The 46,359-nt window shown below is 43.9% G+C and carries 60 protein-coding genes and 1 pseudogene; 10 read left to right on the top strand and 51 right to left on the bottom strand.

Features of this window, described 5'->3' with window-relative positions; all coding sequences use genetic code 11:
* The first annotated feature begins 195 nt into the window (after window positions 1-195).
* From HC752_RS21515 to HC752_RS21500, 4 genes are all read left to right on the top strand, one after another.
* Window positions 196-420, top strand: coding sequence for a hypothetical protein (locus HC752_RS21515; RefSeq protein WP_190337258.1), 225 nt, complete (start codon window positions 196-198; stop codon window positions 418-420).
* A 61-nt stretch (window positions 421-481) separates the two neighbouring features.
* Window positions 482-4,144, top strand: coding sequence for a plasmid replication protein, CyRepA1 family (locus tag HC752_RS21510; RefSeq protein ID WP_190337257.1), 3,663 nt, complete (start codon window positions 482-484; stop codon window positions 4,142-4,144).
* 2 nt (window positions 4,145-4,146) lie between these two features.
* Window positions 4,147-4,338: a hypothetical protein gene (locus tag HC752_RS21505; protein ID WP_190337256.1), complete on the top strand. Its 192-nt coding sequence runs from the start codon at window positions 4,147-4,149 to the stop codon at window positions 4,336-4,338.
* A gap of 75 nt (window positions 4,339-4,413) precedes the next feature.
* Window positions 4,414-4,776: a hypothetical protein gene (locus HC752_RS21500; protein WP_190337255.1), complete on the top strand. Its 363-nt coding sequence runs from the start codon at window positions 4,414-4,416 to the stop codon at window positions 4,774-4,776.
* Between the two features lie 83 nt (window positions 4,777-4,859).
* Here the strand turns inward: HC752_RS21500 and HC752_RS21495 are convergent, their stop codons facing one another.
* Complete coding sequence (locus tag HC752_RS21495) at window positions 4,860-6,872, bottom strand: protelomerase family protein (protein WP_190337254.1); 2,013 nt, start codon at window positions 6,870-6,872, stop codon at window positions 4,860-4,862.
* 640 nt (window positions 6,873-7,512) lie between these two features.
* Between HC752_RS21495 and HC752_RS21490 the strand changes: the two genes are divergently transcribed.
* From HC752_RS21490 to HC752_RS21470, 5 genes are all read left to right on the top strand, one after another.
* Complete coding sequence (locus HC752_RS21490; RefSeq protein ID WP_190337253.1) at window positions 7,513-8,772, top strand: ParA family protein; 1,260 nt, start codon at window positions 7,513-7,515, stop codon at window positions 8,770-8,772.
* A complete protein-coding gene (locus tag HC752_RS21485; protein WP_238930592.1) occupies window positions 8,765-9,727 on the top strand; it encodes a ParB/RepB/Spo0J family partition protein in 963 nt (320 codons plus the stop codon). Before HC752_RS21490 ends, HC752_RS21485 begins: the two co-directional genes overlap by 8 nt.
* Before the next feature lie 21 nt (window positions 9,728-9,748).
* Entirely contained in the window at window positions 9,749-10,102 is a 354-nt protein-coding gene (locus HC752_RS21480) for a hypothetical protein (RefSeq protein ID WP_190337252.1), read from the top strand.
* 83 nt (window positions 10,103-10,185) lie between these two features.
* Complete coding sequence (locus tag HC752_RS21475; RefSeq protein WP_190337251.1) at window positions 10,186-10,341, top strand: hypothetical protein; 156 nt, start codon at window positions 10,186-10,188, stop codon at window positions 10,339-10,341.
* Window positions 10,342-10,437: 96 nt separating this feature from the next.
* Window positions 10,438-10,833, top strand: a complete 396-nt coding sequence (locus HC752_RS21470; RefSeq protein ID WP_190337250.1) for a hypothetical protein — start codon at window positions 10,438-10,440, stop codon at window positions 10,831-10,833.
* 175 nt (window positions 10,834-11,008) lie between these two features.
* Here HC752_RS21470 and HC752_RS21465 read toward each other — a convergent pair whose 3' ends face one another.
* The 50 genes and pseudogenes from HC752_RS21465 to HC752_RS21225 form a co-directional block, all read right to left on the bottom strand.
* Window positions 11,009-11,341 (bottom strand): helix-turn-helix domain-containing protein, encoded by a 333-nt coding sequence (locus tag HC752_RS21465; RefSeq protein WP_190337260.1) that lies wholly within the window; start codon window positions 11,339-11,341, stop codon window positions 11,009-11,011.
* 425 nt (window positions 11,342-11,766) lie between these two features.
* Window positions 11,767-12,780: a phage late control D family protein gene (locus tag HC752_RS21460; protein WP_190337249.1), complete on the bottom strand. Its 1,014-nt coding sequence runs from the start codon at window positions 12,778-12,780 to the stop codon at window positions 11,767-11,769.
* Window positions 12,771-12,992 carry a tail protein X gene (locus HC752_RS21455; protein WP_012127754.1) on the bottom strand — a complete coding sequence of 74 codons (222 nt, stop codon included), beginning with the start codon at window positions 12,990-12,992 and terminating at the stop codon, window positions 12,771-12,773. Before HC752_RS21455 ends, HC752_RS21460 begins: the two co-directional genes overlap by 10 nt.
* Window positions 12,989-13,390: a phage tail protein gene (locus HC752_RS21450; protein ID WP_190337248.1), complete on the bottom strand. Its 402-nt coding sequence runs from the start codon at window positions 13,388-13,390 to the stop codon at window positions 12,989-12,991. Before HC752_RS21450 ends, HC752_RS21455 begins: the two co-directional genes overlap by 4 nt.
* The gene (locus tag HC752_RS21445; RefSeq protein ID WP_190337247.1) at window positions 13,387-16,395 is read right to left on the bottom strand and encodes a phage tail tape measure protein; all 3,009 of its coding nucleotides are present in this window, start codon (window positions 16,393-16,395) and stop codon (window positions 13,387-13,389) included. Before HC752_RS21445 ends, HC752_RS21450 begins: the two co-directional genes overlap by 4 nt.
* A 118-nt stretch (window positions 16,396-16,513) precedes the next feature.
* Window positions 16,514-17,107 (bottom strand): phage tail assembly protein, encoded by a 594-nt coding sequence (locus HC752_RS21440; protein ID WP_190337246.1) that lies wholly within the window; start codon window positions 17,105-17,107, stop codon window positions 16,514-16,516.
* 74 nt (window positions 17,108-17,181) lie between these two features.
* The gene (locus HC752_RS21435) at window positions 17,182-17,688 is read right to left on the bottom strand and encodes a phage major tail tube protein (protein ID WP_012127750.1); all 507 of its coding nucleotides are present in this window, start codon (window positions 17,686-17,688) and stop codon (window positions 17,182-17,184) included.
* Complete coding sequence (locus HC752_RS21430) at window positions 17,688-18,851, bottom strand: phage tail protein (RefSeq protein WP_190337245.1); 1,164 nt, start codon at window positions 18,849-18,851, stop codon at window positions 17,688-17,690. The genes HC752_RS21435 and HC752_RS21430 overlap by 1 nt, the downstream gene beginning before the upstream one ends.
* Before the next feature lie 3 nt (window positions 18,852-18,854).
* Entirely contained in the window at window positions 18,855-19,052 is a 198-nt protein-coding gene (locus tag HC752_RS21425; protein ID WP_190337244.1) for a hypothetical protein, read from the bottom strand.
* 83 nt (window positions 19,053-19,135) lie between these two features.
* The gene (locus tag HC752_RS21420) at window positions 19,136-19,354 is read right to left on the bottom strand and encodes a phage tail assembly chaperone (protein WP_190337243.1); all 219 of its coding nucleotides are present in this window, start codon (window positions 19,352-19,354) and stop codon (window positions 19,136-19,138) included.
* Window positions 19,354-20,058: a hypothetical protein gene (locus HC752_RS21415; RefSeq protein WP_190337242.1), complete on the bottom strand. Its 705-nt coding sequence runs from the start codon at window positions 20,056-20,058 to the stop codon at window positions 19,354-19,356. The genes HC752_RS21420 and HC752_RS21415 overlap by 1 nt, the downstream gene beginning before the upstream one ends.
* A 12-nt stretch (window positions 20,059-20,070) precedes the next feature.
* Window positions 20,071-20,724: a hypothetical protein gene (locus HC752_RS21410; RefSeq protein ID WP_190337241.1), complete on the bottom strand. Its 654-nt coding sequence runs from the start codon at window positions 20,722-20,724 to the stop codon at window positions 20,071-20,073.
* 2 nt (window positions 20,725-20,726) lie between these two features.
* Window positions 20,727-21,026 carry a hypothetical protein gene (locus HC752_RS21405; protein ID WP_190337240.1) on the bottom strand — a complete coding sequence of 100 codons (300 nt, stop codon included), beginning with the start codon at window positions 21,024-21,026 and terminating at the stop codon, window positions 20,727-20,729.
* An 8-nt stretch (window positions 21,027-21,034) separates the two neighbouring features.
* Window positions 21,035-21,409 (bottom strand): hypothetical protein, encoded by a 375-nt coding sequence (locus HC752_RS21400; RefSeq protein ID WP_190337239.1) that lies wholly within the window; start codon window positions 21,407-21,409, stop codon window positions 21,035-21,037.
* Between the two features lie 9 nt (window positions 21,410-21,418).
* Entirely contained in the window at window positions 21,419-21,952 is a 534-nt protein-coding gene (locus HC752_RS21395; protein ID WP_190337238.1) for a phage tail-collar fiber domain-containing protein, read from the bottom strand.
* Window positions 21,949-22,704: a phage tail protein I gene (locus HC752_RS21390; RefSeq protein WP_190337237.1), complete on the bottom strand. Its 756-nt coding sequence runs from the start codon at window positions 22,702-22,704 to the stop codon at window positions 21,949-21,951. The genes HC752_RS21395 and HC752_RS21390 overlap by 4 nt, the downstream gene beginning before the upstream one ends.
* Window positions 22,670-23,683 (bottom strand): baseplate J/gp47 family protein, encoded by a 1,014-nt coding sequence (locus tag HC752_RS21385; protein WP_190337236.1) that lies wholly within the window; start codon window positions 23,681-23,683, stop codon window positions 22,670-22,672. Before HC752_RS21385 ends, HC752_RS21390 begins: the two co-directional genes overlap by 35 nt.
* Before the next feature lie 9 nt (window positions 23,684-23,692).
* The gene (locus HC752_RS21380) at window positions 23,693-24,049 is read right to left on the bottom strand and encodes a phage baseplate protein (protein WP_238930591.1); all 357 of its coding nucleotides are present in this window, start codon (window positions 24,047-24,049) and stop codon (window positions 23,693-23,695) included.
* Window positions 24,049-24,249, bottom strand: a complete 201-nt coding sequence (locus HC752_RS21375; RefSeq protein WP_190337235.1) for a hypothetical protein — start codon at window positions 24,247-24,249, stop codon at window positions 24,049-24,051. The genes HC752_RS21380 and HC752_RS21375 overlap by 1 nt, the downstream gene beginning before the upstream one ends.
* Complete coding sequence (locus tag HC752_RS21370) at window positions 24,250-24,927, bottom strand: phage baseplate assembly protein V (protein WP_190337234.1); 678 nt, start codon at window positions 24,925-24,927, stop codon at window positions 24,250-24,252. It lies immediately after the preceding gene.
* Window positions 24,893-25,459, bottom strand: coding sequence for a hypothetical protein (locus tag HC752_RS21365; protein WP_190337233.1), 567 nt, complete (start codon window positions 25,457-25,459; stop codon window positions 24,893-24,895). The genes HC752_RS21370 and HC752_RS21365 overlap by 35 nt, the downstream gene beginning before the upstream one ends.
* Window positions 25,431-26,096, bottom strand: a complete 666-nt coding sequence (locus tag HC752_RS21360) for a hypothetical protein (protein ID WP_190337232.1) — start codon at window positions 26,094-26,096, stop codon at window positions 25,431-25,433. The genes HC752_RS21365 and HC752_RS21360 overlap by 29 nt, the downstream gene beginning before the upstream one ends.
* Window positions 26,080-26,448, bottom strand: coding sequence for a hypothetical protein (locus HC752_RS21355; protein WP_190337231.1), 369 nt, complete (start codon window positions 26,446-26,448; stop codon window positions 26,080-26,082). Before HC752_RS21355 ends, HC752_RS21360 begins: the two co-directional genes overlap by 17 nt.
* A 62-nt stretch (window positions 26,449-26,510) precedes the next feature.
* Complete coding sequence (locus HC752_RS21350) at window positions 26,511-26,960, bottom strand: hypothetical protein (RefSeq protein ID WP_190337230.1); 450 nt, start codon at window positions 26,958-26,960, stop codon at window positions 26,511-26,513.
* Window positions 26,961-27,018: 58 nt separating this feature from the next.
* Window positions 27,019-28,053 (bottom strand): major capsid protein, encoded by a 1,035-nt coding sequence (locus tag HC752_RS21345; protein WP_190337229.1) that lies wholly within the window; start codon window positions 28,051-28,053, stop codon window positions 27,019-27,021.
* 38 nt (window positions 28,054-28,091) lie between these two features.
* Window positions 28,092-28,424 carry a head decoration protein gene (locus HC752_RS21340; RefSeq protein WP_190337228.1) on the bottom strand — a complete coding sequence of 111 codons (333 nt, stop codon included), beginning with the start codon at window positions 28,422-28,424 and terminating at the stop codon, window positions 28,092-28,094.
* A 9-nt stretch (window positions 28,425-28,433) separates the two neighbouring features.
* The gene (locus tag HC752_RS21335; protein WP_190337227.1) at window positions 28,434-29,762 is read right to left on the bottom strand and encodes a S49 family peptidase; all 1,329 of its coding nucleotides are present in this window, start codon (window positions 29,760-29,762) and stop codon (window positions 28,434-28,436) included.
* Window positions 29,755-31,341: a phage portal protein gene (locus HC752_RS21330; RefSeq protein WP_190337226.1), complete on the bottom strand. Its 1,587-nt coding sequence runs from the start codon at window positions 31,339-31,341 to the stop codon at window positions 29,755-29,757. The genes HC752_RS21335 and HC752_RS21330 overlap by 8 nt, the downstream gene beginning before the upstream one ends.
* Entirely contained in the window at window positions 31,341-31,550 is a 210-nt protein-coding gene (gpW, locus tag HC752_RS21325) for a gpW family head-tail joining protein (RefSeq protein ID WP_122621618.1), read from the bottom strand. The genes HC752_RS21330 and gpW overlap by 1 nt, the downstream gene beginning before the upstream one ends.
* Window positions 31,551-33,449 (bottom strand): terminase gpA endonuclease subunit, encoded by a 1,899-nt coding sequence (locus HC752_RS21320; RefSeq protein WP_238930590.1) that lies wholly within the window; start codon window positions 33,447-33,449, stop codon window positions 31,551-31,553.
* Entirely contained in the window at window positions 33,418-34,023 is a 606-nt protein-coding gene (locus tag HC752_RS21315; RefSeq protein WP_190337224.1) for a hypothetical protein, read from the bottom strand. The genes HC752_RS21320 and HC752_RS21315 overlap by 32 nt, the downstream gene beginning before the upstream one ends.
* Before the next feature lie 126 nt (window positions 34,024-34,149).
* Entirely contained in the window at window positions 34,150-34,356 is a 207-nt protein-coding gene (locus tag HC752_RS21310; protein WP_190337223.1) for a DUF7940 domain-containing protein, read from the bottom strand.
* Entirely contained in the window at window positions 34,340-34,525 is a 186-nt protein-coding gene (locus tag HC752_RS21305; protein WP_190337222.1) for a hypothetical protein, read from the bottom strand. The genes HC752_RS21310 and HC752_RS21305 overlap by 17 nt, the downstream gene beginning before the upstream one ends.
* 395 nt (window positions 34,526-34,920) lie before the next feature.
* The gene (lysC, locus tag HC752_RS25500; RefSeq protein WP_446751453.1) at window positions 34,921-35,166 is read right to left on the bottom strand and encodes an Rz1-like lysis system protein LysC; all 246 of its coding nucleotides are present in this window, start codon (window positions 35,164-35,166) and stop codon (window positions 34,921-34,923) included.
* Complete coding sequence (locus tag HC752_RS21300) at window positions 35,111-35,500, bottom strand: hypothetical protein (RefSeq protein ID WP_190337221.1); 390 nt, start codon at window positions 35,498-35,500, stop codon at window positions 35,111-35,113. Before HC752_RS21300 ends, lysC begins: the two co-directional genes overlap by 56 nt.
* 23 nt (window positions 35,501-35,523) lie before the next feature.
* Window positions 35,524-36,045, bottom strand: a complete 522-nt coding sequence (locus HC752_RS21295) for a lysozyme (protein WP_190337220.1) — start codon at window positions 36,043-36,045, stop codon at window positions 35,524-35,526.
* Window positions 36,045-36,335 carry an HP1 family phage holin gene (locus HC752_RS21290; RefSeq protein WP_190337219.1) on the bottom strand — a complete coding sequence of 97 codons (291 nt, stop codon included), beginning with the start codon at window positions 36,333-36,335 and terminating at the stop codon, window positions 36,045-36,047. Before HC752_RS21290 ends, HC752_RS21295 begins: the two co-directional genes overlap by 1 nt.
* A gap of 22 nt (window positions 36,336-36,357) precedes the next feature.
* Window positions 36,358-37,404, bottom strand: a pseudogene (locus HC752_RS21285) (DNA-methyltransferase).
* 494 nt (window positions 37,405-37,898) lie between these two features.
* The gene (locus HC752_RS21280; protein ID WP_190337218.1) at window positions 37,899-38,147 is read right to left on the bottom strand and encodes a hypothetical protein; all 249 of its coding nucleotides are present in this window, start codon (window positions 38,145-38,147) and stop codon (window positions 37,899-37,901) included.
* A gap of 409 nt (window positions 38,148-38,556) precedes the next feature.
* Window positions 38,557-38,955, bottom strand: coding sequence for a DUF4406 domain-containing protein (locus HC752_RS21275; RefSeq protein ID WP_190337217.1), 399 nt, complete (start codon window positions 38,953-38,955; stop codon window positions 38,557-38,559).
* 7 nt (window positions 38,956-38,962) lie between these two features.
* Window positions 38,963-39,367, bottom strand: a complete 405-nt coding sequence (locus tag HC752_RS21270) for a beta-sandwich lipoprotein (RefSeq protein WP_190337216.1) — start codon at window positions 39,365-39,367, stop codon at window positions 38,963-38,965.
* A gap of 4 nt (window positions 39,368-39,371) precedes the next feature.
* Entirely contained in the window at window positions 39,372-39,737 is a 366-nt protein-coding gene (locus HC752_RS21265; RefSeq protein ID WP_190337215.1) for a hypothetical protein, read from the bottom strand.
* 12 nt (window positions 39,738-39,749) lie between these two features.
* Window positions 39,750-41,171 carry a DNA cytosine methyltransferase gene (locus tag HC752_RS21260; RefSeq protein WP_190337214.1) on the bottom strand — a complete coding sequence of 474 codons (1,422 nt, stop codon included), beginning with the start codon at window positions 41,169-41,171 and terminating at the stop codon, window positions 39,750-39,752.
* On the bottom strand, window positions 41,171-41,512 hold the full coding sequence (locus HC752_RS21255) for an ASCH domain-containing protein (RefSeq protein WP_190337213.1): 342 nt from the start codon (window positions 41,510-41,512) through the stop codon (window positions 41,171-41,173). Before HC752_RS21255 ends, HC752_RS21260 begins: the two co-directional genes overlap by 1 nt.
* 177 nt (window positions 41,513-41,689) lie before the next feature.
* Complete coding sequence (locus HC752_RS21250) at window positions 41,690-42,241, bottom strand: single-stranded DNA-binding protein (protein ID WP_190337212.1); 552 nt, start codon at window positions 42,239-42,241, stop codon at window positions 41,690-41,692.
* The gene (gene rdgC, locus HC752_RS21245) at window positions 42,241-43,278 is read right to left on the bottom strand and encodes a recombination-associated protein RdgC (RefSeq protein ID WP_190337211.1); all 1,038 of its coding nucleotides are present in this window, start codon (window positions 43,276-43,278) and stop codon (window positions 42,241-42,243) included. The genes HC752_RS21250 and rdgC overlap by 1 nt, the downstream gene beginning before the upstream one ends.
* 197 nt (window positions 43,279-43,475) lie before the next feature.
* Window positions 43,476-43,748, bottom strand: coding sequence for a hypothetical protein (locus tag HC752_RS21240; RefSeq protein WP_190337210.1), 273 nt, complete (start codon window positions 43,746-43,748; stop codon window positions 43,476-43,478).
* Window positions 43,749-43,968: 220 nt separating this feature from the next.
* Window positions 43,969-44,691: a bacteriophage antitermination protein Q gene (locus HC752_RS21235; RefSeq protein ID WP_190337209.1), complete on the bottom strand. Its 723-nt coding sequence runs from the start codon at window positions 44,689-44,691 to the stop codon at window positions 43,969-43,971.
* A 10-nt stretch (window positions 44,692-44,701) separates the two neighbouring features.
* Window positions 44,702-45,301 carry a hypothetical protein gene (locus tag HC752_RS21230; protein WP_190337208.1) on the bottom strand — a complete coding sequence of 200 codons (600 nt, stop codon included), beginning with the start codon at window positions 45,299-45,301 and terminating at the stop codon, window positions 44,702-44,704.
* A 16-nt stretch (window positions 45,302-45,317) separates the two neighbouring features.
* Window positions 45,318-45,551 carry a hypothetical protein gene (locus HC752_RS21225; RefSeq protein WP_190337207.1) on the bottom strand — a complete coding sequence of 78 codons (234 nt, stop codon included), beginning with the start codon at window positions 45,549-45,551 and terminating at the stop codon, window positions 45,318-45,320.
* Between the two features lie 131 nt (window positions 45,552-45,682).
* Here HC752_RS21225 and HC752_RS21220 point away from each other — a divergent pair.
* Window positions 45,683-46,359: helix-turn-helix domain-containing protein (locus HC752_RS21220; protein WP_190337206.1), on the top strand; the 677-nt coding region annotated here is incomplete at its 3' end.

Raw genomic sequence — 46,359 nt, 5'->3', positions numbered from 1 at the left:
AATTGCTTGAAGATTGTGGTAAAAAGAAACTGGTTCCACTTAATCCTCAATACCAGGTGATGGACGTAACAGAAACCACGGTGATAAAAGGTGTAGTATTTAGAAACGTTATAGATAAGCGAGTCTAATTTTCATTAAAGAGCAAAATATGTTTAATTGATCTATTGCCCATTTCTGCAAAGATCGTTTACTATTGTGGAGATAGATAACGATCAAGGCGTGGTGGGAAAAGTGATTTTTGGAAAGAGAAAAAAAACACAACGCTATATTGTTGATTTAAAAGAAAATTTAAAAAATACAGATACAAAAAAAGCCGGTTGTGGCGACCGACTTTTCTTATGTGATAGGCAGCTAGAAACTAACCATACACCTCAAATTGTTGGTTATAATTCTAGCGGCCTAATCGTGCATACGCAATAGAAAAGTTAACTAACCGTAACTTTTTTCTGTTGTTGGTATCTGTCATACCGACGGAACGAAGATGGCTAATTATATACAACTAGAATTGCATGAAGCCGAGGAAGCTCTCGGTTACATCTCTCCAGACTTACCCCAGCAAGATTGGGCAAAGATAGGCCGTGCGCTTTATGTAGAATTTGGCGAGCTAGCCAGAGATATGTTCGAGTCTTGGTCTGCACCTGGTAATACCTACAATAAAGCGGCTTTTAATAGCTGGTGGAAAAACTTTCGTAAAACTAAGCGCACAGATTTTGGTTCATTTATCTTTGAAGCCAAAAAGGCTGGCTGGAAGCCAAATAAAGAAGATCGCTCTGAAGAAGAGCGACAGCGCATTTTTGCAGAATACGAGAAACGCAAAAAAGCAGCAGAGAAGAAAAGAGCACGAGCTGAGAAAGAGCAATGGGAAGAGCTGAATAAAGAAGAACAGCTTTTCCAAAGCTGGCCATCTCAGTTCTCTCCGACTCAATACATGCTGAAGAAGCAAATGGTGGACATTAATCGCTTCGTTGATGTTCGCTTAGGTAAAGACCGATTTGGCAATCCTTGCCTTGCTTGGCCTATCTATGAAAAGTTGTTTAACCAAGGCCGCTTCTGCGGCTTTGAACGTATTTTAGATAAAGGCTTTAAACCTCGTGTTTATGATAAAACATTGGGCGACTACGTATATTCAGACCGTGTCATCAATAAAGTTTCAAGTGACAACTCTCGCACTGATATTGGTTTTTGCACCTTTGGTAAGTTTTGCGACCATGGACCCAAACGTGTCTGGGTGGTTGGTGGTTTCGCTGATGCTTACTCTGCCCACGTAGCAACTAACGAGGTTATTGTTACGCCGATTGGTGAAGGTAACATTCCGCACCTTATTGAGCGTCTGAAGTCTGAGCATCCAGATGTCCAATTTATTGCTGCGCCGGATAACGACAAAACGGGTATTGAAATGATTGACCGCGCAGGCGGTTACTGGACTCTTCCACATACAGATGGTTACGACTGGAGTGATACCTTCTTAAACCTTGGTATGGGTGCGGTTGCTGAGCAGTTGAACGATATCAAAGGCTTTGAAACAATTGAGTCAAATTCTCGCTATCTACAAGCTGAAATCCGCAAAGGTCTAAACCTGATTGACTCAGATATGGGTACAGGTAAATCAACCATAGTTAAGGGCTCCATCCAGAAAAATCCGCATTTAAAAACGCTCGTTATTTCTCACCGTGTCGCACTGGCGAAATCTCTCAAAGCTGGTTTGAAAGGTGATAATGTTTCCGTGGAATTCTACCAAGACCTTATCATCAAAGATCCGGTGCCAGGTACTGATGCAGATATGGCACTGCGTAATGCGCATATTCTTGTTTGTTCTGTGGATTCACTATGGCGGCTGGCCGGTTCAAATTGGGATGTGGTTTTCGTTGACGAATTTGAGCAAAATCTTGGGCAATATTACGCAAAAACAATTCAACACGGTGAACACTGCCTTAACTATCTGCAGTTTGTTCTTACAAACAGCCAAACCCAAATCTTAGCCGACGCTCACTTGGGTGAGCTGGCGTTCGACTTCTGCCATTACATTGGTCTGCATTCTGGCGTGTACTTCAAAAATAATTATCAAGTGGCTCAAGGCAAAAAAATGTTTGTGTATGAGTCAAAAGATCACTTGCTTGAAGAAGTCATGCAGCAAGTCATGGCGAAAGGTAAACGCTACATTTACGCCAACTCTAAAGAACAAGTGAAAGCGATTGGCACTGCTATTGAGCAGGAAAGAGAGCGTAAACACTATGACGGTTCTGTATTGGTTGTTCATGCAGATGTAACCGGAACAGAGGAAGTAAAAACAGCACTCGAAGATATCAACGCTATCGTTCCTAACCTTGACGTTCTGATCGCTTCACCAACTCTTGGCACCGGATTTGATATTAAATCTGACGCTCACCAGTTTGATAAAACCATCGGCTTTTTATCCTCTCGCGTTGGTACAGCAGAAGAAGGTCACCAAGGTCTTAACCGAGCGCGTGATGTTCAAGAGTTTCATGTATACCTAGACAACGCAGAGAGAAGTGAACCAACCGACCCTGTTTATATTCAAAACAAGCTGGTGGAAGAAGTCTCTGCCGAGACAATGAAAGTATTAGCCATCGATCCTACTACTGGCAACTTCACAACTCGTAATACGTTGTATGAATGGCTTTTCTGTAAAGTGAAGGCAAAGAATAACGAATCATCGAACCGTTATCGCTCTCGCTTTTTAGAATTATCTAAGAAAGGAGGCTATGAAATAATCGAAGTGGCTAAGCAAAAGCTGGCGGCTGATTTTGGAGCAACGGTAAGAGAGGAAGCAAAGGACAGAAACAACCGTATTGACCTACGAGACATACAAGAAGCGCCTGTTCATATTGGTGAAGCATTCCAAACAGTTATGAGAAATGGCGAAAATTACACCACGTCTGAGATTGCAAAATCAAAGGTCAACTTCGACTTACACCTCGACGCAGCAAGTGAGGAACAGATCGAGTGCTTGCTTCCTTTTGCACAAGAAGTTTACGAAAACTTTGGTCACGATGGTGCTAATGCTCGAATAAATGGTGTGGATAGCGCACTCACAATGCCAGAAAACAAACGTGATGCAGTTCTAACCGCTTTAACTTACAAGCAAAGCAAGCAGCGCTTTGTTGATTCAATTAAAAAGCTTTCATGGGTTAACGTAGACGCCCACTCGGCTCAAGCTTTCGACATGAAAGACGTTCAACACGCTGAAAGCCGTGTTAGCTGGCGTCACCTTTCTATCAAACGAGCGCACTTGATCAAGCTTCTTCAAGTGGCTGGTATCGATGAGCAATTGAACTACAACGGCAAGCAATGGACCGCAGACGAACTAAGACCGTCTCTTTATGAATGGCTTCGCAAGCAGTCCACTAAAGACCGACTTTTCAAATATTCAGGCATCTCTGTTTCTGCTAATACATTAACGAACCCTGTGCAATGGTTTAACAACCACTTGCGGTCTTTTGGTGTGCCTGTCGAATCACGCAAGAAGCGCCTCGACTCCGGAAAAACGGTTAACTCTTACTTCGTGCATTTACCGGAATGGGAAGCAGTGAAAACACTTGTTTCACTACGTTCTCAAGGTATCGAAGAAAGCCTACAAGATGCAGAGACACTTGATATAGACACTATCCAACGCCAAGTTGCATCGTTTATCAATGAGTTAAGCACAAGCGAATTTAAGCAAGGCTACAAGGTTCGTTTTGACAAATTAGATGAGCAGTGCTGCTTAACGGGACTACTGGATTTACGTGACGATTTAGCCGCTGCGTTTGCACCATTCGTGCAAGAAGTGAAGGATCAGGTGGTACCAAAATATGATCCACCTTCACCATTGTTTATTAATAACAAAACTGCGCAGGGTGGATCACCAATTCAAGCCAAAGATATCAGTAGTGACGGGGCTTTAGCGTATATTGAGGGAGGGGAGGAGAGACCTTCTTTAGAGTTCCAAGAAAAAGCCACCTACAATCTCAGCAATGATCAACGCAACGTCGTAAATGAAATTGGTAACATTGCTATTAATCAGCTAGGTCTTAGCCCCTTCGATGTTGCTATAACAATGCTTAGTTTTGGTCTTGATAATTTCACAGGTAATGCAGAGGCGTGGGCAGGAACGGTTAAACAGGCCATTAAGGAAGGGATTTGATTATGTCTAATCAAATTATTGAGCACCGATACTGGGTAAGTCAGCAAGTCAAGCTTTGTAGAAAAAATGAAGTTCTGGACTTTGTTCGTTCATGCCGCAACTTTGAGAGTGAAAAAATCATCTCTTACATTCGTTTTTCAAACGCTGCAAAGGGATTCCGTTTGGCTATTAAGAATGTGTTTTTTCTTGGTTAAGCACATCTTACTCAGTGTTTCAGTGGATAAAGCAACTTATACTAATTAATTCAGTTGGTTGAATAGGAAAAGAATATGTTTAAGAGAACATTTGCGGTTCTGGTTGCTACGTTTGCACTATATGGATGTGGAGATACTCCTCAAGAAGTCACTGACGCAAAAGACAGAATTTTCAATGGTTATTACGATGCAAACATTCATGAGAACACTCACTGTAAAGCTGAGCAGTTCAATGTGGATTGGGTGATTCTTTGCAAGAGTATAAGCGGATCGAATAACCAAGGTATTTACGAAGTAAAAGTATTAGACCCTGGTCGTTATGTTATTTACGCAGTTAACGGTACTGCCAAAACTCACGCTGGTCGAATGGGATTGCACATAGAGTTTAATCGTGAAAGCAGTGTGGATATAGAGGAAGTTAAGAAGAGCTTAGGTTAAAAGAGAGCCCACCAATTAGGTGGGCTTTTACTTATGTGTTTTTAATGATATTGCATCGTCGATAAATCCATTGTTGAAATTTATTATTCACCATCGGATACCCTTATAACCAACTCACGATATAGAATAAGGGTTGATTCCTTACTGGCTTTCTTGCTTGGGGTCCAAACCTCACAGATCGCCTGTCCTTTAATCATGATTCTTGAGTGCCACATCCCTGCGTCTTTGGTAACTAATGGGGCTGGTGGATTTTCTGGTAGAGTTCTGCGAAACTCGAATTCATTCCAAGCTAACCTGAATGCTTCCATAACGTTTTTAGGCTCTTTACCCACGTTAATCTGCCAGCTCTCGTCTTTAATCTCGACGTCCACCAGCCAAGCACCATCATCGTCCTTATGACCTTTCATTTTAGGCTTGAGAGGAGCAGGTTCGGTTGGTTTCTTGACCTCTTCTTCAGGTTCGTCTTGATCGTCATCGTCTACGGACTCAATCATATCGATTTCGTTATCAATATCGTTGTCGATGTCATCTTGTATTGGTTTATCTGTCACTAGACCTTTGATTTCTTCCCAATTAATCCATTTATCGCTGAGGTAGGTTTGAATGCTTCGCAAATTGAGTTGTTGTACATCTGGAAGCATGATGTGTTTACGAATGAAATGCGCCGTAATGTTATCTACAGGTAACCCCTGCGAAAGCTGTTCTATCAACCAGCTATGAATACGAATCGCATTTGGGCTACGCTTCCACGCCTCAATTTTAGGTGTCATCTTGGTTAAGGCATCGACAACAGGCTGGTTTTGAGAAGCTGAAACTTTCTCTTCTCCTGCAACCATAAAGCTGGCTTTTTCAACCTCAGTGGTTATCTCAAACTTCTCATAGGATCGTCCTGTTTCACTTTGACCTTTCGCATGACCATATACTCGTGTTCGGTATGCCGATCGACCTTCACCTTTATTCTTGAACTTTTCGTAACCTATCTCGCTGTACATATCACGAGAGTGTCTAAATTCAATTCGTGGATTATCGAAAATTGCTCGTATACGTTGGTTCGCTGAGTGAGAATAAAAACGACCTACGGCATTGGTGTGGTATTGGTCTGATAATGGCAACTCTAAAACGCCATGCGTTACTTCATTACCACGCTGGTCAAGGTAGGTGACATGATCGTCTTTCTGGATTTTTCTCAGCAATGCCAATCCTTGCATCACCAGGTCTCTATCTATCAAGCATGGGATCGCGTATGGCTTCACGTCGTCAAATAGTTCTCGGTCATGGGTTTTTAATTGACCACTAAACATGACGTGGTTATCGGGTGTGGTATCAATTACATCAAATACTGCAGTCTTAAAAATCTCAGTGCGGCGTCGACCTGTGGCAATGGCAAGACCAAGAGCCAAATCAAATTTATTAGCTTCTTTGACCTCGAGGGATGTGGAAAGCAATTTTTCTGCAGTGCTGATGGCAAATTCAGGGTTAACTTGTACCTGGTTCATTACATTGCTATCTCGCTTATCTCTATCCATCGAGGTGCCAATCTTGCGAACCCACACGTAAATAGGCTGGATAAGGTAATAAGCATGGTGTTCTATGCGAATATCCTGCAGAGCTTTAACAACTGCAGCTCGATTTTTGCCTCGACGCTCGTTTTTATAGATGATTTTCCAGTTATCTCTAAGTGTCGAAATATCCATTTGCGGATTCATCAATTTGGCAAAATCTGGGATATACTCCTCTAGATTTTTGGTCGCTTTCTCTAGGTGCTTTTCTATTAAATGGTGGGGCATATCGAGAGCCATAATCGCATCTTTCCACTCACGGAGCTTGTTTGAAATTCGATGAGCTTCTTTTACTTCTGCACGTTTCTTTGCATCACCTTTTAGCTTGTCGCTAATATTTGTTAGTTGGTAATGAACCTCACTATGCTGACCAACTCTAACTCGATCAGACTTAATGCCAACACTACTATTCTTTAAATGCCTTTTAATCATCGAACCAAGGCGGTCTGTAATTTGTTTAGGGCTAAGTGATTCATCCCTGTAGACAGTCTCACAGAAATCTGCAATTTCCTTTTTTGTTGTATCTTTTTCTCTCATAGCTTCTAACCTCAACCATATTAAATGCACCAGTTATAAAAATAATGTACTACATGCGCACATTATAGTCAACAACTGCACCAGATAAATTAAATGCACCAGATTAAATATTGGTAAATTAAGTGCACCAGATTAAATATTGATAACTGCACCAATAATCTAGCTAGATTATTGGTGCAGTTACTGTTAATGCTGGTGCATTGGTGCGATGTGTATCTGGTGCAGTTAAATATTTATTGCATTAATTTTATACTGGTGCATTTGTCGCTCTGTATTCTATCTCCTTTTAATTTATTATCTGGTGCATTTAAATGGATTTTTATATGAGAGTTGAAGTTTGAGTGGTAGCCTTTCCTTTTGATCAAGAAAATAGCGACGACCTTTCTTATTTAAGAAGGTGCAATTGCTTAATTTCTTGTTCCTATTGGTACTAAATTTTATATAACTCGTTGTTTTTAATTGATTTTAATTAGGAAGTGACAAATGAAATCTGTTTTGAAAAGCTTAATATTTCGAAAGAATGGCTAAAATTACGAATGGTTTAATAATTCATGTACTGAAACGATTTTTGTTATTTTGTGTTTACTTTGTTTCATTTTGAGGGTAGGATTAGCATATAACTTGAGCATGGGAGTTTAAGATGACTGAAATAGAACAACTAGCGGCAGTTGCTGAAAACATGAAAAAGGAGCAAATAAGCCGAAGAGACTTGATTGCTACTCAAACATCAATCAACGTGTCAGATGAAGAAGTAGAAGGTATGAACCGACTCTTCTATAACCACTGCCTGAACAAAAAAGCACTAAGAACATTTGCTGGAATGGCACCTGCTACCTTCCAAAAGAACATTGATGAGGCAATAGCTACTGGTGTGATCAGTGAGCCTATTTACCAAAATAAGCAACATCTGTTCACACGCTTCCACATCGAAAAATTGATGGAATATTGGGGAAAACCCAAGTATAGAGACAACTACAAGCCCAGAGTAATTTCAGTACAAAATCAAAAAGGCGGCACGGGCAAATCGACTACGGCTGAAACGATAGCTACAGCATCTGCATTAGACTTACAACTCAATGCAAAGGTCTGCCTGATTGATATGGATCCTCAAGGAACTCTTGGGCAAAGCAAAATCGCAAACGCTGACAATGATGCTATTTACTTAACCATTATCGATATGATTTTGGGTGATATAGAACCTGACGGCGAATTTCAATCACTAATAAAGTCCGGCATGACTGAAAAAGAGGTCATTCAAAAAGCAGCCTTTAATACTCACCTGCCTAATCTTGATGTTTATCCTGCGTTTTCAACTGATGAGCGATTCATTGACTTGTTCTGGCAGCAGAAAGACGACTCTGCAAAACAAGCATTGATTACACGACTAGCCAACAAAATTATTCCTACCCTTCAAGAAGTGTACGACATCATAATAATTGATACACCTCCGCAAGAGTCGCCATTAATCTGGGCTGCAAATGAAGCACTGGATTGTCTTCTGGCACCATTGTCTCCTCGAGCGTATGACTTTGACGCAACGACAAATTACATGCTAACAAACACGGCGCGTATGATGTCTTTGCCATCAAAAGGAAAAAACCTACTTTGGGGTAGACTACTAGTCGTTAACCATGATGAGAACAGTAGGACGGAGCGAGAGCAGATAGAGAAACTGAGCAAATCCGTCCAAAACAAACTTCTATCAACATATCTCATCCACTCTGAACTAATCGTTGCAGCTAGTGACCTTAAGAGAACTGCACTGGATGTTGCCAAATCAGAGAAACTTGTATCCCCACAAAAGCACAAAGAAGCTATGACTTCCATTAGCTCTGTATACAACCAAATCATAAGAGAAATCAAAGCTATTTCTGTTAAGGAGGAAACAGACCATGTTTGAACGTTCAGTAGATAAAAAAGAACTAATAATGGGGAAACAAGCATTCTCTTCTGCTAATCAATCAAACCAGCTTGGCTCCCCAAAAGATGTGGCTGATAAACTGGCAGAACAAGTCGGCAGTACGCTAACAAAACCAGTGATGGGTTTGGATGTTACTTTTACGCTCAAGAAAATCCCTGCTAAGAAAGTAGACCTATCCACCATGGTTTGGCTGGAGAACGAGCGTGACCAAGAGCTACTCGATCAATTCGCCATTTCAGATATTTTGCCAACGTTTAAAGAATACGGGCAAGAGGTGCCAGCTTTTGGTCGTGAAGAGTGCGGTGTAATACAAGTGGCTGACGGTAGCCGACGTCGTTTTACAGCCATAACAGCAAAGAGTGATTTCTACATTTGGGTTGGTGACCTATCAGATGATCAGATGAATTATCTGAGCGAAGTGGGCAACAACTACCGACCAACTTCTGCATATGAACAAGGTCAAAAAGCTCTACGTTTAATAAATAGTGGGAAAAGCCAAGAGGAAGCAGCTGAGGCTGTAGGGAAAGGCCGTCGCGCAATGATGCGAGAGGTTAACACTGCAATGCTTCCCAAGCCGTTCATCAAGGCATTGCCAAGCCCTAACGACTTGAGCGCACGACAAGGTGAAGCGCTATTTAAAGCATACAACAAGCTGGATGAGCAACAACAGAATGGACTAATAAGCTTCTTTGAGAGCTGGTGTGAAGAAAAAGGAAAATACAACGCTGAGGAGTTGGTGGAGTTCTTCATTGCGAAATGTGGTGTAAGCAAGCCTGAACCAGTAAAACCTCGTGAACTGGCTATGGGAGCCACGGTCGCATTGAAAAACGGCAACGCCACAATCAATATCCCGAAAGTTTCAGATGACTCGCTAAAGGCCATTGAAGAATTTATTGATAAAACCCTTTCAAATGAAGCATTAAATAACTGTTAGAACCGCTAGGAGACATTAACTATGACAACATTAAGAACAACATTTGAATTCCAGATAGACGTAAACTTCATAGAAAAAGATAAAGCAGAAGCCATGTTTATAGAAAGCGATTGGAAAGATGTTTTCTATACATTCATTGACCTTGACGAAGTAGCAGAACATTTAGCCTTAAACTTTCATCAATACGATGAAAAATGGGAGAAAGGTGAATATTGGAAGCACATTGAAGGCTTTGGAAGCTATAAGTACAACAGCGACACTAAAGCATGGCACTTGGCTGGTGAAGGTGATGAGAACGGTGAGTTTGAGTGCGGTGATATCATTATTAAATACGAGTCAAAAACGGAATGTACCGATGTTACTGAATTAAATTAGACCGATAAAAAGCAAAAACCCACTGCGGAAACAGTGGGTTTGCGTGACACAGATAAACCAAAACCGCCAGGAGATGACTAACTATGTCTAAAGAAGACTATACCTTTGTTCGTTCGCAAAAACTAGCCGATTTAATTCACTTACCAGCTTACTTGGTGATTGAGTGGCTAGAAAGCCAGCATCAGGGAATGGGTGAAGCCGTTGCCAAAGCCTGCTACCAAGAATTAGCGAGGGCATAATCATGATCAAAGAAATGCTAAGCGAAGCTATCCCAGTGATTGTGGTAACTATTCTGGGTGTGGCAATCACTCACTTTTTCTTTTAGTGAGGGCGCTATGACAATCATTGATATCAAAAAACCATCGCTAAGCAAACGCTGGTTTGGCTACAGAACCGAGTGTGGTTTACTTGCAAGATTCGCATTACTGGTAAACTACCAATGCAGAGATGAAGGTGGTGTTAGAGCCTTTATTTATGCCACCGAGGAAGTGGTCGAAGGAGAAGCTTGCGAAGTACTGGCAAAGATAAATGCCACATTAAACAGCGAGTTTGAGAAACAACTGGAACAAGCCCCACCACCCAATGACCGAGGATTCTTCACCCAACCTTGGCAAGGAGAAACCAGACCAACAGCTTACGGTGAGCTATTTTACATACCAGACTGGAAAAAAGATAACTACATACCAGATTGGCAGAGAAGCAGACTTGACAAATCTGGGCGTGCAATATGACCAGGTCAGTTTCATATCACCCAAAACGAGACATGAAAAATCAAAGACGCCGAAAGTCATATCCAAAACTCGTCTTTGTCTCATCCCATTACAGAACTGTCGAAACAGCGTATATAGGGTTTCATGAGTTCAACCAGCGTATAGACAGCTAACGAGAACGCGCAATGCAGCAGAGCTAGTCTGTGCTGTATTGCTGCGACAAATCAACTAAAAATCGTACAATTACCTGTCGAACTGGCTGCGGAAATAATTTACACATCGCAGCTAAATCTTTTTCAGTCACGTACTCATGTGTGAACAGTGATAATGTGACATCTAGATCGCTCAAACCTAAAACATTGCAGTACGTTCTGTACTGCGACACTTTCATATCAGATCTACCAGACTCCATTCTTTGGACTGTCGCTAAACTTATTTTGCTCCGATTAGAAAACTCGCGTTGCGTCATGGGATAGTGCTCTCTATATCGACGCAGCACATAAATTACAGGATCCACTTTCAATGTCATAAAGAACGTCACTTTTTGTCATTTTATTGTTATAAATAACTCACTAATGATGTTTTTGATGATAATGACATCGAATTCAACACTGATGAGTTGATACTATCGAGCCAAATGACGCATCGAAGTGCTGCATTAAATTAAAAACAGATGTTTTATAAAAAACACAGCTCTAAATAACAAAGATGAAACTCATTTTTTTTTGATATTAGAGTGTAAATAATCTTTTGGTTAATAATAACAATAGTTGGTTTTGAGCTTTATGAGAAATAATGAAAGACGTAAAAGAAAAGAATTGATAGGGAAATTGGAATTGTTAGCAGCTGCAGCAGAACCAGGTGTCGTATTAACAACAGAAATGAGTGTTATATGCACAGATGTTTTGCTGCACGCTGCAGATGAATTGAAGAGGGCTGAATGTGAAAAACGGTTCAACTCTGCGTGAATGTCGCGGTAAGCTGGGCTCTTGCGCCTTGCTTACCTCCCGTCATTACTACCTTATCCAAGGACCACTCACCTTGCATGTAAAGTGGGAACTGGCTTGAGGTTTTAACGATACCCTCGGCATGAAAACGTGGGTTAGCAGGAAGATCGAGACGAATCTGAGTTCCGGTTCGCTCGACTTTCCTTAGTTCATCCTGAGCAGCTTGCTTTGCTTGGTCTGAATTCTGATACGTTTGAGTCAGTTTTTTAAATGGCTTCATACCCACCATTTCAACCACTTCCTCACCCGTGCCATCGTTCCACCAAACCGACTTGATTCCTTTGAAGATCTGACGACTAGGCATACTCAAGCTGGCATTGGTAAAACTTTTCTCTGTTGGCTGGTTATTGGTTGGCAATTCAATTTCAACAGACTCAACCGTCTTACCGGAAAGGCTCTTGATTTTACCTCGTCGTGCCAACACATAGAACGACTCAACAGGCTTGGCAACAGCATCGTACTTTCTAGCTAATCGTGTCAAAAATGACATATCTGTCTCGTCCGTTTGGTCAATATGCTCAATAGCTATGCTATCCAGCTCTTGATCAACCCTCGGGCTCAAACCATGGCGACTGACGACTTCACGAAAGATACTTCCTAACGTACCGCTGTACGTTTGCGAACGGCGCTGTTTAAACTCCGTTTGGTCATTGACCTGAAAAGGCGCTGCCGTTGCGACAATGGTAAATACATGCGGAAACAACTGCGGTGTAATTCGCGTAATAGTGAACTTGCCGCGGCTGAACCACTGGACAGGCTCATCATCCGCAATGCCAATATCAAAACCGATGGTAACACCCTCAGGTGGTAGCGAATCCATATCAGGCGCAGCCACTTTCAGCTTAATCTGATCGGTTTCCTCACCGGAAACATCAGTGAGCTGCCACGTTTGAAGGTATTGATTAATGACTTTACTGCCCTGTCCGGTTGCACGGGCAATAATCCGAGTTGCTAATCCCATATAGTAACCACTCTCTCTGGCTCAGGCTCTGATTTAGCCTCTACCGTTGGCAACTTGATTCGTGTTCCGGTTGGAAGAATAACGGGTAACTGATTGAGGTGAGGATTCAGAGCGTACAACTGACGTTCTAAATCATCACCATCGTCCTGAAAATAACGATACAGCACATCGCCAACCGTATCACCCACCACACTTAATGCGACTGTACTCAATTGGCAAACTCCTCAAACGTAATCGTAAAGCTCACAATCATAGGCGTACCATCATCGATCACATCTTTCTCATCATCGTTGAGTGACATGATCTTCCATAAGCCCATGTTGTACCCGTAATCGTCAGTGAGCAGAACTGGCGCTCGCATACGCTTAATTTCACGCAAACGACGGATAGAAGCTCTACCCTCTGCACCAAACCACCTCCCTTTTATCGTCTTACCATCAAGGGGATCATGAGTGTTCTGGCTTACCGCTTTACCGTCCATAATATCCAGGTTTACCCAACCGCCTTGGCTGGTAGTAGAAAGCGTTTCATATTCGGTGCCGCTTGCGACACCAAATACAAAGGCTTCTTCGTTCTTAGACGGGACAGACAAAATTAACTGCTGTCTCATACATCACTCCTATCGGAAAGAGAACCGTCCATAGCCACCGATAACGATCCAGAACCCATCATGCCTTCAGCCATCATCATATCTTTCAACTTAGCGACCAAACGATTCAACATATCCTCGTCCTGCTGAGGATTACTTGAGGACGGTGGGATAGTTAAGTTAATTTCGACCTTACGGTTATCTTGATTTGTCTGAGAAAGTGACTTCGCAATACTATCCGGTGACGGCAGTACACTCGTCGGTTCGGGTAACATTGCTAAGCTTGAAGCGCCGTCGGGACTATTCAGTAAAGCATTAGCTTGCAACTGGCTAGTAGGCTGAGTTAATCCGTCTTTTTCTTTGTCCAGCGTCGCTGCTTTAGCGGTCAGAGTTTCCTCTTCATCACTAGAAAACAGACCAGCAACTTTCGATCCTAACCACTCACCGATTTCACCACCAGCTAAGCCGCCAAGAGCACCACCAACGACCGTACCTATACCAGGTAAGATTGCGGTACCAATTGTTGCACCTAGTGCCGCACCACCCAAACCACCGGCCATATCACCTGCAGTACCGCCGATCTCTTCAGCGCTACCGTTATTGATAGCAGACGTTAATGCTGCACCCTGCAGCATGACATTAAGCGGCTTGAATAATTTTCCTGCAGTACCTGCAATACCTGCCATCATGCCTTTCAATGGCAAAGAACCAGTAACATCACCGGCTACGGCTGCAGCATCCGCTCCCATAAGAGCCAAATCAGCCGCATTAGCACTGGACGTAAGCAGTGATAAAGCAGTACCTCCGCCAAGAACAGCAGCTCGCTTACCCCACTTCCCTTTTGCAGAACCATTAGAAGACGACGCAAAGGCGGGCGCTGGCGCACCCATGCCCCCCATAGGAAGGAAGTCAGTTAATCGACTACCAAGATCAAGCAGACGCCCAAACTTGCCACCACGACGCGATAATCTTGCTCTTTTCGGGCGAGATTTACGGCGACTGGTCGTAGATGCACCATCTCGTTGATAACGATTGCGACCACGGCCCCCATTGTTACCAAGGTTATCCAATGTCTGATTCAATCGAGAAAGGCGTGATGTCGCTTTCTGAGCCGATTCCGCAGTACCATCCAAGCCAATGCCAAGCTTAGCTTTACCTAAATCGGCATAGTTCTTACCCTGACCAAGTAGCAACTTACCTGCTTTAAAGGCTAAAAATGCTCCTTTGGCAGCAATAAGGGCTGCTGGCAAACCAACAATAGCAGTCGTCAGCGTTGGGAACGCTGTTGCCATATTAGTTATACCCTCAGTAAGACTTGCGAGCATTGGGGTGAATACATCAAGTGTTGCGGCTAGAGGTGGTAGTAAGGTATTGCCTATCGTAGTAGCTAAGCCTGCGGCCGTTGATACAAACGCTTTAATTTTAAAATTTGCGGTAGCTGTCTGCTTTTCAAATTCCGTTTGCATAGAGCCTGCAAAGTTGGTGTCTTTCTCTACTAAATTGAATGCTTTACGGAAGTTCTCAAGGTTTTGCAAAAGTGGTGCAATAGAGCCGATAGACTCAGAACCGAATAGATTCTTCATCAAGGCGGTTTGAACATCAGCATCTTGGTCTTTAATGGCCAGTAGCACCTGCTCTACCGTCTTAGGTGCGTTTTCCTGCATGTCACGCGCTAAATCTGCTGGGTCAAAGCCCAACGTCATCATCGCATCTTTCTGACCACCACTCGCTGAATCGCCAGCCGTTAAACTCAGCAACAAGTTCTTTGTCGCGGTAGCCGCGATTTCTGTACTTGCAGAACCGGATAACACTGCTCCAGAAAGAGCAGCTGCTTGTATCTCATCAAGACCAGAATTAGTGATCACTGCTCCCTGACGCACTAGAACTTCAGTAACGTCTTTAGCGTTTGTAGCTAAATTATCACCAACATGGTTTACCGCATCAGCGAGGCTTTCGGCTTCTTTCTGGGTTAAACCCATTGTAGTACGCCACTTCATCATGGCCGCACCAGCTTCTTCTGCATTCAAACCATCAAAAGCCACCGACATCTTTGCAGCAGCTCTGGCGTAGTCAAACAACTCATCTTTTGCGATACCGTTACGACCACCTTCAGCAATGATTGCAGCCAAACCTTCCTGAGTCACACCTAGCTTAGGCGCTTCAAGAACGATTTGTTTACGCATTTCCTCCAGTTCTTTTGGTGTTGCATCGTTAACAGCTTTAGTCACTTCAGTAAACGCAGCTTCATAATCAACTGCGAGTTTAATCGGCACTGCAAGAACAGCACCTTTCATTGCCAAATCTAACGCCTCGCCCCCTAATTCGGAGCGAGCCATCTTATTCGACTCGATCTTTGCAGATGCAGCCTGCACCGATTTCAGCTTGGCTTTCTGCTTATCCAGTGCAGCGTTCGCAGCCGTAATATCACGCTTGATCTGACGTTGTGCTTCACCAAACTTATGCGCCTGAATACCAGACTCATTTAACTTGGATTTCAGACCATGAAGCTTTGTTTTCTGAACATCATAATGCTTGGTAAGCTGAGAAACTTCATGGCGTGATTTGTCATAAGCAGCCTGCGTTTTACTTAGCTGCTGCTGATGTTCGTTAAGATTGGCTGTATTGAGTTTAACTTCTTTGCGAGCTTCCTTAATGGCTGTTCGCAAAGCCTTACTCGGGTGTTCCGTTGCTCTCATTTGAGCTTCAAGGTTTTGAAGCTTACTTTGAGAACTGGCAACCGCTGACTCGTAGCCTTTCGTTTGGAGACTAAGCTCCTTTGTGGCTACAGCCAACTGCTCCGCTTTAACTTTAGCCGAACCCATTTGAGCTGACGTTTCAGTTAAATCACGCTTAATACTCGCGTAAGAGTTAAGGCTGGCGGCACTGGCATTGAGCTTTTTGATCTCTGCCGACTGAGCTTTAACATCCTCAGTCAGTGAGTCAAACGATGCACTTGCCGCCTTGAGAGGTGCGGAGTATTGGTCAATCGCTGCAATGGCAACTTGATACTTAGATTGATTACTCATTGTTGCTTCAACCTTTCAATTGCCAAATAAAAACGACGCACTGCCACGTCTGCTGGTAGTGCGCCTATTTGCTCATCGTTATAGGGATAAACGAGCGGCAGGTAATCGCAAAGTGCTTCTATATCTTTGTCTGAAAGAAGCCTGCCTGCTGGTTTAAAAAATTATCAATATTGACCTGCAATTGATTCCAATCCGGCATGAACAACTTGCCTACTTCGGCTTCGCTTAGACCTGAACAAGCATGAGTAATAAACGCCTGCTTTTGCTTATCCGTTGGCTGAGCCTTGTAAATCTTGCGCGTTTTCACCGATGGCACTTTTAATTCGATTTCAGTGATCGTGCGACCATCATCAGCGACGATTGGCAGAGCCAGTTGAATTTTCTCACTGCCAATTTCAATGCCTGGTAACCAATCTGGTGAGTTCTTCGTAACCAAGCGGGAAATGATTTTTTCTACCGAGTTAAAATCTGGTGTGGATAGCTTATCAAACGCCTTTTCTGAAATACCCGTTAACGCCAGCGTGAACTCTTCAACCACAACGTCCTGATCGTCTTGTTCAACATCGACACCGCTATAAATGCTGAACGTCAAAGGTTCAAACGTTAGCTCGGTAATTTCAGTATCATCAACGGTGATTGGGTGAAGAAGATGGTGCGTAATTGGGGCAAGCTTTAGTTCTTTTTTCTTTTTGTTTTCAATTTGCAGAGTCATGAATTTTCTCCAAAAAAAAGGCTCCCCTTCGGGAGCCAACTAGCTAGAAATTTGGAATGGGTCCACGGACACAATTAGCCGCGACCAAGATTCGAACGATGTTTCGCCATGATGTCACCTTTACCCAAGTCGATTTCTTGAGTATCAAGGTTGATGTTGTAGCGAGTCTTACCATCTTCTGTGTGCTTGTAGATACGAGGCGAAATTTCAATCGTGGTTTCAGAGATCGCTTGCGATACTCGCGAGCCGTCATCCACTTTGTTAATGTCGCCCGTGTATGAGCAATGCTCTGCAAATGTATTGCCGTCTTCATCTTGGTACGATGCTTTAACGTCAATCTGAACGCGTGTGTCTTCTTCCACACCATACGCTTGCAGCGCTTCTACCGTAGCACCTTTCAGTTTTAGGGTGGCATTACCTACCACCACGCCGACACGCTTCTTCGTGGACGCATAGCGCCCACCTTTGGCATCTTCTGTTTTACGCTCTACCACTGGCGGCGTATGTTCTTCTAACTCACCGAAGAACTTGTGACCTTCGATCACAACTTCGGCCATTACTAATGTGCGTTGACCTGCCATTACAAGATCTCCGAGATAAAGTTGTCGATAATGCCGATATCCTCAATGAGGTGGTAAACCATGTGCTCATTTGGTGGGAAGCCAGCGTAACGAATTGCGATGTACCAGGTACCGTTGCGGTAGGTTTCAGCCGTATTAAGCTCTGGGTGAAGCGATACTTCCATACCGATCACTTCTTCATTCGCTTTTAGCTGAGCGCCCCATGCGTTCAGTTTGGAAATTTCTTGTTCCATGAACGATTTGTCGAGATTTTCTGCCATCACCTTTTGCGCAGACTTTTTCAGCTTGCGACAAATGGCTTGCTCCAAACAAACCTGATTAATGAAACGACCTGAAAGCGTGCGGTTACCCAGCAGTGAAATACCGCCTAAGTCCGTTTTACCGAAGTAGCAAATGCCGTGACGGTTTAGTAGATCACCCTCGGTAGTGGTATCGAGAATGTCGTAGGTAATGTCACGCTGTACGCCTTGAGCATAAGTACCTTTGTTACCAGGGGATTCATGTAATGCCACGCCAGCATGACAGCCAACCGAAAGCACCGATGGCGGCACGTAAACATTCGCACCAGCCGCCTTTGAATAAATGCTTGGTTGTGGGTCAATCATGGTCGCAATGTCATAACCCGTATCTTGAGTTGCCAGTGTCAACGAGTGATCAATGACTGCTTTCGTACTGGTAGACAATCCATCCAAGTGTGGGAACGCCATCAGCTTCAAGGCTTCCGCTACAAGCGCATCAGAAGCTGGTTTTTGATGGGTGTAACCTGGTGCCGCGATAATGGTCGGGGATTCAGTACACAACGAAATAGCCGCAATACCTGTGCGCTGACCAGTAGCCGCATCGATACCACCGATCACATTGTTGAGAGTTCCAGTCGCATCCGCGCCTTCCGGTACTACAATGACATACTGAGGAACCAAGACTTTCTTCAAAGTTTCAGTTACGGCGTACCATAGCCAACCTTCTTCTTCACCAGTGGTATCCAGCTTTGCTGCATCCGTGGTATTAGCTACGCGAAATGGCACATTGAAAGGCACATCGGCATGCTTGTCCGGCGCTGTACCTACCCAACAAACGATGTGCTTACCCAAAGGTCCCATTGGAGCTGGCAAGGCTTTCTTCACAATGGAAATACCATTGTGCTCAAATTGAGTGATTTCCATAAATTATTTGCTCTTTACGGTGGTTTTGGTGGCAGCCGTTTTCTTGGAAATACGACCGTTAGTGAGTAGGGCTTTGGCTTCCTGTGGAAGCAGTTCTAGCTCTTGGCCTTTGGTTGTCCAATGACCTTTATGCCAAGGGAACGGAAGCTCTACGATGTAGATTTCGCGCTTCGCCTTAGACGTTGGTTTTGCTTGGTGCATAACGGCTCCTAACAAAAAGCCCTGCACTAAGGCAGGGCTAAGGGTGAAATTTAGGTATAAAAAAACCGCCTATTTGGCGGTTGTTAGATGGTTGGTTTTTCTGGCCAGACTACATCATCTGGATTTAAACATGTTTGAGGAATATCTCGCAGTGCTTGTCGATATTGGCGTAATGATGATGCATCATTACCCATGTCTTCGCATTTATTTATTAATTCATCCGCATAACGTAAAAGATTGGATCTACGGTGACGAACATCATCCCACTTTATCTGATTAACAACTTCTGATTCAGGTGTCATTACGAAACTCCCCTAATTATTGACAAGGAGGGAATTTGAACATTATCACGTGCAGTTTCAATTCCCCATTTTTCCACATACCCCGATTCGACGTAATCAACACCGCTGAGCAAAATTGCAACTTTGTTCTGACCTTGCAAAGACGCTAGTTTCGAGCGTGATGTGACTTTTTCTGTAAATGTAATGGCTCCATCAATACTGACTAATGACGATGATACAACGTACGAACAACCGCCGCGCAACCAAAAAACAATGCCGTACGCCGTTACGGGATTTTTATATTTAGCGAAAAATCCATCATTTTTGATATCGTTAGGAGAAAGCGTGGAATTCAATTGATGTTGTAAAACGTCAATAGTATTGATAGCTGCCCATCCACCCCAACCATACGATTGTGCTAAAAAGCGCAGAGACATAGCACCAAGCCATTTATCATCACTATGAATATGGCGTCCGATTGAAATAGTCGCTATCCCTGTATGTGCTGCTGGTACGAAAACAGGATAAAACTTATCTCTATCTCCGCCGACTTTGAATGACAGTGGTTTTCGAGTCATATAACGTTCATCTGACGTCTCTACAAACTGCTTAAATTTATTTTCAGCTTGAACAACTCTGTCATCTATTTCTTTATTCTTATCCACCACCGTTTGGGTTAACTGGTTGATAGAATCAATCAACTGACCAGATTCTGATACACCCATAGAATGAGCTCCTTATGATTTTCTAATTAAATCTGCACCACTAGTAAACGCTGCAGTAAGTTGAGTAATTAAAGCGCTAAATTCTTGGTTGGTCGCATCCAGCCCTGTTTGCGTTGCAAAATGAGCAAGACCCTTTCCCTCCAAAAGTTTTGAGTTTTCAGCTTGAGCACCTGCGAGCAAGAAACGTTTATCTGATGTGTCTTGGTCATACACATCCGCACTGTTCGCTTTTGTGGCCAGAGTGGTAATGATGGTACCAATACTGTCTTGATTGCCTTTCAGTGCTGCAGATAGTTCATAGATGGTGTCCAGCTCTGCTGGCGCTAAACCAATCAAATTTTGAAAAAGCTGATTCACCTCATCTTTGGTATAAGTGACAGCCTTGTCTGCCTTGTTGGCAAGCTCTGTAATGCTGACGGTGATTTCCACATCACCGGAGCCATCAAAGGAAACCTGACCAGTGGCGTCTCCCAGTAGGGAAAACAGCCGCGCCACTTTCAGCGCATGGGCATGATCGGCTGTGGCTGCCAGGCGATTGGTGACCGTCAGGTGGTCAATGGTGCCGCCTGACTTGTCCAATTTATTACGTAGTTTTCCGTCTATCGTACCAATCAACTGACTCAACTTGCCCAGCATGATCTCAATCGGGGTTTGTGTTTCTGCCATTATTACTCCTGAACGCCTATCACGCCGATATAGTGGTCAATGGTCATTGTCATTCCATCAACCATCGTGCTTTGATCTTCTGCTAACTGTGAGGATTGCGCTTTGGCTTCGTTGGCAGCATTCTGGGCTTCAGCCGCCATTTTTAACACTTCCTCTGCAACCGTCCCTACTGGACCTTGTTTACCCATACTCACAACGTTGAATCGTGTTTTTCTGGGCGTTCGAAGCTCTACCATACTGCGCCCTGCTTTCATGCTGACAACATGGCGACTAACAACTTTCATCGTAATGCAGTTATTCATAGCTCTCCCTAAGTGCCGCTTTGCACTATGCCTCGTTTAAGCTGAGCAACACCACCAGCAATTGGATACTTGTCCATTGAGGGAAAGGTCACCAACACTTCCCAAAGCGCATCACGCCAGTTCTCGCAAGATTGACCTTCGGTCTTATCCGGTGCAATGTGATATCCACTTTCTCCACTGGTTGGTACGGGGAACTTGATTTCTCCATTGGCGGATGAAAGACGAAGCAACAATTCATCATTGCTGCTCTTGCGTATTTCAAGCTCAATAGTGGCTCCCGTTAAATCCACCGGCTTTCGCTTTCGGTTTTCATCTTCGGTTTCCCAAAGCAAATAAAAGTCGCAAGTTCGACCTTCGGTGATCTCCAGCACTTGCTCGTACATAAGAACCTCTTACCTATTGGCTTTCTCTAGTTCAAGCAAGCGAAACTCCTGCTTAATCAGAAGATGCATGGTATCTACCTGAGTCTTTGCCATGATGGCAAATTCAGCATCAATCAAGATGTTCAGATTTTCAGTACCAACCATGACAGTGATGGAATCGCTAGGAAGGTCGGAAATATTAAGCGTGAATGGCTGAATACAGTGTGCGTTCTTCGCTTTGTAGTTCAGCGTAGTATCAGGCGCAGAAATGACACCAAACAAAGTACCATCGTCCAACCAAAAACCGATTTCTCGGATCGGATATTCTTCTGGTCCAGAAAACTTCGCAGCTGCTTGGATGCTGCTTCCGCTCGTATCCTTGTATTCACCGAATTCAACCCGAGCTCGCTCATTCTGGAGAACTGTCTGCTCTTTGTTTGGGTGATAAGCAGCGTCACCCACACTCACCCATTTTAATGCCGCTTTTATGCCTTTATTTTTGGCACTGATTGCCGCATCCAAACCTCGTCGGGTGATGACTAACTTTAATCCTTCGTCACTCATGTAATTGCTCTCGCGGTAATAGGTGACACAGAAAGGCTATAGCTACCTGCAGCAGGTGCAGCACTCGCTATTGGTTCGTCTGGTATGACGGTTGCCTTAACGGTCAAGTGATTAACACTAATGGGTGGACAGGCGCCACCTGCAATGCCAAATGCAAAATCAGCATCAGGCATGGGCCACAATACTGCAGGGGCGTCTGTATAACTGACGTTTGTCGAGGGTGCTTTTGCACCACCTAAAGCTACTTTGGTTTCAACACCAAACACCAAGGAAAGCTCAATCGTGTCTCTCGTTGATTTGATGTCGTCTAACTTTTCAATAAGTTGGTCGATAAGTTCTGAGTTTACAGGGGATGCATCCTCTTTCCATGCGATAACATCTAATGTAAACGGAGGCAGTTCGGGTAAATCGTATCGGTTTCTTACATCACTGCCATAACCAATTGCATTCAGCGCATCAGAGATGCCTTCTCTGGTACCTGATTTCTTTCGTTCAACCTGAGCACTGGCTACCTGAGCCTTTTTAATTTTGACCGAGTCTTCCTTTTTCCAATACGTCACCATCCTGTCTGCTGCCAAATACGGCAATGCCGATTCGGGCGTCTGGTTTGCGTTTCTTAACTGAGGAAGCGGCGGTGCGACTTGGTCTAGGTGTTTTCTTAACGTATGTTCGAGCGCTCGTTCTAATGGGCTGGCATTATCCGTTAGTAGGCTGTAGCTACTCGGTTTCGACTCTGATGTTGACTGACTCAAGATATGGCGCTCCTGTGTGATCACACTTAAAGCTTGCTGCTGGTGAATTGATTTGAACTCGGATACCACTTCCGTTTGTCGCTTTCAGTAGAATGTGGTCTATCATAGAGCGGTCAATTTCACCTTCTAGTCGATGTTGCTCTTGACCATATTTAGCTGCAGCCATATCGACTGCATCTTTTATGACGTCTTGATCTGGCCCACGAGGGATATAAAGCACGGCATCTAACGTCCATCGGTTGATATTGGCTTTGTGCAAGTAAAGAATATCTGTCTCTTGGGCTACGGAGTGAGTACGCATGTAGGCGAGCGTTTCAGCCAACAACTCATCACTTGGTGTGCCATCGCCAGCGTGAGCCAACAAGTAGCCATCCACAATCCCTGTAGCAGGACCACGATTAACAAAACGAGCATCTTTCGCCTGTCCTGCAAATTCGTGATCTTTAAACCGATAGGTCACCACAACGGTGTTTTCGTCCGGTGATTGAATTTCCATTTCAGGACTGGCACCAGGTGTTAACGCATGGAAACGATAGCCATTTCGAGTCCCTGTCGTTGCTACGGCAAACATTGCCAAGTAGTAACGAGTCAGAGCTTGCTCGTTGCTTTCCAATATTGGTTCAACTGGAGGAAAAGCATTAGGATCACCTTCTTGCAGTACATGTCTCGTCAATCCCATGTCAGCAATAATGGTGTCCACCATATCGTCTTGGGTGACGTACATACCAAACATCTGCTTAGCGTTTTCATTCCAACGACGATAATGGTTCTGCAGAATGACCGTGAAGACTTGCGTAAACTTGGTCAGTATCTCCGCGTTGTTATTCAGTGTTTCTTCAACAGCAGATACATCTTCGGGTGCAATTTCTTGTAGAGCGTCAAGCTGCTCTGTTTTCATGCTTGCGTATAAGCTGGCGAAATCCGGCGTACTCAAAAGCGTTGGCTCAGGCAACCGAGCCAAATGAGGAAATCTTTTCATGTGGGGTCTCTATGCTGCTTGAGGTAATGGAACAGTAAACGGCTCAACCACTCGACCGTTCCATTTACCGTAAAAGGTCACTGACGTTCCGTCTTGCGTTCGTTCCGCGACAACTCTTGATGGTTCAAAATCTTCAAGACCATTTTCAGGATTCATGAACGCGCCCATGGCGTAGGTTTGAATTAATGCCAAGGTGGAATTATTGGTATTACGTGAGAGCGTTGCTGGTAATTGGCTACCAAATCCCCGAGCCTTATTTCTTGCAGAGATATAAGTCGTCATCACTTGAGTGACACGGCTAATGAATTGATCCCAACCTGTAATAGTGCGTCCGGTTTTCCGGCACATGCCAACCATACCTGCCATTACGTCACCTTATATGTTCCTGCAGACGAACCGCCTGTTACTTGAACTTCTGCGAATTCCTTCTGATGTTTATTCAAAGCCTTTGCGATAGCGAGATAGTATTTGTGACCGGCCGTAGAATCAGCCAACAAAGGCTTGAAACCAGCAGCCTCCAATTCTTCCTCTATTGTTTTGGCTAGAATTTCGTCATTTAGTGCCATTTAACCACCTGCTTTTACACTTGCTGAGCCACACATATGATTTAATCCTGTTACTTGACATGGGTGCTTGGTCGTAACAACATCATAAGCGCCACCATCTTTGTCATTTAATAAAATCTTTGGTGCGTCCACGGTCGCATTGCCACCTGAGGTCACTGAAGTTTTACCACCGACATTCACCGTAGCAGCACCACCAACATTGACCTTTGCGTCTTTATCAACCTGAATATTGGCTTTACCTGCGACACTAACATCCAGCTTATGCTTTTTCTTGTCATAACAAACCCGGGTTCCATCTGGGTAAACACGAAGAATCTCATCAGGGTTATCGGTAGGCAGAGGGAACTGATCACTTGGAACACCAATCAAAGCAATGCTAGTCGAGGAATTGTCCCCACCGCCAACATTGAGCAATACTGCTTGCTCTCCAATGCTAGGAAGACGATATTCAGCCACATCGCCAGCACACGCTGAAAACCATTTAATCCATGGTGTTTCGTTGTCACCAAACTTTACTTTAATTCGCTTATGGTCATCACTCCAAGCAGAGACTTTACCGACTCTGATCATGTTGTTCAGGCGGCGTTTCAATTCTGTGATTTCTTTTTCTTGCTGAGAGAACTGCTGTGAATACTCTTCTAACTCAGCCTGAACTATCTGCTGGACTAAGTCTCGCATTCTCAAGTTCCTTATATTCATCCGGCTTTTCGGGGTGCTTAGGGTTAATGGCTAAGAAGATCCCCAATAATTTCTGGTCTTCTTCTGGTAACTCACCTAAGTAAATATTTTGCCACCATTCGGTTTCCCAACACTCATAGCCGTCGGTACCAGATTTGAACAGACCTTGCTGGCTGACAATCTTCTCTGGAAAACTGACCGTCTTACCAAGACCAAAGTTGTTGTTAAACGCAATGCGACCAACCGCACTCGCTAAATCTTGAGCAATCAGTTCAGCATTTCGATTTTCTGTATCGCTGTAAGCTCTGCTCACTAGGCAATACACTTTCACACGAACCGGCTGTTTTATTCTGCCATCGTTGGCTTTCGATAATTCACCGTATTCATCGATGGCGACATGGCATTCAAGCCCTTGAACCTGGTACTCACCGTAAAGCGCATATTCATGAACAGGAACGCCTTTGACGCGCTGTTTCAGCACTTCAACGACTTCAATGTAATAGTCACTTGGTTTGTTCAATGTTGATCGCATAGTTGAGCTCTTGTTTCAGTATTTCACCGAATCGCTTGTTTACCTGCTGCTCTAAGCGAAGCAATATCTGACTCGCTTCATCTTCGATAGAGATGCCAACAGCTTGAACAGGGAAGCGACCAATTAAGTCTGGGTCACGGATAGGTCTGTAAGGTGCGGGCTTGCGATTCTGACGAACCACATCATGCTGCATCACTCGGTTTCGGCTGGCTCGGATATAAACTCGTTCATCATCACCATAAATTTTGGTGTAAAACGCACCATCAAATTGATGGGAGCCTGCTTTAGTGCCTGCAGCATTTTGCCGGACACTACCAAGGTTTTCTGCCGAAATAGCTAACAGACCAACCCATAAGTTGACCGTCTTCTTGTCTTTGTCATAAGCCAGGATAAAGCGATTCTTTAAAGCAGCTTGTTTGATGCCAAGCTCTTTGCTCAAGTGGCGCAGAGTGTACGTTCGTAACCATCTGCCTGTTTTCTTGAGCGCTCGCTCTATCGCCTTAGCAACCTGCTTTTCCATCCCAGCAAACTCATCTGCAATTAATGCAGCTTCGTTTGAGAGATCAAAGCTAAGTGTGCCGGAATTAGTTCGCCTTTGGTGAGCTCCTGACTGGGTAAAGTTAGAGGAAGTTATCACTCGGGCTCACACTCTTTCCGTTGGGCTTCATACTAAGAATGAGTAGTGATGTTGTTTCATCTGGGTATAAAACATCCGCTACATGTCGAGTTCCCAATGGCGTATCAACTGAAGCACCACTGACCAGCTTCTTTGCTATTCGACGATTGAGAATAGTAAGAGCTCCATGCTCTGCGATAACCGAAGCGTGGCTTTCATTGTTTTCCTGTGGCATTAATTTTGAGTCAAAGATCGCTTTGATATCTAAATTTGAACCATCCCTTAATAAGAGACGAAATTTAGATGCCATAGCATCCTCAATGGCTTGATCTGCCATTTCCATTACTTCATTAAATAGCGAATCAAATTCCATGGTTACTCCAATAAAAAAACGGAGCCGTTTAGCTCCGCTTTTCATATTCACTTTTGATTTTGTTATTCAACCGCACCAGTGACGGCGACACCGTTTTGTAATGCGTCCATCGCCACATCTTCAGGCAAGAACTTACGGTTGCCAGCAATCACCGTGATTCGTTCATCACCAACACGGCAACGAAATGTCGATACGGCACGAACTTCAATCATAAACTGACCTTCATAATCACTGTTAGCTTCAACCGTGGTAGCAATATCGCAAGCGGCTTCGTCAGTCAGCGTGATCTCGACTTCATCATTGTTTAATGGTGCGTCTTGTGAAGCTTCGGATTGCTCTGGGTCTGTTTCAGGCTCTTGGTCTTCTTCATCGGGAAGTTGAGCTTCCAACTTGTCGATGATCGCTTCAAGCTCTGGAATGGTAGTTTTGTCGTTGTACTGAGTTTCAGTAATGCCTAGATCTTTACAGAGATTATCAATCTGCTCTTGGTAGGGCTGCTTAGTTTTCGCCATTGCTATTTCCTGCGAGTTAGTCAAAGAAAAGGGAAGCTATACGCTCCCCTATTAATGGTTACTTCACCTTAACCACTACAAAGTTGTTCACATCAACAAGGTAAGGTGCTGGTGCTGACTCTGTTTTGGTGTAGCGAACTGCAGGGTCATTGCCCTCAATCCAATCACGCACGTAACGATCAGCTTCATCTAAGCCTTCGTTCTGAGCGTGAAGGTCTTGAATTTGACCATATAGACGCAAACCACGTGATGCTGTGTGGCCCAAGATGATTGTGTTTTCTGGCATGTACTTTTGAGTGCTGCCATCGCGCTCGGTGTACTCTGAATCAAGAACCCAAACTTCCACATCACCCAAAGTACCTTTCAAGCTCACGGCTTTACCTAGGTCTTTAAGTGCGGTTTCAAATTCTGATTTTGAACCACGACGAGTTTCTAAAGCATCTTTGAATGACTTGAACTTACGCAGCAAGCTCCACGCTTTTTTGTCAGCGATAATGATATCAATCTGACCATCAGCAAGCTCACCGTATTCTTCAAGGTCTTCAATGATATCGTGAGTTTCAACCGGAAGCTGATCCCACGTTTCAGAGCCAACCAGAGTGATGTTGTTTTCAGCACGACGACCAGCACTGATTTCATATGGCTCTTCGATGTTAGGACCGTCGACCATATACTTACCAGTGAGGACCATCTGAGCAGCCATCCACTCTTCTTTCATTTGAACCGCTTGCTCTTCTTGCTCGAGGTTCTGCATAACAATCGCACTCTGGCGTTCTTTCGCTGATTTAGTGCCAGCAATAGATTCACCTGGAAGACGTTTGATTGTCTGCTTACCTGTCACGGCGTGCTTAGATTTCACATAAGACGGCATGAAGGTTTCTGTTGTGTAACCTTGGTTTTTATCAACAACTCCACCAATTAGCGGAGAACAGAATGGTGCAATCTTCGGTTTGTTTGGGATACGGTCTAAATCTACTTTTTCAGTATCGAACGTATGAACTTCGCGGAAGAACATGCGCATGAAAAAGTTATCACGCTTAATCCCTGCTTCTTGAATTGCCATCAGAAGCGCACGGGTAGTAAATAAATCCATGAGTAATCTCTTTGTTTAAGCCAAAAAAAACGACGAGATTACTCGTCGTCTACACTGATTGCGGTGCCTTGAAAGGCTGCGCGTTTCTCTGCATCACTCAAGCCATCCGGCCAGTTCAGCTCACTAATGCGATAGATACCTGAAACAATGACGGCTTTAAGCTCATCCTGTGCCGCATTTGCTGCTTCACAAGCACTAAGAACAACCGCTTTGCCTGCTGTACCATCCCACTTAACTAACTTTTCTTTGTTAGTGGCATCTTCCATAAGTGGCGTCATACGTGGGAAAACTTGAGCAGCTTTAATCGTGCGCTGAACAAAGTCGCCTTGCTTGATAACTGAGTTATCAGGGGTGTAAGTTTGCTTTTCCATTTTGGCTCCTTAACCGCGTTTTTTACCGACAGCAGCCAATAAGGAAGCACATTGTGCTTCATCGCTATCAGTTGATTGATCAGAAGAAGCACTGGTATCAAGTGATTCACCATGTTCTGCGCTCAATGCTGCTAGTGCTTCGGCGGCTGAATCGTTTGATTGTGCTTTCGGTGCGGCAGCAAGTAGCTCTTGAGCATCGGTAACACTCATGTTTGGCATGTTTGCCAACTTGCTTGCCATATCTTCACGACCTTTAGCTTCTTCACAGCTAAGGATCCCCATAACACGTGTGCGTTCATTGTTTGCGACCGTGGTCGCATCCATTGAAGTGTCAGTGTTTTGGTCGGCGGCTTCTGCTGCATTAGGAGCAGCAGAAGCTTCCGGTTTTTTAGTTTCTGTTGTCATGGTTGCTCCCATATCGACAATTGTTGAACCTTGAGCATTGAGGTGCTCTATCATTAAGCCAACGGCATCTGAGCCATTAACCAATTCATCGGCAAAGCCAATATCTACAGCTTCTTGGCCTGTATATGTTGCTGCTTCTGTATCCAGTACCTTTTGCACATCCATGCCGATATTTGTGGCAACTTTCTGTGCAAACAACTGGCGAGTATTATCCAATTCAGATTGCAAATTGGCTCGCACATCATCGGGCAGCTTCTCGTATGGATTACCATCGACCTTATGTGCACCCGAATGAATCAAAGTGATTTCAGCACCTCGATTTTTCATTAGTTCTTCCATATTCGCGTGCATCATCACCACACCGACAGAACCGGCTACTCCTGTTTGAGTAATCAAGCGACGAGAGCAAGCTGAGGAAAGAGCCTGACCAGCACTACAGTGCATGTCATAACCTAATGACCAGATCGGCTTTTCATTGCGGAACCTTGCGATAATATCTGTTGCATCAAAACAACCTGCGACCTGTCCACCTGGAGTATCGAAATCAATCATCACGCCACGAACTGCAGGGTCTTTCATGGCAAAGCTAATTCGAGCAATGATGCCGTCATAACCTGTCATGCCACTGTAAGGTCGGATTGAACCGTATTTATGCGCTAGCGTGCCACTCACTGGCACAATGGCTACACCATCGACCAGTTGGTAGTAACGACCTCGGTCTTCATCCACTTTTGCCTGTGTATTAGAACGGTAAGAAGCCGCTTCTTGCTCCATACGCTGAGCATCTAATACTTCGCCTGTGGAACCATCAATTAAACGACCAATCCCCATTTCACTGGCAAGCACAGAATAAAAAACCCGGGCATAGCCGGGTTCGAGTGCAACTGGTCGATTAAATGCCAAATTGGCAATGTGAGCTAAATTTCTAACCATTAACTTGTCCCTCTGGTTGCTCTGGAGCAAAGCCGTCAAGCTTCATATAACTTGGTGGCGGTAAGCCTTTTGCTTTCCGCTCATCTGACTCTCTAACTTGCTGAGCAAACAGCTCTTGATAATCTTTACCGAGCTTCGCAGCTTCTTCTTCATAAGTCGATAACCCTGACTCAATCAGTAGAACTGCCTCTTTCACTTCTTTCAGTCCGTCGATAGCCATACGGCCAGCACCAATCCAATCACAACGGGTCCATGCATGACGACGTTGTTGGAAAGAGTAACGAGCTTTTGACGGTAAAGTGATGTACTTGCGAATCACCATCTCTTCAAATAGCAATTCAAAGATTAAACTGGCAAATCGGTTAGCGATGATCTTGCGACGGCCCATGAAGTAACGCCAAGAGTCATTCATTGCAGCTCGAATAGTCGAGTAGCTCATCTGGCTATAATTGCGAGATAGCTGCGAGTAATCTAACCCTAAGCCTGCCGCTATATAGCGAATGATTGACTTCTCTAGATCAGCAAATCCATTGTCTGCACTACCTGCAGAATGAATATTGATTTTGTCACCTGGGAATAAGTGAGGAAGCTTAACGCCGCCTAACTTAACATTGTTCACTGCGTAGTAATCACCATAGCCAGTTAACAGCGTATCTAATGGGTTACCATTATTTCCGCCTTGCCCTGAACCAAGTAAAAACTGCATCGCGTCTTCTGAGCCTAACTCTGATTCAATGCTCGCAGCGTACATCGCATTCACGATAGCTTTTTGTAATGTGGTGTTTTGTAGAGTATCGAGCATTTTGATTTGCTCTAAGCTACTCAAAAACTTATTAACACCTCGCGTCTGACCTGATTCAATCGGTTCAAACACGTGAATAAAACCAATGCGACCATTACGCAGTCGCTTAGGAACTCGTCGCCACTCACGCCCAATACCAAAGCGGTTACCACCTTGTTCTACGTGATACGCAACCGCCTGCCCTAAGTGATTCAACTCCACGCCAGCTCTAAACTGGTTGGTGTCCATCATCCGAGAGGGGTTGGTTACTTTCTTTGGCGCGACCATGCGAATACAAGTCGAAAATGGTGAGTGCGGATCTTGAATCATTTCCGGCTTTGCCATCACATCACCGGAATAAGCATGCGTAGCAACGGACTCTCGCATCATCATTGTGAATGTGCGTTTCCGTTCTGCATCGATATAACAGTTAGGATCTTCGGCAATATCTCGGAAAACTGCTTCAACATCTTTTACAAAGCCCAAATCAGGTTTAATGCCAAGCAAATGCCAATTGGGCTTATAACTCAGACGATATTCTGAGCCAATGATGTGATCTTGGTGGAGCTGAATGCCGTTAGCGGCAATACCATTATTGCGAATAACATCATCTGCTCTTGCCTGCGCTTGGGTCAGCACTGGTAACAGTGCATCGTCCACGCTTTGCAATTGCGGATTCCAATCTCGCAGCTGACCACCAAAGCCTGCGCCTGCGCCACGAAATACCGCATTTTGACGTTGAGGAATGGTGTTACGTAATGGTGTTACGCCATCGGCTGCAAGAATTTGGTTAGTCATTAGCAAATCACTCCTGCAGGTGGTCGACGACGCACATTAGTCATACCAAGCTGCGCTTTTAATTCATCAATGTAATTCTTGAGTTGATGGATATTGGCGCGATTAAAATCAACACGTCGACCATCTTTCATAATGGACACTGCCATGGTGCCAGTTTGGAGCTTGTGATAAGCATCCTCAGCCTGTCTCAATTTATCTTGTAAAGACACTTAGCCTCCTTTTAACCGCTCTGCTGCGGCGCGAATACTGCTTGTTTTTGGTGATGAACTCTGAGGAAGTGGATCCGGCTCTGTTAAGACGAAACCAAACCTTTGCACAAGAATATTCAAAGCGGCATGAGCATAGTTCCACCCATCCAATGCTTCATCAAATGGGTGATACTGCTTAACCCAACGCCAAGCTCTCTGGCCATTCTTTTTAATTTCCAGTTTCTTTGATGCGCTACAGAGCTGTTTAAAGAACTCGTCGCCACAAATTGCATCATCAACCGGAAAGTGAATACATCCTGGTACCGCTTCACCTTGGGGTGATGGATGCAAACCAAGACGACCATACAGACGAGCTTTTATTCCATCCGTACCTAATCGTGTTAAGTAGACTTTCTTACTGTTTTTCTTGCGAGGGAAGTTTGCAATGGCTTTGCCATATTGGTTTTCACCTTGGATAGGAATAACCCAAAGCGAGCCATGACGACGGCTCATTTCATAAACATCGTCCGTCTTATGTCCCATCGCATCCCAACACCACAAACGGACATCCATAATTTCGCCATTTGCTTTTTTGTATTGGTTGTAAAGCTTTTCGCCTGCTGTCTTTTTAAGTTCATCGCTCGATAAATCACCGAGCAAAACGATATGATCAATAAGCCAGCACTCTTCACCTTTACCCCACGCCCACACGAATATTTCAACACGGTCGTCTTGGGTATCTATACCACCAGTAAGAACGCTTGCTCGATCCGGCACAGGGTTATCTTGTCTGTTTCCTTTCCACCATATTTCGCGGCGTGTTTGGAGCGTTTCCCAATCTAATTTGTCGCGGTTATCGCCTTCCCATAGTTCGCCAAGCACAAGGTTAACAAATGGCTGAAGTTTGGCAGGGTCATTGCCACAACTGAGAAACTCTTCAACTAACCCTATCCAACCGAATGACAAATTGGTGCTATAACCTGCCCAACAATGAATACCAGCTCTTTGTGGTGTGGGTTCAGGCATGTTCGATTCTGAGAAAAAGTTCTCACCATCTCTTGTCCAAGTTCCGTCTTCAGCTATCCACCGACCTGCCTTTTCCATTGCAGCAAGTTGGTTGTAATGAATTTTTTCTTCACACTTGATACAGCAATAATGTGCTGTTCTAGATTTAGCAGTAATACTGCTTTTGCTGCTATCCCACTTAAATCCGTACTTACTGTCCTTATCACCCCAAACCAAAACCTGTTCGTGAGAACAATAAGGACAAGGCAAATAGAAGCGGAACGTCAAATCCATTTCCGACATCAAAATTTCAATGTGTGATTCGCCAGAAATTGTTGGAGTAGTTCCCCATCGTTCCATCGGGAATGCCGCACCATCGAGACGCTTTCTTGCTGGTTTTATAGGAGAGCCTTCTTTGGCAAATTGCCAAATCCAACCATCCACTTCATCACCAAACAAAGCACCTTTAGTTAGACGGCGCATATTCTTAGGGGTGTGAGCTCCTTTTATATCGAGAATCCAACCAGCACCAACTTTCTTCTTTGTGGTATTTTTTTCATTATTAGCGAACAAGTACGGAAAGATCTTTCGCATAATGGGCATTTCTTCCCAAGCAGCGTCAATCTCATCTACAGTAAAATCTTTCGCATCATCTTCCGTTGGCTGATAAATAACGATACTTGTACCGTACTGAGCTTGTAAGCAACTAACAGCGCCTACCAGCATTTTTGAATAACCAATACGCGCAGACTTTTGAAATGTAACCGCACGAATATTGCGATTACACATCATGTTTAACGGAACAATTTGCAATGGCATTGTTGTCCATTGCCCTGCAGTTTGAGATGAACCAGCAGGTAAGCGAAAATGTTTATCACACCACTCACTTCCTGAGATTGGCAGTACTTTCTTCATCACTGACAATCCACGCTGGACCATCTTCCGGATCGCCATCTGTGTAATCAGAGAGATCGATGGAGATGTTTGCACATTCATTCGCTGCCTCCGTTAACTCTTGTGTTAGTAATTCAACTGCTTCAGGTGGCATGTCACGCCAAACTAATTTCATCTTGGAAATGAGTCCGTCATGAACAGATGCTAAGTTGCCTCCTACTTGCTGCAATACATCAACGATTATCTGCAACGGACCATAAGACTTTTCAAATAGCACTCGCTTAGCTCGTTTCATCGCAACTGTTTCGCGCTTGTCTTCAAGCTTTAAATCACGTTCAATCTTCTCAAAGCGTTCCTCATCGGTCAGTTCAGGTTCTCCGCCCCCGACTTCCGGTGATGCCTGAGTAGGTTTTGCTTTGGATTTGTAGGCGATAAACGCATGAATACACTTGATAGGATCATACCCACGTTTGGGCTTAGGCTCTGGAAGAATCCCTTGTCCTTTAAGGGTTCGAACCTGTCTAGACGAAATATCTAGAATTACAGCTATGTCTTCTTGTGTATAAACTTTGTCGGGGTTAAATAAGTCATTCATTCAACCTCTCATAGCGGAAGTAGGAAGTCCTAAATTAAAAAAAAAATTCAACGAGCGACTTCCTGCGGTTTAGCCACCCGTAACCTGCTAATTAGCGCCAAAGGACCCATTGAGACCGTGGTCGCATTAGGTAGGATCAGGTGCTTGGGATAGTACTCGCAATACCATTGTCACCGCTGCCGCCAGTGCATTCAGCACAGCATAAACAGTAACGCTAACATGAACTTCCAACAGAGGAAGGAGTGAGATAATAGTGTTCATAACAATCAATGCAAGAGACCACTTAATGGTCCACCACTGACCAGACTGCTTCCAATTATCTATCAGTTTCATTAGTTACTTCCTTTGCTGCCTGAGTTGCTTTAATAACCGCCTCTTCTAAAAGTTGCTTGGCTTCTTCCATTAACTGAGGATTAGCCGTTGGCTGATTAGTAATCAGCACTTCCAACGCTTGCGCTTGTGTGTTGAGAACTGAATTGAAATAAGCGTTAGTCTGGCTCATGTTGACCTCATTAATTTGAATTATTGCTAAGTACTATCTGAGAAAATACTTAGCAATAAAACGTCGATTGGCTATGCTCAATCCAGTGCGCCACCAGCACAGCTATCGACTTATCAGGAGTATGGCTCGGGTTTGTAACAGTCCAGTGGATTGACCAGGCTGTCACTGTCATGAGGTTGGTTTCCGTGACGAACATGTCTGCCCGTTCAGTTATCGTCACCTGCCCACTAGGGAGTTGTTACTTGCATAAGTTGCCCTTAATAGAATTGCTATAAGCGATGTAGGAATTTATTGCTTAACACTCTCGTGAAAATGCTAAGCAATAAAAAGCCCGACAGAATAGGTCGGGCAAAAAGAAAGCAATGATTTCTATCCTTACAAGAGAAGCCAGTTAGCTATTTATCAGCCTGCTTATTCTGGTACCACTGTTTAATCTTGTCGAACTTCTTCGCACAAACAAACATCGCTGTCTGCCATGTCAAATCTCGCTCAGCTGACTCCACTTCTGAGTGAGTGCGCGGTGGCTCTGTGTAAGGAATTCTGCAAGGGCTGAGATAAGCTGGTGGAGGGATAACAAATCGCTCTTTAACCTGGACCACTATCTCCTTTTCCGGTTTCGTAATGCTTGAGCATCCGGTCATAGATAGAAGGGCTATACTGCTCACTGCAACCATCAGCATTGTTTTTCGCTTCATCATCGAATAGTTTCCCTAAATCCAAGATGGATGTTTTAAGTTTTGCGTCCATGGTCGCATTCAACTGTTGCCGCCACTCTTCGGCAACCATGCCTTCATCGAGTTGCTGGACCAACGAATCAACCGTGGTGGTTAGTGATTGATTAAAAGCTACTGCTATGCTGAGCTCAGCTTCCTTTTTCCCCTTAGCAACGTTGGCTTCATCGAGGTCAGCTCTAAGACTGGATATCTTGTGAGACTGAATGAGAATGAAGCAAAAGAGAAAAGCAATAGCGATCAAATGGAGATTGCTGAATATCTTTTTTAGGAAAGGCAAAGTTCCATCTCCTCTCCGCGTCGCTTAATCAAGCCGTTCAATTTCTTACCGCCTCCATAAACCCAGAATTTAAGTTCTTGGCAGGCTTCGGTGTAGTAACCGGCTTTAAGCTTTTTATAGATTCGTGTCTCGCTACCGTCCGAGTTATGCCGATATCGTGTGCAGCCCACGTTAAAGATAAATGATGTGAAGGCATCAATCTGGCCCTGACTCAATGCAGCAACATTCGTGGTGGCAGCAAGACAATCCTGTGCAGACTCAATGTTTCGAGTCCAGTCTTTAGCGACTTGTTCTATGGTGATGGGCTTATCTGTAACACCGTGAGTGTTACCTATCCCGTTAGTAATAAGACCAGCAGGACAAATGTATGGAGTTAATCGGCACTCTTCAGCGTTACCAATCAACTCCAAGCCTGCAGGTGAAACGATGACATTGTTAGGAACCACACCCGTAACAATGAGCGCAATAGCTGCACCAACTGAACAAACTATCTTCTTAACGTGTTTCATCAGCCGTCTTCCTCAGTGATAAAGGCCGTCGCTGAGCTTCCGTTCTGGGCATTCTTTTCCAAAACAGCTAAAGCTTTACGCTTGTAGATAATGTTCACCACGTTAGTAATAACGAAAGTCAGCAAGGTACATGCGATACCAATGATCATTGACCATTGGCTCAAACCAAGAGCGCCCATCGTGGCAGTTAAGCTACCGATAGCCGCAGTAATCTTGTCACCTTTAGCAACAATAAAAGCTGCAACGACTCCAGCCAGAGCCGACAGCCAAAACTTTTTCTTCTCTAGCATGGAGTCTTACGCGAAATGCGCCCTATAAGTTATTAAATGATTCTACTGTCTGAGAGTAAGTGCCTTCTTCCATCTCAATACCAATGAACTTACGATTCAAACTCAAACAGGCTTTACCCGTTGAACCTGAACCCATAAACGCATCAAGAACAACATCACCCTCACGGCTACTTGCCGTAATAATGTGCTCCAGCATATCGGCTGGCTTTTCGCATGGGTGTTTACCCGGGTAATACTGAACAGGTGCAAATGTCCAAACGTCGGTGTATGGGACTTCGCTGGTAACTGAGAAAGGACGACGAAGGTTTTCATACTCCGCTTTCAGATCGTCATATTCTCTGCAGAGTGTTTGATACTCCTTATTGAGTGAATCAAACTCCTTTGTCAGATCTTCATGTGAACGACCTAATTCAACCGCTCGGCTGTTGAATAACGCCTGCAGCTTTTCGTATTGCTCTTTATTGGGCAGTTGCCATTGGCTGGCGCTGAACCAATGCGAACACATTTGAGTGCCTGTGGCGGCATTAATATCTTTTGCAGAAATGCCAAGTGATTGACGAGCTGCTCTGAAGTATTCAATCAGTGGTTCGAATACTTCTTTTTTAAGCTCTGCGCACTTCGTAGCGTAACCAGCGACGCCTTTAGCGTGACCGTCAGCTCCGTAATGTTCTGCAAATAGAATTCGTTCTGTTGCTGGAAAGAAAGAACGTAAGTCAGTCTTTCTCATTCTTCGCCAAGGACCGCTTGGTTTAGCCTAAATGATATGGTTTAGAACGTTGAAACGTTGACGCATAAGCAGTTCAGTATCAGCTGACAACTTATGACCACAGAAAAGGTAAATTGAACCAGACGGTTTAAGCACTCGCCAAAACTCTAACAGCACCTCATCTAACCAAGCTAAGAACGACTCAACATCTGGCCACTGGTTATCCCATGCATTCTTCTTTACTTGAAAGTAGGGTGGGTCCGTTAAAACGAGATCAACGCTGCTATCTGGTAGCGTTTTAAGGTATTCAAGACAATCAGCGTTAACCAGTTGTACTTGTTCATCTAGAAAAGATTGTTGCAAATGCGCCTCCTAAATCGGCACTCTTGGCACTCTTATCTCTTCACAATATTTTTGCATCGGCTGCATTTCACTTCAACCGAGCCTGAATGTCTGCACAGCAGCTTGTTGCAATGCGGACAGCGTAATTCTTTAAGTAATGTCATAAGTTCCCACTTTCGTGTAAACTCCACCGCGCTCTGCAGAGCTGGATGGGCTTTGGTCTGGCTTATGACTTGCGTAATAGGTTAGATGGCTGTTAAGAGTTGCACCTTTTAACAGTCGCCCATTTCATTGCCGTAAGAGGTTCGCAGCTTCCTCTCCGTCGCCAAACGGGTCTCAGGTACTCAAGGCTGCGCCAAATACGAAAAAACCCCGCCGAAGCGAGGTTTCTGTTCAATACTAAGAGGTCTCAAGTCTTATTATTGCTGTTGATGGGTTATAAAAACCGCATCTTGGTAAAACTATATACTCACAACCCTACCTTTGCAACTACATATTGATAAAAATCTAACAAATTACGCTACATGTTGTGTTGTTAGGCAAATATGTAGTTCGCCTTGCTGAGTTGTAATTAGCCTTTTATCTCCGGTATAAGTCATACACCCTGATACCAATAGCTGCTCAACAACAAATTCCAAATGGGCTCGCCCTGCCTCCTCTGTCTCTTTGTCCCAAAGCAACATAGAGTCGATAGTAGTAGGACCACAGTTAGCACTTTCAAGGATACTTAGCACTAAATTCGCTTGTTCTGGTTTTACGTTCATTTTTAACTCTCCTGGCGTTTAAGTCACTTCCGACACTAATTACTTGCCAAGAGGAAAGCCAGTCTTATTCACACCAATAGTCATGTGTGTGACCAAGAGCTGGCTATTAAACGAAAGACCTTATATATGGTTCTTAATTATCTAAAATATCTATAATCTCGATTGAAAGCTCGGTAACTATAAGAATCTTTTATATGACCAAAAACAAAAGGCCAAAGAAAAGTGTAACCAACAACGTACATTCCCGCTTCCTTAGTGCTCCTGTTCCTAATACCTCTACCATAGTCACTTTGCACTAAACCAAAGCATCCAACTACCGATACCAAGTTTCCTATGCAGAGGTAGAATACCAACCATCCGAAAACCTCATTCAATGTTGGTATTGTGATAAGTATTTGTGTTGTATCCATCACTCTCTTCCTTTCTCACTCATACTTTCTTGAAGATAACCATCAAATACCTCTTTGGTTGCTTCTTGCAAGAGGATATCCCTCTTATGCCAATGTCTAAAAATTAAAGGCAGGTGCTCCTGTCGTACTATCTTCTTGCCTAACTTCACCGCCCAATGAAACTCTGCTGTAGCACCTTCGCTCATACTCCAACGAGGAAGCAGAACAACCACATCACAAACCTCAAGCATGGCATGGGCAAACTTCATGTATTCCGGTTCACTCATGCCTTTTGGAAGTAGGGAGGTGTACAGGGCAGCATTACCCGACTCGGTAATCTGATCAGCAACACTTTTGAACGCTTCAACGTTGTGATTAGGCTGACCACTTACTGGGCCAGCTATGTAGAACTTCACCATGCGACTATCAATGCCTATTATTCAGCATTTCAGACTCGTCAACATTTAAATCAAATTCTGGGACAATTAACTGTGGTTTAAACACTATTCGATGATGGTAAATGCTGACATCCGTTCCTGTTAAGTGCTCCGCAAAGTAAGTGACATTATCTGATAAACCTAAGAAATGTTTCTTGTAATCATTTGGGCCTGTTTTACAAGTAACCTCTAGTTGACGACTTTGATCTTCAATAGAACAACGACCTTCTATTGTTAGCATATAATCACCTGTAATCCCGTTATAGAAGACTACGCGTCTGTCTATTTCAAACATATCTGCCGCTTTAGACAAATTACTTGATGCTACCTGTGCGTCTCTACTACAAGCTGACAAGGCTGCTACCGCTAATGCCAATAAAGCTAATTTCTTCATTCGTTTAATCCTTAATTATCGGCTCGTAATAGCCGTTGTATTCATTTTCACTTAACCACTGGCGACGACGTTTCTGCACTTTCGCCACCTTGGCCCATTTATATGGCAACTCGCGTTCTTCCCACTTGGTTGGTTTACCGTTCTGTCGTAGATGGACTTTGCATGTAATTCCAAACCAAGTGACAAGGTAAAACTCACCCTTATCAATGGCATTTGCACAAGCACCCAAGTTCTTAGCAAGCCAAGGAACAAGATCTTCCCTGACTCCACTACCAATAAGAAAAGGGTGCTCAACTCCATACAGACGGAAATAAACCTTTCCACTTTTAGAACGCCAGAAGGAGCTGATTTTTCCTTTAAAACCTTCCATCTGGCTGTTCCTTTAAGCGGCAATCGTATTTGAAAGCGGCTGACCAAAGTTAGCCTGAACTAAAGCCTTAGCTAGAAGAGGTGGAACCGAGTTCCCCACCTTGGATACTTGCTCTTTCTTCGATAACTTTTTGCCTGAACTGTTATGGCCAATGATGTAATCATCACGAAAGCTCTGAGCCTTAAATAGCTCATGTGGCTGCAACATCCTTAGACCAATATCAACAATCATGTACGGATGACCTTTAACAACCACAAGGGCAAACCGATCCCTCGTCGTTATCGTGTTCAGGGGAGTATCCAAAGCTTGCATATTGTCGGTACCGTAGTAGGCAATCAGAAAAGCAGTAACGACACCGAAGTGGTTGCCACCAGAAGTAATGGTATGAAGCGGCTCATTCATAGAATGACCAACATTACCGTTACGAAGCTTAACTATATGAGCCGTTACCAAAGCAAAGCTTCCACCCTTTGGATAAGCGGTAATAGTTCTCAAAGGTTCATCAATTGGCATATTGCGTTGGCTGGAAGCGTTAGCACATTCAGTAATGAATGGAATAATGGTTTCTCCAGGTGCAATGAATGGGTCTTCACAATCAATAACGAATCGTTGTATACCCTTAGCAATTCTGGCAAGAGTCTTTTCTGCTAACGGTTTTTTGCGTCCAAAAATAGACATAACCGGAAGACTCCAATCAATACTGTCTGCAGCTGTAACATAAGGTATTAGATCTTCGCCATGCGTTGGTTCAGGCCAGATATTTTTCCCACCATCTTTACGCGCTATCATGAAGAATCGCTCTCGCGTTGTTCCTGCACCATAGTCACAAGCTGCCAAAACTTTGTGTTCAAGCTTGTAGCCAAGACCATTACGAAGTTTTATTTTTGCTTCTCTGTCATTTTCAATATTGAGAGCACTACAAACTTCTGACCAAGCAGGATGGTAAGGAGACAAACCAGTGGTGAGCACTTTGATAAAAGCTTCAAACGTTTCACCTTTCTTTTCTGGGTCAGGCTTCCACTTGCCATCAATCTTTTTCAATGGCCCCCAAGTGGTAAACTCTTCAACGTTCTCTAAATGAAAGCCTCTCATATCAGAGAGAAGCGCCCATCTAACAACTACCCATGCCAAGCCACGAATTTTTTGATCCACCGGCTTATCACCTTTGGCTTTTGAAAAGTGAGTGCAATCAGGGGAAAACCAACCAAAACCAACAGGTCGACCTTGGCAAACTTTCTTAATATCAACATCCCAAACCGATTCACAAAAGACCTTAGTGTCTGGGTGATTTAGGCGATACATATCAATCGCAGCAGGATCATGGTTAATAGCAATGTCAGCACTACGCCCCAAAGCCATCCGAACTCCTTCACCAGCACCACCACCGCCAGCAAAGTTATCGACCACTAATTCATGAGGGAGAATCTGATACATCACGCCACCCTCGCTTCTTCAACTACATTAAAAAGAACCTGAGTGACAACTTCACGCTCTTGTAGTGGTCGTTGATAGCAACGGCGCAACTCCGCTTTTAAATCTTCCATTGTGTCGAAGCCATCAAGCCTTGCGTCATTCAGTTCTAGATCCGACAACAAGCAATGGTTAACAAACCAAATATCGATCAGAATCTTTGCTTGGTTTTCATCGTTAACCAAGAAAGCAGGACCAGGTGAAATATCTTTGTTACCAAGACGAATAGTGCTCAACTTCTTATCAATACTCGCCTTATAAAAATTTTCAGCGTTCAGCGTAATTTCGGGAATTTGTTTATTCATTTTCATATCCATCTGAGGCGCCATCGTAATAAATAGTGCCAACGCTCTGTGGAGGTGGTTCCGTTCTCCACTCTGGCACCCATTTATCTAACCAACCCATAGCCTGCGGCTGAGACATTCGGTTGTGCTTCATTACATAAGCTACGAGTTGGTTCGAGTCAGGCTGCATGTTTGACCTTATGAACAGGCGTAAGCAGTGCGAGCACCGCGAGCAAAGGTATCGCGGAATGGAATATCATCATCGAAATCCATAGGCGGCTCATTGTATTGCGGTTGCGCTTGTTGTGGCTGAGATTGAGCTGGGCTTCGCTGTGGTGATGGCTGTTGTGCTGCTGGTTGCTGTGGCTGACCCCAACCACCTTGATGTGGATTGTTAGGATTACCACCAATTAACTGCATTCGACCATTTGGATACTGAACCACCACCTCTGTGGTGTAGCGATCTTGTCCGCTTTGGTCTTGCCATTTGCGAGTTTGAAGTTGACCTTCAATGTAAACCTGAGAGCCTTTACGTAAATATTCGCCTGCGATTTCTGCAACCTTGCCAAACAGAACAATGCGGTGCCATTCGGTTTTTTCGCGTGGTTCTCCAGTCGCTTTATCTCGCCACTTGTCGCTGGTGGCTACCGTAATGTTCGCTATTGCTGTTTGATTATTGGTGTATCTAACCTCGGGATCTTGACCAAGGTTTCCCATGATGATGACTTTGTTAACGCCACGACTCGCCATTATTCAGCTCCTTCTAACAATGCTTTAGCGTCTTCACTGATGTTCTCTTCTGTCACCGACATCAATTGCGCTTCTTTAAGCTGAGCAACGGATTCTTCGCTTTCACGATTGGTCACGGTTCTTCCACCAAACGATTCATTCAAGGAATAGATAATTCGATTTAAACGATCAGCAGTAATAAGCCAGTTAGCATTGAAGTCTTCATCAGACATGCTGAATAATCGGTCGGCTGTGGGATCTGAATTAGGGATGGGTTCGACAAAGCTGAGAATATAAAAATGCTTATCGCGCTTAGATACGATTGTGATAGCCCATGTCTCATCTTCGTTTGCACAAAAAACAAGACCCATCTGAGTAATGCTCTTTCCTTTAAGAACTTCACGTTCTTCCTTGCCGATTTTGATCCCTTTAAAAGAGACTTGCTTAGTAGCTTTGTCGCCAACAGCCTTTATTTGATCGTAATAATCGACTCGAAGAAAATCACTTAACTTACGCTCGCCTTGCAAAGCTCTTGATAAAGCATCCGATGGTTGATGTTCCGTATTTACAGATAGAGCAACAAAAGAACCCAAACTGCGACGTAGAAGTTTTAATAACTGTTCACAGCGTTTCTCGCTCTTGTCATTAACAAATAGATAGCCTGAGTCGGTATCAATAAATGCTGTTACATAGTTAACGCTTGGTATTTCAAGGCGTAGCATTTCTTCTTTAACTTGACCGTAATACTCATTTTCCAATTTGGTCTGATCAAGGTCAGGCTTTTCTTCCATGATTTTACTTACTCGTTGACTAACAACTTCCTTAACTTTTGATGGGGAAACATTCTTCTCTTGAATTTTCAAGCGAAAGCCATACAAGCATCCAAGCTTAATAATTAAATCATCTCGGCTAAGGTCCATTGGACTAACAAAGCCCAATGATTCTATTCCTGTATCTGAAAGAGGCTTAGCTCGAAACTCTTCAAATCGCTTTTCAAGCGTATCTAGGCTGTAAGCAAATGCTGGTAAATAATAAGGAGTACATTGTTTAAATTGCATAAGAGACTCTTAATGTTGAATTGGTTTAATTTGGACACCGTTATCGGTTGGGACCACGGACACAATTGGCTTATCTACATGGATCCAACGTTCTTTTTCACAGTGATAGCCTTGTTTTTCTAAGTGAGACTCGGCTTGGAAAAAGCTTTCAAACGTAAATGGGGTATCGGTTGTGTTCGTGGTTTACATACTTCCCCTCAAAGATGCTTATATTCGTAGGCATCATCTGATGTAAGTTCATCTTCGTCGTTGTTAACCAACACAAGAAGATCGCGACAACACTGGGAGACATGCACTTCTTCGAAGTGAACATGAATTACACTTAACTCTTCACAATCGACTGCAGAGCTAGTGTCTCTATATTCAGTTATTGCTTTTGTTTCCCCATAACACTCACCACATAAAATTACTGGGTGAGTTTTTATTGCCTCTGGTTTTAATTTATGTTCACCAATTTTCTTTAGTTCCATTTATGCTCTCTCCTGGCGTAAGTACTGCGTTAAGTGCTCTGGTACTGGGTAATGTGCGGCATAGTCTTTAGCCCAATTGCTATACACATGCTTGTCACCGTGTCGGCTTAACAAAGCCCAACTCGCAATGGCGGCTGGTTTGTTTTCAAAAGGACCTACCTGATATTTGCAGTTGGGACAACGTAAAATGAATTGCTTAGTGGTCTTGTTGTATCCCCACTCAGGCAGCCACGTATTCTCTGGCTGCAGCCCGAAGTACAGATTGCACAGGCACGTCGGCATGCCTTCTGGTAGCTTTTCGGCTGCGCCCTCGTTCATGCACATGGTTTAAGCCCTCCGTATCAAATCGGTTTAAAATATCGATCAGGCGGTTCCAACGCTTAGCCCATGATTTCTCCCATGCTTTTTGCTTCTTCTCTGCCAGCTTCGCAATCTCTACATGAGTAAGTTGCATTCTTCTGGCGTTCAGCGCATCACGCTTTTGCATGCAAGCGAGTAGGGCAAGGTGCTTGATCAAGTCCTTAGATTTATCGCTAAGGCTTATTGATTCCTCTTCATAAAAGAAAGCAAGCAAGACACTTAACAAAACTTTTGTGGGGCATTGCGCTCCTTCGCTGTAACAAAAGCGAAGCCAATCCCCGATATGCTCCGGTGCACTATTCATATCGTGCACCAACTTCGTATGCCTAAACGCTTGAGGTGGAAGTGGCATAGGGGAGCGCTTAAATTGTTTACATGCCAATGTGGTAACCACTTGCTGTTTAACTTTTGCCAATTCTTCGCCGTTCTCACCCACCTCAGTGCGGTAATTCGTGCGTTGAAACCTTGCATCGCTACTTCCATTGTTTTCAAAACCATCCAACTGACCTTTGGTTCTGGGAATAACTAAAAGCGCGGAGCGAAGCTCTTCTCGTAGGCCTTCCTCGTTATACTTCACACGCATAGCCATCCCCTTAATCAAACAAAGTGCTGTTTCGGTACGCTTTGACTGAGGCAGGTTCAATTCCTGTGGCGCGGTAAATAGCACCAAGCTCTGCCATCAAAATGCCAATGCACTCGGCTATTTCATTTGCGTAATGAAGAACTTCAACAGAATCATCATCAGGCGTGAAAACACCATCCATTGCTGGGTTTGATTTAATAAGGATGTCGCCCCATTCTTTTGCCATTTGAGGTAAGTGTGATCGGGCTTCATTGCTTTGAGCTCGTGGACCCATTGCGGTTAATGCAACAAAAAAAGAGCCCAGCATGCCGCAAAGCTCATTCTTCAATGGCTGCTGGTACTCGCTAGGGAGGCTGGAAATGAAAGGAAATACCCAGTTCACTGACAATTGGTTTTCACCGTCGATGTAGCGAACAAGACGACGAGATTGGCTTTTGTACCACTTCTCTACGTCTGTCTCAGGTTCAAAAAGTTCTCCAGCTTTGATTAGCTCAGGTAAGACGCGAGTTCTTGTGTACTTCTCGACGGCAATACCTGTGCCTTCCAAATAGCAATTGATATGGCGAATCACTATCGCTGACAATCTGTTGTCGTTTATTCGACGTTTCATTACTACCACCTACTGACTATTCTTTAGTTATATCGAAATCAGGGAAGCGTTCTGGGTAAATCAAATGCTCAAGGGTTAAGCCGTTGTGTTTGTATCGCTCAAGCACCAGATAACACACTTCTCCCGACGTATTTTTAGATACCCCTCCTTCCAATCGACTTAGTGTTGAGCCGCTAGAACTGACTTCTTGGGCCAAGAAGCCTAAAGAGACACCTTCATGAGCCCTGCATTTATGTAAAGGAGTTTTCATATGCACAGATTATTTCATATATGGGAAAAAGACAAGTTTGTTTTGTTTTGCCTTTTGACGGGCGTCCCAAATATGAAAGGTTTAAAATCTTTCATATATGAATAGGCCTTCTACCCAACTGAGTAATTGATATGGAATTGCACAAAATATTAAGAACCGAGAGAAAAAAGCGATTCAGCATGGAAGAGGTTGCTTCTACTTTTAAGGAATGGGGTATTGATTGTTCTTCGTCTACATTATCTAGAGTGGAAAATGGAGCTATTCCTAGCTGGCCTATTGTCGATGGATACTGCAAATTATTTGGATGGTCTTTAGCAGATTTAGAAAAGAGGTTAGGTCGTTCAAGCGCTGTAGAGCCTGTTGATATAACTGCGCCAACAAGAAAAAGACATATTTCGCCAACGCTTGGACGAGAAATCCCTATTGTAAGTTGGGTGAATGCTGGTGGCTGGGCAGAAAGCCCATGTATTGATAGCTATAACCAAGAAACCAAGTTTGTAACTGGAAAAATGCCTAGAAATACCTTTTGCTTAACTGTTTCAGGCAACTCAATGGAAAACTGTGAAACAAAAGAGAGTTTCCCAAATGGCAGTTTGATTCTAGTCAATCCAGACAAAGAACCCGAGATAGGCGACTATGTCGTGGCTGTAGATGAAGCCACTCAAGAAGCAACCTTCAAGCAATTGCTTGAAGATTGTGGTAAAAAGAAACTGGTTCCACTTAATCCTCAATACCAGGTGATGGACGTAACAGAAACCACGGTGATAAAAGGTGTAGTATTTAGAAACGTTATAGATAAGCGAGTCTA

Source organism: Vibrio sp. S9_S30, from assembly GCF_014694455.1.
Classification (GTDB): Bacteria; Pseudomonadota; Gammaproteobacteria; order Enterobacterales; family Vibrionaceae; genus Vibrio.
The sequence above is the reverse complement of the archived record's forward strand: the minus strand, read 5'-3'. Positions and strand labels throughout refer to the sequence as shown.

What these genes read in the sequence shown, in the direction of transcription:
- HC752_RS21510 (WP_190337257.1), top strand. Translation starts at nt 482, where the DNA reads ATGGCTAATTATATACAACTAGAATTGCATGAAGCCGAGGAAGCTCTC.
- HC752_RS21505 (WP_190337256.1), top strand. Translation starts at nt 4,147, where the DNA reads ATGTCTAATCAAATTATTGAGCACCGATACTGGGTAAGTCAGCAAGTC.
- HC752_RS21500 (WP_190337255.1), top strand. Translation starts at nt 4,414, where the DNA reads ATGTTTAAGAGAACATTTGCGGTTCTGGTTGCTACGTTTGCACTATAT.
- HC752_RS21495 (WP_190337254.1), bottom strand. Translation starts at nt 6,872, where the DNA reads ATGAGAGAAAAAGATACAACAAAAAAGGAAATTGCAGATTTCTGTGAG.
- HC752_RS21490 (WP_190337253.1), top strand. Translation starts at nt 7,513, where the DNA reads ATGACTGAAATAGAACAACTAGCGGCAGTTGCTGAAAACATGAAAAAG.
- HC752_RS21485 (WP_238930592.1), top strand. Translation starts at nt 8,765, where the DNA reads ATGTTTGAACGTTCAGTAGATAAAAAAGAACTAATAATGGGGAAACAA.
- HC752_RS21480 (WP_190337252.1), top strand. Translation starts at nt 9,749, where the DNA reads ATGACAACATTAAGAACAACATTTGAATTCCAGATAGACGTAAACTTC.
- HC752_RS21475 (WP_190337251.1), top strand. Translation starts at nt 10,186, where the DNA reads ATGTCTAAAGAAGACTATACCTTTGTTCGTTCGCAAAAACTAGCCGAT.
- HC752_RS21470 (WP_190337250.1), top strand. Translation starts at nt 10,438, where the DNA reads ATGACAATCATTGATATCAAAAAACCATCGCTAAGCAAACGCTGGTTT.
- HC752_RS21465 (WP_190337260.1), bottom strand. Translation starts at nt 11,341, where the DNA reads ATGACATTGAAAGTGGATCCTGTAATTTATGTGCTGCGTCGATATAGA.
- HC752_RS21460 (WP_190337249.1), bottom strand. Translation starts at nt 12,780, where the DNA reads ATGGGATTAGCAACTCGGATTATTGCCCGTGCAACCGGACAGGGCAGT.
- HC752_RS21450 (WP_190337248.1), bottom strand. Translation starts at nt 13,390, where the DNA reads ATGAGACAGCAGTTAATTTTGTCTGTCCCGTCTAAGAACGAAGAAGCC.
- HC752_RS21445 (WP_190337247.1), bottom strand. Translation starts at nt 16,395, where the DNA reads ATGAGTAATCAATCTAAGTATCAAGTTGCCATTGCAGCGATTGACCAA.
- HC752_RS21440 (WP_190337246.1), bottom strand. Translation starts at nt 17,107, where the DNA reads ATGACTCTGCAAATTGAAAACAAAAAGAAAAAAGAACTAAAGCTTGCC.
- HC752_RS21435 (WP_012127750.1), bottom strand. Translation starts at nt 17,688, where the DNA reads ATGGCAGGTCAACGCACATTAGTAATGGCCGAAGTTGTGATCGAAGGT.
- HC752_RS21430 (WP_190337245.1), bottom strand. Translation starts at nt 18,851, where the DNA reads ATGGAAATCACTCAATTTGAGCACAATGGTATTTCCATTGTGAAGAAA.
- HC752_RS21425 (WP_190337244.1), bottom strand. Translation starts at nt 19,052, where the DNA reads ATGCACCAAGCAAAACCAACGTCTAAGGCGAAGCGCGAAATCTACATC.
- HC752_RS21420 (WP_190337243.1), bottom strand. Translation starts at nt 19,354, where the DNA reads ATGACACCTGAATCAGAAGTTGTTAATCAGATAAAGTGGGATGATGTT.
- HC752_RS21415 (WP_190337242.1), bottom strand. Translation starts at nt 20,058, where the DNA reads ATGGGTGTATCAGAATCTGGTCAGTTGATTGATTCTATCAACCAGTTA.
- HC752_RS21410 (WP_190337241.1), bottom strand. Translation starts at nt 20,724, where the DNA reads ATGGCAGAAACACAAACCCCGATTGAGATCATGCTGGGCAAGTTGAGT.
- HC752_RS21405 (WP_190337240.1), bottom strand. Translation starts at nt 21,026, where the DNA reads ATGAATAACTGCATTACGATGAAAGTTGTTAGTCGCCATGTTGTCAGC.
- HC752_RS21400 (WP_190337239.1), bottom strand. Translation starts at nt 21,409, where the DNA reads ATGTACGAGCAAGTGCTGGAGATCACCGAAGGTCGAACTTGCGACTTT.
- HC752_RS21395 (WP_190337238.1), bottom strand. Translation starts at nt 21,952, where the DNA reads ATGAGTGACGAAGGATTAAAGTTAGTCATCACCCGACGAGGTTTGGAT.
- HC752_RS21385 (WP_190337236.1), bottom strand. Translation starts at nt 23,683, where the DNA reads ATGAAAAGATTTCCTCATTTGGCTCGGTTGCCTGAGCCAACGCTTTTG.
- HC752_RS21380 (WP_238930591.1), bottom strand. Translation starts at nt 24,049, where the DNA reads ATGGCAGGTATGGTTGGCATGTGCCGGAAAACCGGACGCACTATTACA.
- HC752_RS21375 (WP_190337235.1), bottom strand. Translation starts at nt 24,249, where the DNA reads ATGGCACTAAATGACGAAATTCTAGCCAAAACAATAGAGGAAGAATTG.
- HC752_RS21370 (WP_190337234.1), bottom strand. Translation starts at nt 24,927, where the DNA reads ATGCGAGACTTAGTCCAGCAGATAGTTCAGGCTGAGTTAGAAGAGTAT.
- HC752_RS21365 (WP_190337233.1), bottom strand. Translation starts at nt 25,459, where the DNA reads ATGCGATCAACATTGAACAAACCAAGTGACTATTACATTGAAGTCGTT.
- HC752_RS21355 (WP_190337231.1), bottom strand. Translation starts at nt 26,448, where the DNA reads ATGGAATTTGATTCGCTATTTAATGAAGTAATGGAAATGGCAGATCAA.
- HC752_RS21350 (WP_190337230.1), bottom strand. Translation starts at nt 26,960, where the DNA reads ATGGCGAAAACTAAGCAGCCCTACCAAGAGCAGATTGATAATCTCTGT.
- HC752_RS21345 (WP_190337229.1), bottom strand. Translation starts at nt 28,053, where the DNA reads ATGGATTTATTTACTACCCGTGCGCTTCTGATGGCAATTCAAGAAGCA.
- HC752_RS21340 (WP_190337228.1), bottom strand. Translation starts at nt 28,424, where the DNA reads ATGGAAAAGCAAACTTACACCCCTGATAACTCAGTTATCAAGCAAGGC.
- HC752_RS21335 (WP_190337227.1), bottom strand. Translation starts at nt 29,762, where the DNA reads ATGGTTAGAAATTTAGCTCACATTGCCAATTTGGCATTTAATCGACCA.
- HC752_RS21330 (WP_190337226.1), bottom strand. Translation starts at nt 31,341, where the DNA reads ATGACTAACCAAATTCTTGCAGCCGATGGCGTAACACCATTACGTAAC.
- HC752_RS21320 (WP_238930590.1), bottom strand. Translation starts at nt 33,449, where the DNA reads ATGAAGAAAGTACTGCCAATCTCAGGAAGTGAGTGGTGTGATAAACAT.
- HC752_RS21315 (WP_190337224.1), bottom strand. Translation starts at nt 34,023, where the DNA reads ATGAATGACTTATTTAACCCCGACAAAGTTTATACACAAGAAGACATA.
- HC752_RS21310 (WP_190337223.1), bottom strand. Translation starts at nt 34,356, where the DNA reads ATGAAACTGATAGATAATTGGAAGCAGTCTGGTCAGTGGTGGACCATT.
- HC752_RS21305 (WP_190337222.1), bottom strand. Translation starts at nt 34,525, where the DNA reads ATGAGCCAGACTAACGCTTATTTCAATTCAGTTCTCAACACACAAGCG.
- lysC (WP_446751453.1), bottom strand. Translation starts at nt 35,166, where the DNA reads ATGACCGGATGCTCAAGCATTACGAAACCGGAAAAGGAGATAGTGGTC.
- HC752_RS21295 (WP_190337220.1), bottom strand. Translation starts at nt 36,045, where the DNA reads ATGAAACACGTTAAGAAGATAGTTTGTTCAGTTGGTGCAGCTATTGCG.
- HC752_RS21290 (WP_190337219.1), bottom strand. Translation starts at nt 36,335, where the DNA reads ATGCTAGAGAAGAAAAAGTTTTGGCTGTCGGCTCTGGCTGGAGTCGTT.
- HC752_RS21280 (WP_190337218.1), bottom strand. Translation starts at nt 38,147, where the DNA reads ATGAACGTAAAACCAGAACAAGCGAATTTAGTGCTAAGTATCCTTGAA.
- HC752_RS21275 (WP_190337217.1), bottom strand. Translation starts at nt 38,955, where the DNA reads ATGGTGAAGTTCTACATAGCTGGCCCAGTAAGTGGTCAGCCTAATCAC.
- HC752_RS21270 (WP_190337216.1), bottom strand. Translation starts at nt 39,367, where the DNA reads ATGAAGAAATTAGCTTTATTGGCATTAGCGGTAGCAGCCTTGTCAGCT.
- HC752_RS21265 (WP_190337215.1), bottom strand. Translation starts at nt 39,737, where the DNA reads ATGGAAGGTTTTAAAGGAAAAATCAGCTCCTTCTGGCGTTCTAAAAGT.
- HC752_RS21260 (WP_190337214.1), bottom strand. Translation starts at nt 41,171, where the DNA reads ATGTATCAGATTCTCCCTCATGAATTAGTGGTCGATAACTTTGCTGGC.
- HC752_RS21255 (WP_190337213.1), bottom strand. Translation starts at nt 41,512, where the DNA reads ATGAATAAACAAATTCCCGAAATTACGCTGAACGCTGAAAATTTTTAT.
- HC752_RS21250 (WP_190337212.1), bottom strand. Translation starts at nt 42,241, where the DNA reads ATGGCGAGTCGTGGCGTTAACAAAGTCATCATCATGGGAAACCTTGGT.
- rdgC (WP_190337211.1), bottom strand. Translation starts at nt 43,278, where the DNA reads ATGCAATTTAAACAATGTACTCCTTATTATTTACCAGCATTTGCTTAC.
- HC752_RS21240 (WP_190337210.1), bottom strand. Translation starts at nt 43,748, where the DNA reads ATGGAACTAAAGAAAATTGGTGAACATAAATTAAAACCAGAGGCAATA.
- HC752_RS21235 (WP_190337209.1), bottom strand. Translation starts at nt 44,691, where the DNA reads ATGCGTGTGAAGTATAACGAGGAAGGCCTACGAGAAGAGCTTCGCTCC.
- HC752_RS21230 (WP_190337208.1), bottom strand. Translation starts at nt 45,301, where the DNA reads ATGAAACGTCGAATAAACGACAACAGATTGTCAGCGATAGTGATTCGC.
- HC752_RS21225 (WP_190337207.1), bottom strand. Translation starts at nt 45,551, where the DNA reads ATGAAAACTCCTTTACATAAATGCAGGGCTCATGAAGGTGTCTCTTTA.